The 57,671-nt window shown below is 34.6% G+C and carries 53 protein-coding genes, 1 other RNA gene and 1 pseudogene (2 of these 55 cut by a window edge); 25 read left to right on the top strand and 30 right to left on the bottom strand.

The genetic code is table 11. The features are described 5' to 3' along the window. From ABWU32_RS02980 to ABWU32_RS02925, 12 genes are all read right to left on the bottom strand, one after another. Positions 1–66 carry the 5' end (the start) of a TRP75-related protein gene (locus ABWU32_RS02980; RefSeq protein WP_353278789.1) on the bottom strand. The gene continues 555 nt to the left of window position 1, outside the view, so the window shows 66 of its 621 coding nt (coding positions 1–66); the start codon lies at positions 64–66; the stop codon falls past the left edge of the window. A gap of 197 nt (positions 67–263) precedes the next feature. Continuing rightward, positions 264–812 carry a hypothetical protein gene (locus ABWU32_RS02975; RefSeq protein ID WP_015588832.1) on the bottom strand — a complete coding sequence of 183 codons (549 nt, stop codon included), beginning with the start codon at positions 810–812 and terminating at the stop codon, positions 264–266. A 202-nt stretch (positions 813–1,014) separates the two neighbouring features. After that, positions 1,015–1,866: an Rpn family recombination-promoting nuclease/putative transposase gene (locus tag ABWU32_RS02970; protein WP_015588831.1), complete on the bottom strand. Its 852-nt coding sequence runs from the start codon at positions 1,864–1,866 to the stop codon at positions 1,015–1,017. Positions 1,867–2,047: 181 nt separating this feature from the next. Continuing rightward, on the bottom strand, positions 2,048–4,162 hold the full coding sequence (locus ABWU32_RS02965) for an FtsK/SpoIIIE family DNA translocase (RefSeq protein WP_141456784.1): 2,115 nt from the start codon (positions 4,160–4,162) through the stop codon (positions 2,048–2,050). Continuing rightward, positions 4,163–4,441, bottom strand: a complete 279-nt coding sequence (locus ABWU32_RS02960; protein ID WP_006279515.1) for a YggT family protein — start codon at positions 4,439–4,441, stop codon at positions 4,163–4,165. 171 nt (positions 4,442–4,612) lie between these two features. After that, positions 4,613–4,888: a type II toxin-antitoxin system RelE family toxin gene (locus tag ABWU32_RS02955; RefSeq protein ID WP_015588829.1), complete on the bottom strand. Its 276-nt coding sequence runs from the start codon at positions 4,886–4,888 to the stop codon at positions 4,613–4,615. After that, positions 4,879–5,100, bottom strand: a complete 222-nt coding sequence (locus ABWU32_RS02950) for a hypothetical protein (protein ID WP_006279415.1) — start codon at positions 5,098–5,100, stop codon at positions 4,879–4,881. Before ABWU32_RS02950 ends, ABWU32_RS02955 begins: the two co-directional genes overlap by 10 nt. A gap of 205 nt (positions 5,101–5,305) precedes the next feature. Then, a complete protein-coding gene (locus tag ABWU32_RS02945) occupies positions 5,306–5,743 on the bottom strand; it encodes a ClpXP protease specificity-enhancing factor SspB (RefSeq protein ID WP_006279412.1) in 438 nt (145 codons plus the stop codon). Between the two features lie 22 nt (positions 5,744–5,765). Further along, positions 5,766–6,096: a transfer-messenger RNA gene (ssrA, locus tag ABWU32_RS02940) on the bottom strand. 124 nt (positions 6,097–6,220) lie between these two features. Next, positions 6,221–6,811: a CvpA family protein gene (locus ABWU32_RS02935; RefSeq protein WP_015588828.1), complete on the bottom strand. Its 591-nt coding sequence runs from the start codon at positions 6,809–6,811 to the stop codon at positions 6,221–6,223. A 57-nt stretch (positions 6,812–6,868) separates the two neighbouring features. Continuing rightward, positions 6,869–7,465 carry a riboflavin synthase gene (locus ABWU32_RS02930; protein ID WP_012673066.1) on the bottom strand — a complete coding sequence of 199 codons (597 nt, stop codon included), beginning with the start codon at positions 7,463–7,465 and terminating at the stop codon, positions 6,869–6,871. A 181-nt stretch (positions 7,466–7,646) separates the two neighbouring features. Next, positions 7,647–9,374 (bottom strand): hypothetical protein, encoded by a 1,728-nt coding sequence (locus ABWU32_RS02925; protein ID WP_353278786.1) that lies wholly within the window; start codon positions 9,372–9,374, stop codon positions 7,647–7,649. 146 nt (positions 9,375–9,520) lie between these two features. Between ABWU32_RS02925 and pheS the strand changes: the two genes are divergently transcribed. From pheS to ABWU32_RS02885, 8 genes are all read left to right on the top strand, one after another. Next, positions 9,521–10,564, top strand: coding sequence for a phenylalanine--tRNA ligase subunit alpha (gene pheS, locus ABWU32_RS02920; protein WP_015588826.1), 1,044 nt, complete (start codon positions 9,521–9,523; stop codon positions 10,562–10,564). Next, positions 10,565–11,857, top strand: a complete 1,293-nt coding sequence (glmU, locus tag ABWU32_RS02915) for a bifunctional UDP-N-acetylglucosamine diphosphorylase/glucosamine-1-phosphate N-acetyltransferase GlmU (RefSeq protein ID WP_015588825.1) — start codon at positions 10,565–10,567, stop codon at positions 11,855–11,857. 1,093 nt (positions 11,858–12,950) lie between these two features. Beyond that, positions 12,951–15,338, top strand: coding sequence for an ankyrin repeat domain-containing protein (locus ABWU32_RS02910; protein WP_353278785.1), 2,388 nt, complete (start codon positions 12,951–12,953; stop codon positions 15,336–15,338). A 328-nt stretch (positions 15,339–15,666) separates the two neighbouring features. Continuing rightward, positions 15,667–15,978, top strand: a complete 312-nt coding sequence (locus tag ABWU32_RS02905) for a hypothetical protein (protein WP_015588824.1) — start codon at positions 15,667–15,669, stop codon at positions 15,976–15,978. A 136-nt stretch (positions 15,979–16,114) separates the two neighbouring features. Next, entirely contained in the window at positions 16,115–16,663 is a 549-nt protein-coding gene (locus tag ABWU32_RS02900; protein ID WP_015588823.1) for a head-tail connector protein, read from the top strand. Positions 16,664–16,954: 291 nt separating this feature from the next. Further along, positions 16,955–17,365 (top strand): DUF3168 domain-containing protein, encoded by a 411-nt coding sequence (locus ABWU32_RS02895; protein WP_015588822.1) that lies wholly within the window; start codon positions 16,955–16,957, stop codon positions 17,363–17,365. Further along, positions 17,340–17,729 (top strand): phage tail tube protein, encoded by a 390-nt coding sequence (locus ABWU32_RS02890; RefSeq protein WP_174516995.1) that lies wholly within the window; start codon positions 17,340–17,342, stop codon positions 17,727–17,729. Before ABWU32_RS02895 ends, ABWU32_RS02890 begins: the two co-directional genes overlap by 26 nt. Before the next feature lie 65 nt (positions 17,730–17,794). Beyond that, positions 17,795–18,571 (top strand): hypothetical protein, encoded by a 777-nt coding sequence (locus ABWU32_RS02885; protein ID WP_141456786.1) that lies wholly within the window; start codon positions 17,795–17,797, stop codon positions 18,569–18,571. Between the two features lie 403 nt (positions 18,572–18,974). On the opposite strand, the gene ABWU32_RS02880 is transcribed toward ABWU32_RS02885, so the two are convergent. The 6 genes from ABWU32_RS02880 to ABWU32_RS02860 all read right to left on the bottom strand — a co-directional run bounded on the left by ABWU32_RS02880 (position 18,975) and on the right by ABWU32_RS02860 (position 22,239). After that, positions 18,975–19,139 (bottom strand): IS3 family transposase, encoded by a 165-nt coding sequence (locus ABWU32_RS02880; protein ID WP_010082072.1) that lies wholly within the window; start codon positions 19,137–19,139, stop codon positions 18,975–18,977. After that, positions 19,132–19,293 (bottom strand): DDE-type integrase/transposase/recombinase, encoded by a 162-nt coding sequence (locus ABWU32_RS07940; protein WP_010082071.1) that lies wholly within the window; start codon positions 19,291–19,293, stop codon positions 19,132–19,134. Before ABWU32_RS07940 ends, ABWU32_RS02880 begins: the two co-directional genes overlap by 8 nt. 3 nt (positions 19,294–19,296) lie before the next feature. After that, a complete protein-coding gene (locus ABWU32_RS02875; RefSeq protein WP_081600752.1) occupies positions 19,297–19,644 on the bottom strand; it encodes an IS3 family transposase in 348 nt (115 codons plus the stop codon). A gap of 71 nt (positions 19,645–19,715) precedes the next feature. Next, positions 19,716–20,018, bottom strand: coding sequence for a transposase (locus tag ABWU32_RS02870; protein ID WP_081600753.1), 303 nt, complete (start codon positions 20,016–20,018; stop codon positions 19,716–19,718). Between the two features lie 170 nt (positions 20,019–20,188). Further along, positions 20,189–21,361 carry a porin gene (locus tag ABWU32_RS02865; RefSeq protein ID WP_141456814.1) on the bottom strand — a complete coding sequence of 391 codons (1,173 nt, stop codon included), beginning with the start codon at positions 21,359–21,361 and terminating at the stop codon, positions 20,189–20,191. Between the two features lie 62 nt (positions 21,362–21,423). Beyond that, on the bottom strand, positions 21,424–22,239 hold the full coding sequence (locus ABWU32_RS02860; protein ID WP_015588853.1) for a hypothetical protein: 816 nt from the start codon (positions 22,237–22,239) through the stop codon (positions 21,424–21,426). Between the two features lie 233 nt (positions 22,240–22,472). Between ABWU32_RS02860 and ABWU32_RS02855 the strand changes: the two genes are divergently transcribed. Continuing rightward, a complete protein-coding gene (locus ABWU32_RS02855; protein ID WP_015588852.1) occupies positions 22,473–23,258 on the top strand; it encodes an enoyl-ACP reductase in 786 nt (261 codons plus the stop codon). Here the strand turns inward: ABWU32_RS02855 and secD are convergent. The 5 genes from secD to ABWU32_RS02830 form a co-directional block, all read right to left on the bottom strand. Beyond that, positions 23,255–24,763, bottom strand: coding sequence for a protein translocase subunit SecD (gene secD, locus ABWU32_RS02850; protein ID WP_353278782.1), 1,509 nt, complete (start codon positions 24,761–24,763; stop codon positions 23,255–23,257). The two genes, ABWU32_RS02855 and secD, sit on opposite strands and share 4 nt — an antisense overlap. Before the next feature lie 247 nt (positions 24,764–25,010). Further along, positions 25,011–25,196 carry a DDE-type integrase/transposase/recombinase gene (locus ABWU32_RS02845; protein WP_338062968.1) on the bottom strand — a complete coding sequence of 62 codons (186 nt, stop codon included), beginning with the start codon at positions 25,194–25,196 and terminating at the stop codon, positions 25,011–25,013. A 447-nt stretch (positions 25,197–25,643) separates the two neighbouring features. Further along, the gene (locus ABWU32_RS02840; protein ID WP_007548509.1) at positions 25,644–25,778 is read right to left on the bottom strand and encodes a hypothetical protein; all 135 of its coding nucleotides are present in this window, start codon (positions 25,776–25,778) and stop codon (positions 25,644–25,646) included. Continuing rightward, positions 25,775–25,909 (bottom strand): IS3 family transposase, encoded by a 135-nt coding sequence (locus ABWU32_RS02835; RefSeq protein WP_007548354.1) that lies wholly within the window; start codon positions 25,907–25,909, stop codon positions 25,775–25,777. The genes ABWU32_RS02840 and ABWU32_RS02835 overlap by 4 nt, the downstream gene beginning before the upstream one ends. 209 nt (positions 25,910–26,118) lie before the next feature. Next, positions 26,119–27,048: an AEC family transporter gene (locus tag ABWU32_RS02830; protein WP_141456821.1), complete on the bottom strand. Its 930-nt coding sequence runs from the start codon at positions 27,046–27,048 to the stop codon at positions 26,119–26,121. A gap of 473 nt (positions 27,049–27,521) precedes the next feature. Here ABWU32_RS02830 and ABWU32_RS02825 point away from each other — a divergent pair, with 473 nt between their 5' ends. Continuing rightward, on the top strand, positions 27,522–28,685 hold the full coding sequence (locus ABWU32_RS02825; protein ID WP_010962461.1) for a multidrug effflux MFS transporter: 1,164 nt from the start codon (positions 27,522–27,524) through the stop codon (positions 28,683–28,685). A gap of 27 nt (positions 28,686–28,712) precedes the next feature. Here the strand turns inward: ABWU32_RS02825 and prfA are convergent, their stop codons facing one another. After that, the gene (prfA, locus tag ABWU32_RS02820; protein ID WP_353278780.1) at positions 28,713–29,792 is read right to left on the bottom strand and encodes a peptide chain release factor 1; all 1,080 of its coding nucleotides are present in this window, start codon (positions 29,790–29,792) and stop codon (positions 28,713–28,715) included. A gap of 98 nt (positions 29,793–29,890) precedes the next feature. Here prfA and yihA point away from each other — a divergent pair, with 98 nt between their 5' ends. The 4 genes from yihA (at position 29,891) to ABWU32_RS02795 (ending at position 32,971) form a co-directional block, all read left to right on the top strand. Beyond that, the gene (yihA, locus tag ABWU32_RS02815; RefSeq protein ID WP_015588868.1) at positions 29,891–30,484 is read left to right on the top strand and encodes a ribosome biogenesis GTP-binding protein YihA/YsxC; all 594 of its coding nucleotides are present in this window, start codon (positions 29,891–29,893) and stop codon (positions 30,482–30,484) included. A 4-nt stretch (positions 30,485–30,488) separates the two neighbouring features. Further along, positions 30,489–31,400 (top strand): acetylglutamate kinase, encoded by a 912-nt coding sequence (gene argB / locus ABWU32_RS02810; RefSeq protein WP_015588869.1) that lies wholly within the window; start codon positions 30,489–30,491, stop codon positions 31,398–31,400. A 392-nt stretch (positions 31,401–31,792) separates the two neighbouring features. Beyond that, positions 31,793–32,254 carry a dUTP diphosphatase gene (gene dut / locus ABWU32_RS02800; RefSeq protein WP_015588870.1) on the top strand — a complete coding sequence of 154 codons (462 nt, stop codon included), beginning with the start codon at positions 31,793–31,795 and terminating at the stop codon, positions 32,252–32,254. Positions 32,255–32,332: 78 nt separating this feature from the next. Then, positions 32,333–32,971, top strand: coding sequence for a hypothetical protein (locus ABWU32_RS02795; protein WP_353278778.1), 639 nt, complete (start codon positions 32,333–32,335; stop codon positions 32,969–32,971). A gap of 118 nt (positions 32,972–33,089) precedes the next feature. Here ABWU32_RS02795 and nusB read toward each other — a convergent pair whose 3' ends face one another. The 3 genes from nusB to yidC are packed head-to-tail and all read right to left on the bottom strand — an operon-like array spanning position 33,090 to position 35,687. Continuing rightward, complete coding sequence (gene nusB, locus ABWU32_RS02790; RefSeq protein ID WP_015588872.1) at positions 33,090–33,572, bottom strand: transcription antitermination factor NusB; 483 nt, start codon at positions 33,570–33,572, stop codon at positions 33,090–33,092. Next, positions 33,572–34,000, bottom strand: a complete 429-nt coding sequence (locus tag ABWU32_RS02785; RefSeq protein WP_353278776.1) for a 6,7-dimethyl-8-ribityllumazine synthase — start codon at positions 33,998–34,000, stop codon at positions 33,572–33,574. Before ABWU32_RS02785 ends, nusB begins: the two co-directional genes overlap by 1 nt. Beyond that, positions 33,978–35,687, bottom strand: a complete 1,710-nt coding sequence (yidC, locus tag ABWU32_RS02780) for a membrane protein insertase YidC (RefSeq protein ID WP_353278774.1) — start codon at positions 35,685–35,687, stop codon at positions 33,978–33,980. The genes ABWU32_RS02785 and yidC overlap by 23 nt, the downstream gene beginning before the upstream one ends. A 134-nt stretch (positions 35,688–35,821) precedes the next feature. Here yidC and ABWU32_RS02775 point away from each other — a divergent pair, with 134 nt between their 5' ends. Then, positions 35,822–36,325 carry a TIGR02281 family clan AA aspartic protease gene (locus ABWU32_RS02775; protein ID WP_015588875.1) on the top strand — a complete coding sequence of 168 codons (504 nt, stop codon included), beginning with the start codon at positions 35,822–35,824 and terminating at the stop codon, positions 36,323–36,325. Between the two features lie 6 nt (positions 36,326–36,331). Here the strand turns inward: ABWU32_RS02775 and secF are convergent, their stop codons facing one another. The 3 genes from secF to ABWU32_RS02760 all read right to left on the bottom strand — a co-directional run bounded on the left by secF (position 36,332) and on the right by ABWU32_RS02760 (position 41,594). Further along, positions 36,332–37,207, bottom strand: a complete 876-nt coding sequence (gene secF, locus ABWU32_RS02770) for a protein translocase subunit SecF (protein WP_141456869.1) — start codon at positions 37,205–37,207, stop codon at positions 36,332–36,334. A 206-nt stretch (positions 37,208–37,413) separates the two neighbouring features. Beyond that, on the bottom strand, positions 37,414–39,468 hold the full coding sequence (locus ABWU32_RS02765) for a hypothetical protein (protein ID WP_174516768.1): 2,055 nt from the start codon (positions 39,466–39,468) through the stop codon (positions 37,414–37,416). A gap of 173 nt (positions 39,469–39,641) precedes the next feature. Beyond that, positions 39,642–41,594, bottom strand: a complete 1,953-nt coding sequence (locus tag ABWU32_RS02760) for a heme lyase CcmF/NrfE family subunit (RefSeq protein ID WP_174516769.1) — start codon at positions 41,592–41,594, stop codon at positions 39,642–39,644. A 312-nt stretch (positions 41,595–41,906) separates the two neighbouring features. Here ABWU32_RS02760 and ABWU32_RS02755 point away from each other — a divergent pair, with 312 nt between their 5' ends. The 10 genes and pseudogenes from ABWU32_RS02755 to ABWU32_RS02710 all read left to right on the top strand — a co-directional run. Next, positions 41,907–43,148, top strand: coding sequence for a hypothetical protein (locus tag ABWU32_RS02755; protein WP_353278772.1), 1,242 nt, complete (start codon positions 41,907–41,909; stop codon positions 43,146–43,148). Between the two features lie 114 nt (positions 43,149–43,262). Continuing rightward, positions 43,263–44,588, top strand: a complete 1,326-nt coding sequence (locus ABWU32_RS02750; RefSeq protein WP_141456873.1) for a dihydroorotase — start codon at positions 43,263–43,265, stop codon at positions 44,586–44,588. A 198-nt stretch (positions 44,589–44,786) separates the two neighbouring features. Continuing rightward, positions 44,787–45,971, top strand: a complete 1,185-nt coding sequence (locus ABWU32_RS02745; protein ID WP_015588880.1) for a dicarboxylate/amino acid:cation symporter — start codon at positions 44,787–44,789, stop codon at positions 45,969–45,971. A gap of 3 nt (positions 45,972–45,974) precedes the next feature. Continuing rightward, a complete protein-coding gene (pyrE, locus tag ABWU32_RS02740; RefSeq protein WP_015588881.1) occupies positions 45,975–46,571 on the top strand; it encodes an orotate phosphoribosyltransferase in 597 nt (198 codons plus the stop codon). Between the two features lie 97 nt (positions 46,572–46,668). Continuing rightward, positions 46,669–48,498, top strand: coding sequence for a translational GTPase TypA (gene typA / locus ABWU32_RS02735; protein WP_015588882.1), 1,830 nt, complete (start codon positions 46,669–46,671; stop codon positions 48,496–48,498). 62 nt (positions 48,499–48,560) lie between these two features. Beyond that, a pseudogene (locus ABWU32_RS02730) lies at positions 48,561–48,806 on the top strand (PD-(D/E)XK nuclease family transposase); the annotation flags it as partial. 969 nt (positions 48,807–49,775) lie between these two features. Then, positions 49,776–52,337: an ATP-dependent chaperone ClpB gene (gene clpB / locus ABWU32_RS02725; RefSeq protein ID WP_353278769.1), complete on the top strand. Its 2,562-nt coding sequence runs from the start codon at positions 49,776–49,778 to the stop codon at positions 52,335–52,337. 27 nt (positions 52,338–52,364) lie between these two features. Further along, positions 52,365–57,116: an NAD-glutamate dehydrogenase gene (locus ABWU32_RS02720; protein WP_353278767.1), complete on the top strand. Its 4,752-nt coding sequence runs from the start codon at positions 52,365–52,367 to the stop codon at positions 57,114–57,116. A gap of 4 nt (positions 57,117–57,120) precedes the next feature. Further along, positions 57,121–57,417: a hypothetical protein gene (locus ABWU32_RS02715; RefSeq protein WP_010082258.1), complete on the top strand. Its 297-nt coding sequence runs from the start codon at positions 57,121–57,123 to the stop codon at positions 57,415–57,417. After that, positions 57,389–57,671, top strand: the 5' portion of a protein-coding gene (locus tag ABWU32_RS02710) for a PleD family two-component system response regulator (RefSeq protein WP_015588886.1). 1,100 nt of this gene lie beyond the right edge of the window; only the first 283 of its 1,383 coding nucleotides appear in the window; the start codon lies at positions 57,389–57,391; its stop codon lies off the right edge, out of view. The genes ABWU32_RS02715 and ABWU32_RS02710 overlap by 29 nt, the downstream gene beginning before the upstream one ends.

Raw genomic sequence — 57,671 nt, 5'->3', positions numbered from 1 at the left:
CACAGTAAAAAAGCTAGAAACCAAAAACATTAATATAAACAAGACTTTAGAAAAAATCCTAAGCATATGGTGCTATAGTAAATATCGTGTTTTAAAAGATAGCAATTAACAAACTTTAAGTAAACCAGAATCTTTACTAACTTTACAATACAAATATTTTTCTAAAAAGTGATATGTTTACTATCAAAAAATCTACATAGGCTAAGAGAAGAGGAAGGTGTTACAAGTTGCGTAACACCTTTTCAAGAAAAGTGTTATACAACTTAGTTTGGAGTGTATAAGCTATTCTGTTGCACTTGAGTATCAACTTTATCATTAAGTTTTGTGTCTGGCGTATCTTTAGACAAGTTCTTTTCTTTCTCCCTTTCACACTTAACTCCCTGATAGATACAGAATGCAACAAAACTAGTTATCGCTATTACGGCAACAGCAGTGGCTATGGTACAAATTAGTAGTGTTTTTTCTTGATCTGCTACTGCCTCTGCAAGTGTTTCCACTTTTTCTTGTAGGCCGTTTAAGTGCTCTTGCATAGCTTGAAACTGCTCAGTACCAATCTTGTCTTCTAATGCACTAAAAACTTTTTCAAACTGCTCAGCATCTATCTTTTGAGCTTCTTGCCATTCTTTTAATGCACTAAATACCTCTTCAAACTGTTTAGCATCTATCTTTTGAGCTTCTTGCCATTCTTTTAATGCACCAAAAACTTTTTCAAACTGCTCAGCATCGATTTTTTGACTTTTTTGCAATGCTGTTATATCTAACCTATCATTGCCAGACAAACTATACCAAGCATTACTAAAAACATTTGACATTTTAACCCCCTAGTTAATTAATATATTATAATTTTACATTCCCAATGTTTAAATTATTATTAAATTAACTGTCATTATGTATTGACCTTTTAATAATTTTGTTTGACTTGCTTTTTAAAAGTGCGAAAACTTAAATTAAGGTACTTACGAAATACATGAAGAAAAATGCTTATTGTATTTTTGTAACCATTAACACTTAATTCTACAATTCTTTGATCTCACTCATGGAGAGGCCAGTAAACTTAACAATAGTGTTGACATCAACATTATTAGCTAGCATTGCTTTTACGACTTCAATTTTTCCTTTCCGTACACCTTTCTCTTCAGCAAGATCAAGTCTGTATTCAAGGATAGCTTCTTCTTTCTGTAGATCCATCACTCTTTCTTCATAAGCTAGGAGATCTTTTTCACTCCAGTGAAACTTGTCTAATTCATCGTATGCTAGCTTTATTATTGGTGATTCCTCTGCAATTTTCTTTAGATCTTCATCTGTCGTTTCTTCTGCATGCTTAAAAAAGAAGCACCACCTTTCTATTGTGCTTTCTAGTTCCTCCACTCTGCTTTTTGAAAATTTAGGTAATTCTATAAAGACAAATTGAAAATCTTTTAAGTAATGGCCGTTGGTTTTTATATCACGTATATTGTGAGTAGAAATATACTCAACCTCTTCAGGGAATAGCATACCATTGGAAATAGCAATGAAGAAAACCTTCTTTAAATTAATGTAATTTTTATCAGCCTGCCTTGAGTAAGCCTTAGCAGCATAGAGTTGTGCGCGCTTTTCAAAGCCCTTGTCGCGAGCGAGCTGCATCTCAATTATATATCTTGACCCACTAGAATCCCTGCAAAGAACATCAACTATACTTTGTCTATCAGAGGCAATTTCAGGGTCCATAATGGTGCTTAAGAATTCTACTTCTTGTATAGTATTGACTTCAGTACATCCTAAAATATCATTTAAAAAATGGATAAGAATATTCTTATTTTTTTCAGTACCAAAGATTTTCTTAAATGTTAAATCTAACTTTGGATCGAGAAATTTAGAAAGAGCCATGGCAAGAATGCTTGAAAATATTAATAATTATACACTATTATTAACAATTATTCAATTATATTTTTAAGGAAGACAACTTTTAACTTTGTAAAAGATAGCCAAGAAAGTTGCATTTGCAGCAAATTTTAAGATACCCATCTATGGCCTAACTTAACGCGCATGAACGTTCTCAGAAGCCCTGTTATTCTACTAATATCTCTCTCTTTCCTGAATAATTTGGAGCACTGACAACACCTTCTTTTTCCATTCTTTCAACGATGTTTGCAGCTCTGTTATAGCCTATTCTAAGTTGTCGCTGAATGTAACTGGTTGAAACTTTTTGATCTCTTTGAATGATGGCCACTGCTTGATTGTAGAGGTCGTTTTCTTCATCCTCTGTTTCACCTTCTGATTCCACAGAAGAATTTTCATCTTCTTTGGTAATTTCCTCCATATAATTTGGCTCACCTTGCATTTTCAGATGATCAACTATATCTTGTACCTCATCATCGCTCACAAATGGGCCGTGAATTCGAATAATCTTACCACCAGAGGCCATATAAAGCATATCACCCATACCAAGCAATTGTTCAGCCCCTTGTTCGCCAAGTATTGTGCGACTATCTATCTTAGAAGTAACAGCAAAACTGATTCTCGTTGGAAAGTTCGCCTTTATCACACCTGTGATCACATCCACAGATGGGCGTTGTGTTGCCATTATGATGTGTATTCCTGCAGCACGAGCCATCTGAGCTAAGCGTTGAATAGAGCACTCTATTTCTTTGCCGGCAACAAGCATCAAATCTGCCATTTCATCTACAATCACTACAATATATGGGAATGTTTCCATTTTAATCGGCAGCTTTTCAAACAAAGGTTTGCCTGTTGTTGAGTTAAAGCCAATCTGCACAACGCGCTCCAATTCTATTCCACTATTCATCGCTTCTGTGATTCTTTGGTTATAGTTTATTACATTGCGCACATTTAAATAGGACATCATGCGATAGCGGTTTTCCATCTCTTTTACTATCCACTTAAGAGCGACTACAGCCTTTTTTGGCTCTGTTACCACTGGCGTTATTAGATGCGGTATTGCATCATATATTGAAAGCTCAAGCATTTTTGGGTCGATCATTATCATCTTACATTCATCAGGACTTAATCGATAAACGAGTGAAAGAATCATAGTGTTAATCGCAACTGATTTACCAGACCCTGTGGTTCCAGCAACGAGCAAGTGGGGCATTTTAGTTAGATCTGCAATAACTGGTTTTCCACTTATTTCTTTGCCAAGCGCAATTGGGAGATTTAAGTTTGCATTTTGGTATTCTGGGGATTCAAGCAAATCACGCAGCATTACAATTTCCCGTTCCTTGTTCGGCAACTCTATTCCCATAGCATTTTGCCCACGAATTATTGAAATACGTGCAGAGAGTGCACTCATCGAACGTGCAATGTCATCTGCAAGGCCAATTACTCTTGCAGATTTCGTGCCAGCTTGTGGTTCAAGTTTGTACAAAGTCACAACCGGCCCATAGCATACACTGATAATTTTTCCTTGCACGCCAAAATCACTCAGGACTTGTTCCAGCAGAGATAAATTTTTATTGCTCTCCATTTCATTCAGCTGCTTTCTCTGCAAAGACTCCTCTGCTTTAGAAAGTAAATGGATACTTGGAAACTTAAACTCACTTAAAACCTCCTCGGTAGCTTTTTTCTGTCTTTCTTTTGGTTGTTGTTTAGTAGTGATTTTAGTTCTATGTTTTTCTTCTACTACTAATGGTGCAATTGAATACTCAGTAGTTTTATGTGATCTGAAGAATGGAACATTTACAAATAAGCAAGCTATTTTTTTACATAAGAAGAATAGAGAGTAAATTGTTCTCTTCCAACCAACAGATCCTACAAGACCTATTGATGTTACTATCACAAATATATAAAACGGGCAGTTATTAATTAGTGCATTCCCTATTATTCCACTGTGTCTGTACCTTGCAGTGATGCCTAGCGAAAGTTGTGGTAGTATAGCACATATCCCTAAATTGATTAATATTAAATAGAGAATTTTTAGCAGCCTTTTTGATGGCCTGAAGATCAACAAGTAAACTATGGTTGTAGCTATTGTAACACTAGTTAATCCAAGAAATTGAACCAATATATCAGCTAAATATGAACTTACTATTCCACCTAAATTTGTCACTTCCTCATTTGTAGCTGTGTTTAAGGAAGGATCTTTATAGTTATAGCTAAAAACTGATATATATATATATATTAAAAGGGATAGATATATTGCTGATTTTAGATATTTTTTTAACATCTACCTAAAGTAGTAAGCTACTGTATATTTTACAAAGTGAATTGTTATTAGCAATATCATTATAGATAAATCTAATCCGTTGAACGGTGGTATATATCTTCTAATAATCTTTAGTGGTGGATATGTCAATTGGTTCAAGATGTGCATTATGCTACTGACAGTTTCATTATATATGTTCACCATATTAAGTTTAACCAGCCAGTTTAGGACAACCCAACATATTAGAATGAAGCTATAAAGATCAAGTAACGTATTGAGTAGATATATGATTGGATGCATACATATCTATTACACGAAAGTTATATAAAAGACAAGTATTTAGCCTTTTCAAACTCAAAATGTTGTTTTTGCTGAACCAAAAAAAACTTCATTTTTTGAGCTGCGCAAAGCCACCTAAAGTAGAGAATGGACAAGGAAGGAGGGGTGTATAATATATATTAATGTTGATATTTATTTCTTATAAATATCATCTCTATGTCCTATCTCTGTGATAGTTACTATATGATCTAATTGATTTACTCTGTAAATTACACGATAGTCACCAACTCTTAGCCTTCTACATCCTTTTAAGTTATGATGTAGTGGTTCACCAAAATTTATTGGGTCAACTGTAAGACGTTCTTTTATAGCCTTTTGAACTCTTAGCCTTATTGTCTTTGGAAGGTTTGGTAAATCTTTTTCAACAACACTCTTTAGAGACTTAACCTTGTAACGCTCTAATCCCACTTAATATCTTCAAAATCAACTGTTTCTGCACCTTCAACATCACGCTCATCAGAAATTTTAGATACTAAAAAATCCTCCATTTCAAGCTCAACTGCTTCTCTAAATAGTTTTCCTGCTAATTCTTGAACGGGCTGTTTAGTAAATTCAGATAATTCAGCAAGATGCTTTAAAGTTTCTTCGCTAAGAGCTATGTTAATGCCTGAATTTGCCATATGTTTTACCGAACTCTACTACTGTAACAAGTATACAACATTTTTTTTAATTTTTCAATAAAGAAAGTTGATGATACGTAAGAAAAATTTTGCCACCTGCGTTAATAAATAATTAAAAATTTAGCATATTTATCTACCCTCTATTCTATTACTTAAGTTAGACCACTTTTTTCTATTAATATTTTTTGTTTATAAAGATGAGCAGTTACTCATCACGCAGTTGATCTATGGATATAATACTACCGTTTGATAGTTTTTCAGTACATTTTTCACTTTTGTATTCTTTATCAGAGTCGATACTGATTTTGTCAAATATTAAAACATCTCCTGAAATTTTATCACGAAACTCACTAATAGCAAAAAACGGTATAGTAATTCGCTCTTGTTTTCCTTGAAAACTCAAACTGACGCTAAATTTATCCTCAGAAACTTTTAAATCATAGAATTGATGCTGTAATATAATAAGCATTTGAGTAGGGTATGACTTTTTCAAACGATCTGGCATGGTCACACCATTAAAATATGTGAAAAATAATATTTCTAAGTGAGGGATAAAACCATTACCTGATATAACATCTAAAGTCTTTTTGATAACTTGAAACTTAGCAGAATTAAGCAGTTTTTTGTAATCTGTTTGCTCCATATAACTTTCACATACGTAAATTTTGGGGGAACTTCTGTTACCCGGCGTTCCCTAAACCGTGCTTTAGTAATAAACCGGTTGTGCTAAATTAAGCAGCAACACGATATTCTTCAGCAGCAAAATTATCGTTTGCATTTAAATTATGAACTCTTAGCGGTGGTGTCTAACCGAGCAAAGCTACCATCTTTACTATGCATGTCGATCCTTAATCGCCCCCGTATAATTAAAAAACATGGTGGAGGCGCCGAGTACTGCCCTCGGGTCCAATACACCTATTACAAGGTAATTTTATTGCTATAGTACACAAAATGTACATAGCTATTATATAGCAACATTAAATAAATGTCAAGATATTATGACCTTAAGTTGATTTATTGCTAAAACAAAATTAATATTTCCAGTAAAAAATTCTGTGCTCTTAACCTGACACATATGGCTTTTTGAATACTCCCAATGAAAATATTTATAAATAAATATTTACTCTTCTTTTTTATTGTTTTTAGGTTTTTCTTGATCAACCATTTCTCCACCGATCTCTTTTATTTTTAGTATCAACGACTCTGGTACATACATGTCAATTACTTCTTCTGCTGTCACAAATAAAGCCTGATAAGAGTGTGAATTTATTATCCAATTAGGCAATATGTCTTCTGCTTCTATTTTATACTCTCCCTCTTTTTTGTCATATACTGTGTAGCAATATAAGTGCACAGCAAAAAATAATACATAAGAGAGCAATATTCCTTTAAGCACTCCGAGAAAGATTCCAGTAACTCTATCGATAAACCCCAACCTTATGGGTAATAATATGTACATTAGCCAGTTATTTATTATCATGAATATAAGATTAAGTATAATAAATACAGAGATTGTAGAAAGTATGTTTAGTGTAACTTTAGAATCAAAATATTTACTATAATTTGGAGTGAAAAAATCATAGTGATTAGCTGTCAGAAAGACCGATAAAAATAGAAACATTAGTGCGCATAGCTCTTTTATAAAGCCTCTAGTTACCGAGATTATTACGCATAGAACAACAATGAAGATAATTAGGCTATCGAAAAGCATGTTTTATATCTATATGGTTTTCAAGATATAATAGTTGTAAATAACAAGGTTGTAAAATTAATTGTATTTATGCTGCATCAATTGATCTAAATACCTAGCGATCATGTCAATTTCTAAATTCAAATAATCATTTACTTTGTTGTACTGAAAAGTTGTATTTTCCCATGTATAGGGAGTGATATTTACTGTAAATTCCTGATTAACAACTGAATTCACTGTGAGGGAAACCCCATCTAGTGTAACGGAGCTTTTTTTTGCAACAAATTTAATTAATTCTTGTGGGCACGATAGTTTGATTTCATGAGAATCTAAATTTTGATTAATTGTTAAAAATTTTACTATCCCATCAACATGACCCTGAACCAGGTGGCCATCGATCTTATCGCTTAATCTCATTGCTTGTTCGAGATTTATTTTTTTTCCTATTCTCCACGTATTTAAGTTAGCAACCTTCATAGTTTCTTGAGATGCTTGGACTGTAAATGTATCGCTCATTATATCAACAACAGTTAAACACACACCAGAGCAAGCTATTGAATCTCCTTTATTTATAGAGGATAAATTTTGTGTCTTGATATGGAAAATTTGATCAGAGTTGGAGTGAGTGGTAGTATCAGTTATAGTCCCGATATCCGTGATAATTCCTTTAAACATATGGTGAAAATAAATAATTTTACCATGAAAAATTTTTTACAACAACTTATTTCTATTTTGTTATAGTTAAAGTAATTCTGGTTTACCGACAATTTAAAAAACGACAAATTCGTCATCCCGCTACGTGTTAGCGGGATCTAGAGATACCGTGACGGTATGACGTAGGAAAACTGAGCCTGCACTAGCTATAGGCGCGAGAAAGGGGATCGTTTTCACTTACTTGCTTAATAGATTCTATAGAATATTCAGAATATATAAAGCGAGCTAAATTCAAAATACACAGCGCGATTAATATTGGCAACCCTATGTTCAATGCTAACCCAATACTTTCCCTTTTTTCTGGTGGCACTAATCCTTTTAACATTGACACTTTTCCTAATGGAAAATGCCATAAGCAAAGTGTTGATGCAGATGCTACTATTATAAATAGACAAAAATAAGCCTTTTTTGAGGAAGATACAGTTTTTAACGGTGATTTGAGTGCAATGTTAGTAGGTGGTAGAGTTTTAGCTTCATTTGTTGCTGGTGAAAGATCTTTAATTGGTAAAGGGTTTGTAGATTTATGAGGAGTATTTTCATGTTGTGGAGAAGGTTGTTGTATATAAACACCTGAAACTAATTTAAGCAATTGCTCTTTTTTTCTATATACTTGTTTTTGTAAATATTCTTTACCTAAAAGTGAGTTACTAAGAGGTTGTGGCCTTTCGAGTATCTGTAATACTTCTGATATTTCGCCTGGCTCTAATATTGCATGTAATTGTTTATCTTGAAAGTAAACAATATTGAATACTGAGCTGAAAATATTGCAAAATGTTTCTGGATCTTGATTTTTGTATCCACTCATCACTTCAATAAATATTTTATCGAGCTTTTTCCCCCTGTGCTCAATTTGGTTATCTATCACAGCTACTCTAGCATCATTTCGTGCTTGTTTTATGGTAGATTGTTTTTCTTCTTCTGGTAGTTCTTGAGATTGCTTTTTCGATTTTTTTCTATTAGCTTTAAAATACTCTGTGTGCGAAGTAGTTTGACCTACATTCTGTTCTGCTTCTTGAGGTATTGGATTTTCTATACTACCCCCTGTCATCCGAGTAGCTTGACTACTTGGATCCATGTTTCTTTTTTCCTGGTCAAACGCTGGAATAACACCAAATGGTATATTGTTGCTCTGTATAGAAAATTTTGGCAATTGTTGGGAAAAGAATTGTGACGTATTAAAAAAATTGGGTAGACAGAAAAAAGATCTAAACCAGAAAACGTTTTCATGCATTGCAGCAACTACTATCGAAACACGTGTAACTTGTTTTCCATTATTTGTTACATCGAAGCCAAATGAGCCTGTAACTGGTACGATTTGTTTATTTTGTGCATTTTTTTGGTTAGTTTCACTCTGTTCTTTTTTGTCTTCATTTTCAGTTTTTTCTGCATGTTGTAGCTTTTCATTTAGAAATAACTCGATTTGGTACAAGTTGTCCAGGTTAATGTTTTCAACGTCTGTTTGTAGCGTTATCGTTGTGCCCTGCAGAAGGATTTGAGGCGGAGCACTATTTACGAATTCTTCTACAGTTTTATAACTGTTAGTTTTACAGTAGTTATTATATAGTTCACTGCTTTCTTTGGGCACTTTTATGTTGGCTGTAAATTTTTTTTCCCGGGAAAGGCAGATTTTGAAAAAATCAATTAAAGGGTTTATTCGAAATAATCTTATATTAAAGGTGTCTTTATCTGTTGCTGTTAGCTCAAATGAAAATTTTTGTATATTGCTTTCAATACTTCTCGAGCGAATAGCACTGATCTTAATTGTTTCGCTAGAAAATGCTTTACTTATGTTTCTGGATTTTTCCTTAAAGAGCTTAGGTAAATCCTCTATTTTATACTTATTCTTAGTTTCAGTGTTACTGTTGTGCATAGTTGATACAGCAAATTCATCAACGCAAAGGTAAATAAAAAAGATTAATTAGTCAATAAATTAATAATCAGAATAGGGCAATTTTTCGGATTGTTGATGATATTTAAAATTTCACTATAATGAAAGTTTAAGCCAGCGTTTTTAAGATGAATAAAGAGTTATTAGATGACATACTTTCACTTGAAGATAAAGCAGTTTCCGAAATTGAGAATGCTTCTTCTTTGCAAGATTTAGAAAAAGTTAGGCTATTATATTTGGGAAAAAAGGGTGTAGTTAGAGCGTATTTTGATAACTTAAAAAAGATAGAAAATGCAGAGAAAAAGCGTGATTTAGGTGCAGTGATTAACGCTTTACGTGATAAGATAGATCATCTTATCATGAATAGGGAAAATGTGCTAAAAACAGAAGAAGTTAACTTTAAATTGCAGAACGAGGCGGTTGATATCACGTTGCCCGTTAGACCAGAAAAAATGGGCAAGGTCCATCCACTCAGTAAGGTTATAAATGAAGTAAAGCTTATTTTTGCACATATGGGTTTTAAAGCAGTTGATGGCCCTGATATTGAAGATGAATTTCATGTATTTGATGCACTGAATACTCCAAGTCATCATCCTGCGCGAGAGGAGCAAGATACCTTCTACTTAAAGAACAAAATAGATGATAAAAGAATGGTACTGCGCACTCACACCTCATCTGTACAGATTAGAACCATGGAAAAAACAAAAAAGTTCCCAATTAAAATAGTAGCTGCAGGTAGAGTATACAGAAACGACTTTGATGCAACTCACACCCCTATGTTCCATCAAATAGAGGGGTTATATGTCGATGAGAATGTCAATATGGGCCAGTTAAAATTTACTATTCATCACTTCCTTAATAAGTTCTTTGGCGATAAAGGGCTGAAGATACGTTTTCGTAATAGTTTTTTCCCTTTTACCGAGCCTTCTGCGGAAGTGGACATAAGTTATAAAGGTAGTAAATGGATAGAAGTACTGGGATGCGGTATGACGCATCCAAATGTATTTCAAAATGTTGGAATAGACCATACTAAATACAACGGTTTTGCGTTTGGCATTGGTATAGAAAGGCTTGCAATGCTAAAATATCAAATTAGCGACTTGAGGAGCTTTTATGACAACAAAATCAGCTGGCTTGATCATTACGGTTTTCATTTTTCATCTTTAAGATAAGTGATAAGTAAAACTCATACGTTCGTTATACTTGCTGCAGGGCATGGCAGGCGGATGAATTCAGATTTGCCTAAGGTCCTACACAAAATAGGCAGTTTTTCCATGCTCCAGCATGTCATTTACAATGCAAAACAGTTAAATCCTGAAAATATTGCTGTTGTAGTTGATCAGCCTTTAATTGAAAGACTAAAGTGTTTTAAGGATATACAGTTAATTACACAAGAATTAACACTTGGCACGGGAGATGCGGTCAAAACTGCGATGAGAAACCTAAGAGAATTGCCAGATTCAAGCATAGTTGTTGTGCAGTATGGGGATACTCCGCTCATAAAAAGCAGCACAATAACTAAAATGATTAGTTATTTAGAAGGCAAGGCTCTAGTTTGCCTAGGTTTTAGGACAAGCAATAAAGAATACGGTAGGTTAATTATTGAGAATGGTTCCTTAAGAGAAATCGTAGAAGCAAAGAGTGATAAAAATAATCATGAAGAATTTCTTGCCAATGCTGGAATAATGGTGGCATGTGCAAAGAATTTACGTGAATTGGTGGAGAAAATAGAGTGCAATAGCTCAACTCATGAATATTACTTGACCGATATAGTTTCCATTGCAGTGAAGAGTAATTTAAATGTCGGTTACGTTATTACCGGTGGAGAAGAAGCAACGGGAATAAATAACAGAAATGACCTTATAAAAGCTGAATTTTACTTTCAAGAAAATAAAAGAAAAGTTTTTACCGACTCCGGAGTAACGCTTGTTGCACCAGAGACTGTTTTCTTTTCTCTTGATACGCAAATTGCCAGAGATTCAGTTATTTACCCATATGTTTTTTTCGGTACTGGAGTGAAAATAGAGTCTGGTGCGAAAATACTGCCATTTTCGCATTTAGAAAATTGCTTAATTAAAAGTAATGCTGAGGTCGGTCCATTTACCAGAATACGCGGAAACACAACAATTGGTAATAAGGCAAAAATAGGAAATTTTGTGGAAGTGAAAACAAGTGAAGTTGGTCAAAACACTAGAATAAAACACTTAAGTTATATAGGAAATGCTAAAGTAGGGCAGGAGAGTAATATAGGAGCAGGCACTATTGTTTGTAATTATGATGGGAAAAATAAACATGAAACGAATATAGGGAGCAATTGCTTTGTTGGCGCCAATAGCTCACTAATTGCGCCGCTTAATATTCATGATGAATCTGTAATTGCAGCAGGTAGTGTTATAGTTGAGGATGTACCAGAAAAAAGCCTTGCAATAGCAAGAGAAAAGCAAGTAACTAAGAGAATAAAGTAGTCTAATTTAATTATGTTGTTGTGTCATTTTTAATATTAGACTTCTTGCATAACCATATAACAAACTTTTATTGGGAATAGAAACAAAAAAACTTCCTTGACAAACTCCGCCAGCCCCCTTATCATAACAGTGAAGCTATTGTATTTGCTTTCGCCAATCTGCAGATTAAAAGGTAAGGATTACTTAATGTATCGGCGTCTTATATTCAATTTTTTGCAGTATATAGGTACTGTATGTCTTTACAAAACTTCATCTACATCTAGATTTTTATCTAAATAAGCTGAACGCGCTTATAAAGCGTTACAAGACATCAAAAAATGCCAATACTCGACAGAGATAGTAAAAGACTAGCTAACTCGGGGATTCTTTGTCTTTTTTTCTGCTTAGTAAATTTCTTAAACATTTGCAGCGTAGGTTAGTTGCAATTAAAAGCAGCTAAATCTTGCTTGTCAAGCGTTTAAAACATAAAAAACGCCAATATTTTAAAGCAGATAATAACCCCAGGGCTTCTTTTGCCTTTTTTTTTATTTGGTAAATTTCTTAATATTTATGGCTAAACGACAACCGTCATCCCGCTACGTGTTAGCGGGATCTAGAGATACCGTGACGGTATGACGGTTCGCGCGGTGGCATGACCTCGTCATCCCGCTACGTGTTAGCGGGATCTATGCTTTGAGATACCGCGAATGAATCGCGGTATGACGGTGTAGATGATGGTTAAGTAATTCGTCATCCCGCTACGTGTTAGCGGGATCTAGAGATACCGCGAATGAATCGCGGTATGACGGTTCGCGGTGGCGTGACGATAAGCTCGTCATCCCGCTACTTGTTAGCGGGATCTGGAGATACCGTGACGGTATGATGAGGGAGAACAGTTAGCGGATGAGATACCGCGAATGAATCGCGGTATGACGGTTCGCGGTGGCATGATGTAGGACTGCTGTGACACCATTATAGAGTGAACCAGTGTCAGCTACTTGCATAGAAAATGTTTATGACTAATTTTTAGATCAAACATGGAATTTCGACAAACTTAACTTTTTTGTGAGACTGTTCAACAATAATAAATAAATTGAGAGGAAAGGTTACGGCAATGGAAAAGAAAAAGTTTTTTGAAATAATAAATGAGGTAAGCAAGAGTGAAGGTTTAAATGAGAATAATTTACTTGAAAGAATAGGAAGTGAGCTAAAAGATGCAGACTCAATAGTATATAGCACTTATAACAATTTGAAGATAGATAAGATGTTCAGTATATTAGATTCAGACAAAATTGTAAATTATATGTTGGTACATCTTGCTGTGGAATGTAACAGTGTACCAATAGTAAAACTCCTACTAGCAAAGGAAGCAAAAGTTAATGAACCAATATATGAACTTGATGAAGCTAAGTCTAAGCTAACTGCTTTGCACATTGCTGCTTTGCATGGTCATCAAGAGATAGCTCAGCTTTTATTGAACAATAACGCAAATCCTTCACTAAAAGATAGTCAAGGCCGAACTCCAAGGGATATTGTCGGTGATGTAAAAGGTAAAAAGGCTATAATAAAAATGTTAGAGGAAGGAGAACAACGTTATGCTGAGACAAGAGCTACGAGAAGACAACCTTATAGACAAGGCACTTTACCGCAGCCTAATAATAAAACTCCAGGAGATTCAGCTATGGGCGGAAATAAAATAACTGCTGCAGTGCAAGCATGGAACGCAAGAGATCAGAAAGAGAACAACGGAATTACACCAAACAGCAGAAAAATCTATGTACAAGATGAGGATGAACAGACTTCTTCAAACTCAATCACTAATGAAAACAATATAAACAAAGTAGATGATACATTAGAAAGAGAACTGGCTAAAAGAGATGCTGTGGCGCAAAAGTTGCAAGAGGCAGAACAAAGACTTGCCAATAATCAGAAGCGCATAGAACATAATGACTTGCACAGTCAACATCCAGAGCAGTATACTACATATAATGGGGAACAGACCTTTTTAAATAAAAGTAGTAGTGACGACAGTGGAATATGTTTTGATGGAGATGGATCTGAAGCTTTAGGCCAATCTATATTAGAAAATGGAGAAGACATTGATGCACAAGATAAAGATGGCGTGACCCCTTTACATTGGGCTGTTGCAGATAACAATAAAGAATTAGCAAAACTTTTGATAAAACATGGAGCAGATGTTGATGCACGAAATAGAGATAAACATACCCCTTTACATTATGCTGCTGTGCATGGTTATGTAGAGATTGCAAAGTATCTAATAGATAATGGAGCAAATGTTAATGCACAAGATCAAGATGAACATATCCCTTTATACTTTTCTGTTACAAATGACAATAAAGAATTAGCAAAACTTTTGATAAAATATGGAGCAGATCGCTCATTGATAAAGGATGAAGACCTAATAGATAGACTAAACAGTATGTGTGATCAGCCATCTGAGGTTGTACCTAGTACCTTTTCTCATTCCAAAACACACAACGCAACGGAAACTCCAGAAAAAGCAGAAAAGGTTGAAAAACGTAAAGCTAAGTTAAAAGAATTACGTACTCAGCTAAAGGATGAGCAGAAAAAGAATGAATTGCTAAAACAAAAAATACAAGATCTAGAAAGTAAAAACACAACGCTTAATAGTGAATTAGAAAAAACAAAAACTAAAACAGACGAAGTACCATTAGAAAAAGCGCAAAAGGAACTAACAGAATTGAAAAGTTATATCACTGGACATGGAGCTAGGCTGGACACACTGGAGAAACTCAATGAAGAGAATGAATCACTAAGACAAGAAATAAAAAATCTAAAAAATGAAAACACAACACTTAAGGGTGAATTAGAAAAAACAAAAACTAAAAAAAACGAAGTACCATTAGAAAAAGCGCAAAAGGAACTAACAGAATTGAGAAATTGTGTCACTGAACATGAGACTAAATTGGAAGTACTGGAGAAACTCAATGAAGAGAATGAATCACTAGAACAAAAAATACAAGATCTAGAAAGTAAAAATACAACACTTAATAGCGAATTAGAAGAAAACGAAAATAAGCATTCTAAAACAAAAGTGTTGTTAGAAAAAGCGCAAAAGGAACTAGCAGAATCAAAAAGTTGCATAGTTGGACATGAGACTAAGTTGAAACAATTCAATAAAGAGAATGAATCACTAACACAAAAAATAAAAAGTCTGGAGAATGAAAACACACCACTTGAGGGTGAACTGGGCAAAACTAAAACAAATGAAGTGTCACTAGAAAAAGTAGGAAAAAGACAATTTTCCCCAAAAGTTGCCTACGCGAGCCTTGCAGCTATGTTAGCAGTAGGTGCTGCTCTTAGTATTGCTTCCGGATTGTCTGTTCTATTAATAGTTGCAGCTTCTGTGGTATCTGCACTGATAGCCGGTGGCATTACATACACAATATCAAAACCCATCGCTCCTGACACTGAATTGAAAGAAGTGAATATTCAAGGTTCAGCACAACGGTGTTTGTAAAACTTAGCACCTACATCTGTACGAACATTGCAGTTTGCAGGTGGCAGATGCAAGTAGCTGCACTGGAATCTATAACTAACCCAATAAAGGTTTCCCAGCAGTCCTACGTCATACCGCCGCGAACCGTCATACCGTCACGGTATCTCTTAGCATAGATCCCGCTAACAAGCAGCGGGATGACGAATTTGTTGTTTTTCAAATTGTAGGTAAACCTAAGCCACTTTAGCTATAGTAAAAAGTATTTGCAAGTTACACAGTAGTGTGAATTTTTTACTTCGGTAGTTTTTCATTGTCATTATAATCATAATAGTAGTTGAGTTTAATTGATATGAAAACTTTTACGAAAAATTTTAAAAATAACGAAAAAAAGCTAGAGGAGTTTAATAAGGAAATTGAAGATATAACAACTATAGCTCAAGATAAATTTGCACATGAACTTGAGAACATCGCATATGACAGTGTGCAGAAATTTCGCAGTCTGCTTGCTAAAGAGTTAAACTCCACCTTCAATAATATTCATTCTCAAAATGTCAATCTACTAAAATCTAGCCTAGTTGAATATGCTATAAGTTCAAATTTTATCAACAAAAAAGGAGAAACAGCTTTAATACGTTCTCTTCTTAATATATTCATACGATAAAGCACTCAGAGTTGTTGCTGCGCCAATCTAACTTAATGTTGCATGCAAGCTGCATAGCTAAAGTAAGTAAGATTTGCCCCATGCTATCACGAGGTAAACCTTACTTATTCTAGCTATATCAAAAAGGAGGGTTATTATGTCAATAAGATCTACTTCACCAAGAATATCTGTGCAACGTAAATCTAAGCCTGAATCTTTTCCAGTTACTTTAGAAGAGGTTAAATCTTTTTTACGTATTGAGAACAACCAGGATGATAAGTTGATTTCAGATCTAATTTTTATGGCAACTGATTATGCTGAGTGGCATATGGAAAAGTCACTAGTAAAGCAAACATGGCAAGTTTCATATGAAGATTATGTACCTCGTAGGATCTATTTAAGCTATGGCCCTGTGAGTAAGATAGTATTGGCTACTGCAATGATGTCTAAAAATCAAGAGAAGAGAACACTTAAGTATTATTTTAGTGATGTAGGGGGCTACGTTGAGTTTTTCAATTGTTTGAATGCAATAAGAGTTGATGTTGTATACGAGGCTGGCTATGACAATGTTCCTGAGCAGATAAAACTAGGTATTATGCGGCATGTTTCTGCTCTTTACAAAAATCGTGAATCGGAGGTAAGTAGCCATTTATCTGAAGTGAAGAAGGTATATTCTCCGTTTCGCGAACCAAAGGTTGTGTTGTAGCTCTTTCTTGTCATCCAAACTGGGCTACTACGTCATACCGTTACGGATAGATCCCGCTAACAAGCAGCGGGATGACGAGGTATAAACCTTATCGTCATACCGCGATTCATTCGCGGTATCTCTTAACATAGATCCCGCTAACAAGTAGCGGGATGACAGCAGTCCTACGTCATACCGCGATTCATTCGCGGTATCTCTTAGCATAGATCCCGCTAACAAGTAGCGGGATGACGAGTTTGTATCGGGAAATGCTGCTTATGTTTTAGCTATATATCTTTACGAGGATTCATTATGGAAAAAATTCAAGCTATAAATGAGTTGTACAATAGCATTTATGCAGCACTAAAGGCAAATTCTGATTTAAGAAAATATGTTACTAACATTTATGACTACTTACCTAAACAGGTCACCATTCCTTACCTGAGATTGCGCGCAGTGAATTATAGCAACCTGCATATGCTGTCCAATTTTGCTACAAAGGCAAGATTTTCATGCGACATATATACTTATCATATAGACAGTATGTTTGCCATTATAAGGCATATTAACTTGATACTTAAGAGCATTGAAGGTTTTAGTAGTGAGGTCATTTTAGAAAGTAATTGTGCTATGGATCAGCACGATGAAATTTTACATTCAACAATTAATTTTGATATTTTAATAAAAGGAGGTGATAATGAGCAAATTACAGCTAAAAATTAAAGATCATGACAATAATTTTATTGTGTTAAATAATATACGAAACCTAAGGTTTACTTTGCGTAATAACAGAGAAGAGGTAAAAGATATTTCTTCTTTTGGCTGGAGAAAAGTATTGGATTCTGCTGGAAGCAGACATATTACGATAAAAATTAATGGAATTTTAGACTCTGTATTAGCTGATGAATTATTACGTAATTCTGCTATGCTAAACTCTAATAATGATTATGAAATTAGTTTTAAGGCTAAGGAAAAGATAAGGCTTAGGTGTTCAGTTGAACTGTATGAGAGGTATTATGACCCCGCTGCTTTTGACAGTTTTACTGTAATTTTAGCGAGTGCTGAAGTTGTAAACGCTTTTCATTAATGTTAATTTAATTTTTTCATATACAATAGTAACTGGTGAGAATTTTAACTAAATTAAAAAAAATCATGAACGACAAAGACCTTTTCGAGGAAGACGGTGATAATATTGAAGAAAATAACGATGATAAAAGAGAGAGAAGTTTAGAAAATGAAAATCAGCAAAATCAAGAAGAACAACACAAAGAGGAAGATAAGCAATACATAATACAGTATATTCAAGACTATTTGAAAGTTTTTGAGGATATTCTAAATCAGATCGACGAAGGAATTGATAATTTAGATAGTTACGAAAGGACTATGCAAATAAAGCGAAGCATAGACAGGCTCATAGAGACTTTATATAGTCAGGCTGCGTCTGAAGATATTGATGCAGAATTTGAAACCACAAAGCATACTCGCGATAAATCAGAATCTATGAAAAGAGTTAGAGAGAAAAGAAGGAAGCAAGCGATAGAAGAAGTATTAAGTAGCATGTTTGCCCAGCAACAAAAGGAGCTAATGAACGCTAAACACTTAAGTCATGGACATGAAACAGCACATGATGATGAAGCAAAGAAACGAGTGAAGTCTTCAATCAGGGGAGTGTTGTTTTCGGTGATTGCTCATAGGATGGATCCAAGAAGGAGGGCAGGGGAAACTGCTGACGATAACGAAAAGCAAGCTCATATACATGGCAGGGAAGCAGTTGGTGGAGCTTTAGGTGCATTGTTAAAAACGTTTTTAACAGCGGTTGCTGCTATTGTGCATGAAATTGCTAAACCACTTCAGAAACAGGAAACATCTTTTGCAAAACAAGTTGAAGAAAGCAGAAACGCAGATTCACAAAAGGGTCGATCTGTGTAGATTTCTCCTTGTAATAATCTTTCGATTCTACTGTCTGTTAATTCAAATTAGGGTTATAAAATTTTAGAAGCCAGCTCTTATATAACCAATTTATAGCAAGAAATTACGATACAAAAATCAGCGTCCGTTAGAAAATAAACATAACACAGGGTGATAGAGTTGCCCCTATCCATAAGCGTCAGTTAAGCTCAAAATTGTAAGCTTAAAATATGGTTGAATAATTATTAATAATAGTATATAATTATTAACGTTTTTCAGGCATTTTTGTTATGGGTGCGCCAAGTAAGCGTTTAGAATACAATTGGTGAAAATCCAACTGACCTTACCCAGAAAAAGTGGAGAGAAAGTGTGGAATGTTTTTTACAAAAAGAATGATGCATCAAATTGTTCTGGAATGCAATAGTTAATAGTGACGTTGTTTGTTATAAAAAATTTCTATGTATTCAAATATTGCAGTTCTAGTTTGTTGAGCAGAGTGTTGTGAAGTATCAATAAGTATTTCTCTTTTCAATGAGCTAAAGAAGCTTTCTGCAACAGAATTGTCGTAACAACAGCCTTTATTACTCATCTATATTCTTTACAGCTAAGAGATATTGATACCCTTGCGCAGTATATTGTGAACCTTGGTCACTGTGCAGCAGTAGATTTTTAACAGGTTTACGCCTATTAATGGCCATTAATAAAGAGTTCATAACCAATTGTTTATTTATTGCACTACTCATTAACTACCATACGTGAGAATTATTGCTGCCAAATATAGCCATCCCTCCTTGGTTTTGATGTAAGTAATCCCATACTTTATTTGGTTGATCAACAATAAAGTTTTGATCTAGTATATTGGGAGCTACAGCTCTATTATCTGTTTGTTGTTTTTTAATTTTAAACTTTCTTCTCAGTATAGCCCTGATGTCATTTTTCTGCATAATACTTTGCACCGTTTTCAAATTGCAACTTTTACCCAAAGCCTTCAATTCAGCATAAATTTTAGGAGCTCCATATCTACATTTAGAAACTTGATATATTTTTTGAATAGCTTCTAGTAGCTCTTTATTTGCTGATTCTCTACTGCTTATTTTTCTTGTAGTCCACTTATAGTAGCCACTAGCAGAAAATCCTACATAATTCCTGTACTTTATAGCAGTTACTATATAAAAAAATATTTTACTCTTTTTGACTGGCCAGGGCTTTTTTTTAAATGTCTCTTTCCCTTGTTACTCTTGCTTTGTAAATCAAACCTCTCTTTGTCGTAAGGAGCCATGTTACCTCTACCTGGAAATGCATCTGCTGCCGACTTTTTTTCGTTGTGTTTCTTTATCCATTTTCCTAATAAACCACCCTTTATTCCTAAATCTCTTGCTATTTTTGTAATTGTTTGACCTGCCTTTCTTTGTTCATTTGCCAGTTTAACAGCTTCCAATTTGAATTCTGCTGTATATTCTCTTACCATTTCTAATCCTCCAAAATTTTATTTTACCCGAAAAAACTCCTTTCTTTCTCTCCACTTTTTCTGGGTAAGGTCAGTTTACTGGCCTCTCCATGAGTGAGATTGAAAAATTAAGTGGAAATCTGTGAACGGTTACCTTGGATGACAGAAAAGAGTGTTGGAAGGAGGCAATATTAAAAACTTAATTTCAGTCCAGCCAAGAACACATAACCAGAGTTGTTATTTTCTATTTTAGGCTCTTTTGTACTAAACTTTACAATATCGAAATAGTATGAAGTACCTAAAAAAAGAGAATTTTCAAGACTTAAAGCATATGATGTTAACTCGTTTGTACCTTCGCCTGCAATATCCCTACCACTACTAAAATATGTTAAGCTCGATTTGTAAGAATCAGAACGGTAAGCGATACCTGCATTCATATAATACGTATTATTTGTTTCAGGATTACGCTTCTCACCAGATTTACCACCATTACCATACGAAAAAATGCAATCAAGATCGAACAATTTTAGCTTCAAACCAAAATTCCAGTGTAGTAATTGATTGCGGCATTCATAATTTTTAGAAGTCCCATCTGAGCAATCAGTTAAATTTTCTCTTGCAAATTCACCAGTTAAGGCAGTAGTAAAACCTATATCATCTGACAAGCTGTTTTTATAGGAAAGGCCAGCAGCAATTAAATTGCTGTACTGTAAGTTATTTTTTCCTGGAACATAACTGAATCCGAGTTGAAAGTTATAGATTTCAGGGGAGATGTAGTTAATTGATGATTGTTTTAACCCTAGTTCGAGTTCATTATAATCGCTATAAATATTGGGCTTGACCCAGAACACCTTGTCTTGATCATATCCAGGGTCACCATCTTTTTTATGATCACCGCGCAAATTTGCATAGTTTGTCCAATGACCATTTACTCCTCCAGCAGCTGCATAAATTTTTGAAGTGTTAATTAACATGCTCTGACCAACTAAACTTCTTTTACCATATTCAATTGATCCAAGTTCCTGGTTTTTTATGATAAAATACCATTCCTCCATGTCTAACTTTTCTATGTCTAACGCTTTTAGGTTTGCAATACCAGAAACCCCTGCCTTAACATTAACCCCCATTTGAGTATTTGGATAAACTTGCTGTAAATAAAGAAAGCGCAAGTATGAATAACTTGAAGTTTTATCCTTAGGCTTAGCATTGAAAGAATCTCTGTTGAAGGCGTAGCCGAATCTCAAATCTATTTTTCCGTCTAGTTCTGCATAAAATATTTCCTTATCCAAAATTGTTTTAGAGCTAGCACTATTCTGCAAAAACAATGATGAAAGCAGTGCTACCAGGTAGTACTTTAACTTCATAAATAACCTTAAATCTTTATAAAAATTTAAGTTTAAACTCAATATAAATAAAAAACAACTTTTCAGAAGGCACCGCTGGTAGATTTTGCTGCCTGTTTTTGAGCTATATTCCCATAAATTATTGATACACTTGGTAATTTTTGCATTAATAACTGCTTATTAATGGCAGAATGTATACGATTAATTATTTTAGATGTACTTTTTACATCGCAGTTAATCAAAACAAAAAGCACTTTATTCTCATCAATATACCCTAGAAAATCATCACTACGGCAATTTTTATAAAAATGTTCTATGACAACTTTCAGTGCATCATTTGTCTCGCTACAGCTACTATTTAAGCCAATTATTCCTATAGCTGCATTAATTTGATGTTGAAAGGCGAAATTCAATATAAGGTATAACTCTAAAATAGTGGACTCATTGCCCGGTATATCGAATAAGTCATGGTTTTTATATTTCTTACCCATTAGATATTCATCTCTAAAGATTCCTAATTTATGGGACAAACTGATATCACGTATTAACAGCTCATAATTTATTTTATTACTGGCAAATTGTGCAGTGCGGAAAACTTTTACTTTTGTCCTGATATCTTCTCCTTTAGCATCAGTTAAGGAAAAATCTATCACTTTAGGTAATATATCAAGTAAATCGTGCCCATTTTCGGTATACTCTAAATAATTCTTCATGTCGTCAGCTGCTCTTGCACTTAAAATATTGATTAACGGCTTATTAAGTAAATTCCCTTCCTCGTATTTTAACAAATTCCTTGCGGCTTGATTGAGCCCTAAAATTAACACGTTTTTTTTCTTATTATCCTGACAAACAGATACCACAGCATCATCTTTTCTTCTTGCAGTTATGAAATCATCCATACTTTCATTCTATACAGCGTATTTATAAGTATAATAAGATTATATTAAGATTTACTTACTTATTGATATGCTTAATTAGGTATAGACAAAATGTCATACGGGATGGCTTTGTTGTAGAAGAATCAAGATTACTGTTTATAGACTTCAAGTTACTGCAAAAAATATTTTAAAACATAGTGATATCTTGACTTTACCTAGTTAATATTCCAAATTATAAAAAAACAGATAGTTCTATGACGACAAGTCTATTACAAGGCAAAAAGGGATTAATAACCGGAATAATAAATAAGAGATCGATAGCATGCGGTATAGCAAAAGCTCTCTCAGAGCACGGGGCAGAACTTGCAATCACCTACCAGAACGAAATAATAAAAGAAAAATTATTACCAATAGCAGATGAATTAAATGTGGAGCTAATACTACACTGTGACGTTTCAAATGAAAAAATCGTAGATAACGCTTTTGAAATAATAGAGAAAAAATGGGGTACTCTTGACTTTTTGGTGCATGCAATAGCATTCTCCGATAAAAATGAGTTAGATGGTAAATATGTCAATACTTCACTGAATAACTTCCTCAATGCAATGCATATATCGTGCTATTCTTTCACTGCTTTAGCACAAAGAGCTGAAAAAATGATGTCAGGTGGTGGTAGTTTGCTTACTTTATCTTATTATGGCGCTGAAAAAGTTATGCCAAATTATAACGTTATGGGTTTATGTAAAGCAGCACTTGAAGCAAGTGTAAAATATATAGCATGTGATCTCGGGCCACAAAATATCAGAGTAAATGCAATTTCCGCTGGTCCAATCAGAACTTTAGCATCTTCTGGAATAAGCGATTTTCACTTCATATCAGAATGGAATAGAAATAATTCTCCGCTCAGACGCAATGTTACAATAGAGGATGTTGGCAAGGCAGCGCTATACTTATTAAGCGATTTAAGTAGTGGCACTACTGGAGAAATTTTGCACGTTGATTCAGGATATAACGTTGTGGGAATGAAGGTAGTTGACTAACAAAGCACTAGTTCCTTCGGGTTCATACACAACTCTATCAGGAGTTTTGTGACTGTGATTGCAGAAAACATCGAACATAAAATTCCTATTGATAAAGTGACAGAAAAGCCTCTAATTGCTCCACTGCCAATAATGAACATTATTCCTGCAGCAATTAATGTAGTGATATTTGAATCCAGTATTGTCTTTATAGCGTTTTTAAACCCTTCTTCAATAGCACGTTCCACTCTCTTGCCAGATTTTATTTCCTCACGAATTCGCTCAAATATTAAAACATTTGCATCCACCGCCATACCGACAGTGAGTGCAATACCGGCAATTCCAGGTAAAGTTAGAGTTGCTTCAAGCAGAGTGAGAATTGATAATATAAGAATTACATTAGAAAAAAGCGCAACAGAGGCCAATACACCTAATTTACCGTAAGTGATGATTATAAATAAAGCCACGGCTATAATAGAGATTGTTGCTGCCATTTCCCCTGCCTTTATTGATTCTTCTCCAAGACTTGGGCCAATGTTTTTTTCTTCAATTATTTTAAGTGGTGCTGGCAGTGCTCCAGATTTTAAAAGTATTGCAAGTTCGCTTGCTTGTTTTTCAGTAAAATTACCGCTAATTTCTCCCTCTCCATTTAAAATTGGCTCACGTATTGTAGGTACTGTTAAGACTGTGTTATCCAGAACAATTGCAAAAGGTTTTCCCACATTTTCTTTAGTGATTTTTGCGAATCTTTTACTCGCTATGCTGTCAAATTTAAAATGCACTGTTGGTTTACCTAAGTGACCAAATCTAACTGATGCGTTAACCAGCGAATCACCACCTATTTCAGTTTTGCGGAATATTGGATAAGAATTACCTAAAGAATCCTTGAGCATGACAGTGGTTTCATGGTCTATATCCTGCACCTTGGCTATGTTAGTGTTTGCCAAATGAAAAGCTAGCTTAGCAGTTTTGCCAAGCAGAGATTTTATCTGCTTGGTATCTTCTACTCCAGGCACCTGCACTAATATTTTATTCTGCCCTTGTTTTTGAACGCTGACTTCCTTTGTGCCAAGTTTGTCCAAACGGCGCTGGACATTGTTTATTGATTCTGCAGCTACTTCACTGATCAAAGAATTTTTATGATGGGGTTTATACGAAATGAGAATCGAAGAATCTTTTCTATTTAGCTCTAAATTTGGATTTATCGCATTAATCAACACAGATGCTTTTTTATAATCATCAATATTATTTAAAGTTATAACGCTATTTTGTACGTTAGATTTAATATTTTTTGTTAGCAATGTCTCTTTTATTTCGTTAGCTAGCATGCTTAGCTTTTCCTTAAAATAGAAGTCTAAGTCTATGTTTAAAAGCAAAGATGCCCCTCCTTTCAGGTCAAGGCCTAAGTTTATTCTTTTTTTCGAAATAAAAAGCTTATTATCAAAGAAATTTGGCAGTGTTATGTATAAAGCAAATAAACAGATGCATAATACTGAAAAAGATTTGACTATAAGTCTGTTATACATAAGTTGTATGTTTAAAATTGTAATAATTGATTGTAAGTTAAAAATAGATTTTTGTAAAATTCTCTATTTGACCTTACCCAGAAAAAGTAGAGAGAAAGTTAAGACGTTTTTATCATGAGAATAAATTGTGCAGGAATGCAATAGTTAATAGTAGAATGTCTACGTTATTTGTTACAAAAGATTTCTATGTATTCAAATATGGCAGTTCTGGTTTGTTGAGCGAGAAGTATCAATAAGCAGCTCCCTTTTAAGTGAACTTTTCTGCAACAGAGTTATCGTAACAACAGCCCTTATGGCTCATGCTGGAAATGATGTTTTTTGTATTCAATAGAAATTGGTAATTTTGAGAGGTATACTGTGACCCTTGATCGCTATGTAACAGCAGATTTTTATCGGGTTTGCGTTTATCAACGGCCATCAATAAAGAATCTATAACTAATTATCATGTTACTCATTAACCACCATGCGTGAATATAGGTCAATTATTGCCGCCAACAACCTTCTTTAGTTTTTATGTAGGTAATCCCAAACTTTATTTGGCTGATCAGTAGTAAAATTTTGATCCAATGTGTTCGGAGCCACAACTCGGTTGCTTATTTGCTGTTTTTTATTTTTGAACCTTCGTCTAAGCTTGGTTTTAATGCCATTTTCTTGCATAACACTTTGTACTGTTTTAATTTTTGCCTAAAGCTTTTAATTCAGCGTGAATTTTAGGGGCTCCATATCTGCATTTAGAATGCTTGATGTATTTTTTGAATATCTGCTAGAAGCCCTTCTTTTGCTAATTCTTTACTGCTTTTTTCCTTAGCAACCAATACCACCAGTACAAAACCCTACATAGTTCCTGTGTTTTATAGCAATTTCTATATAAAAGAATACTTTACTCTTTTTCTTTGCCCAGGGCTTTTTTTAAGATGTCTCTTTCTCTTATTAGCTCTTTTTTTAGATCAAATCTTTCTTTGTCATAAGGAGCCTTTGCCTGGAAATGCGTATGCTCCAGACATTTTTCCATCATATTTTCTTACTTAACATACTGCCATCTATACCTAGATCTTTTGCTATTTTTGTACTTGCTTGACCTGTTTCTTTAACCAGCTTAACAGCTTCTAATTTGAATTCTGCTGTATATTCTCTTCTATTTGTCATATTTTGAAAAAACGTTTTATTTTACTCCAAAAACGTCTTAACTTTCTCTCTACTTTTTCTGGGTAAGGTCAATTTACCGCCGCGGCGCTAACTAGTAGCGGGATGACGGGTTACCAAATTGTAGAAGTTGCTTTAGCTATAAATTCAAGTTTTATCAATGTCTTGTGTTGTTACCCAAATAATGGTTGTGCAAGCGCTTAATTTTTTGATCAAAAAGGAACAAGTTTAGTAAAAAATAATGATATTATTAGTGGAACATAAAACAGTCCCACTGCAGTACTGATTAGAAGCAACAGAGTAGCTTTATCTGGTTGATAATTCAAAATATTAGCAAGTATTATACTGGACCCAGAAACTGGAATAATAGCCAGCAACATCAGTGCTTTATATATGCTCTCATCGTATATACCTATAACATGCTTGTCTAAAAGGACAATTCCTAAAACAAACAGTGGCCAGAATACGTACTTTGCTGTAATAGTGATCAAAGCAAGCTTCCAATCTATTTTAAAGCTTGCAATATTCGCAATGCTCACTCCAAGTAGCACCATTCCTAATGTGACAAATGTACTTCTAATGTTCATCATAACATCTGTTAAAAAAGTAGGTATTTGTATATCGTATATACTTAAAAAGAAGCCCAGAACCATCGCATAAAGCGAAGGAAGTTTGAACAACTTTAATATGCATTCTTTTGCGGTATAAATACCATTTGCAGCTATGTAAAATCCTAAGCTGTTTTCAAATAGCGCCATTCCTATATAACAAACAACATATACAGATACTGAATCTTCATCAAATAAAGCCATGGCAATCGGCAGGCCAAAATAACCCATACTTGTGCTGCCCGAACTAAATGCTAATATGTTTCTCGTGTTATCCTTAAATAAAAAAGAAGAAAGATAATACACTGATAAGGACATAGTGCTACCTATAAACCATATCAAAATCGGCAGAGAAATTACTTTTAAATTAACTTCTGTATGAGAAACTCCATATAAAATCACTATTGGATTAGCTATATAAAAGAGTATTTGAGATATAGTGTTTCTATCAATTTTAAGACATTTTCCTGCTAAATAACCAATAAATATCGTAATATAAATAGGTAATATTTTTAGGAAAAGAGTAAAGAACATACTAGCCTATTGTGATACTTTTGACTGATAAAGTTATATTAGATCTTAAGGTATTGTAAAAGTAAACAAAATTTATTTTCCAATTTATCCAGCTCATAGTTAATTAAAAAAGATTCACTTGGTGCCAAAATTCGTTTTTACATAGGACTTAAGAATGACATTTTTATGATAAAATTATGTTAAGTTTCTATAAAGCTTCTTGCATATTTTTGAATAATGACATATTTACTAAAAATTAAACTGCTTGTAGTAATTTAGACGGACTGTTGAAAAAGTAAGAGGAAATAAGTAAAGTTAGGACAGAGAGTAAGAGCTTTAACATAGTTGTCATATTTTTCTTTAATTAACCCTAGTGTCCAATTTATCCACCATTCCTTCACATGAGGTGTTTCTAACCATTTTAATAACAGTAAAAAATGTTTTCTTTCAACGCTTTAAATGTGATATTTTTATTCATTAATTAAAAATCTCAAATGTTACTACCATTTCTGTTAATCCTGTCTCTCATTGCCAAGTTCATTGAAATTGACATTTCCGTACCTAGTTTTCCTGATATGGTGCACTATTTTAACGTACCGGAAGGCATAATTCAATTAACTATTGCTTATAATTTCCTAGGCTTTTGCATAGGAGGGTTGTTTTTTGGTCCATTGTCTGAATGCTATGGCAGAAGGAGAATTATGATCATAGGTAACACTTTGTTATTAATCGGCGCTGTTGGTTGTGTTTTTGCACCGTCGATTTTTTGGCTTTTAATCTCTCGCTTTGTTCAGGGCATTGGTGTTAGCACATCTGTAGTTGTGTTTGCAATCGTTGCAGACAGCTACAAAGGCGACGAAGCGGTGAAATTTATTGGAATCATGAATTCTGTTCTTACAGTTGTCATGGCAATTGCGCCAGTGTTAGGCAGTTTCATCAATGAAATTGTAGGATGGCGTGGTAATTATGCAACTGTTGCAATACTTTGTTTGATCTCTTGGGTTTTGCTGCTTTTAGCGTTACCAGAAACAAAAAAGAACCGCGATATTTTCAGTTTAAAAAAAACGATGAAAGATTACAGAAAACTACTATCTAATCCGAGGTTTGTTACGTTGTCTTTGATGTCAAGCCTCTTTTCTGCTGCGTATATGTCATTCATTACTTGTGGACCTTTTCTGTATATGAAGACTTTTGGTTTATCTAGCACTATTTATGCACTACATCAAGGTGCAATAGTTGGGTGCTTCTCACTCATCAGTCTATTTGCTGGCAAAATCTTGCAGAAACTTGGAGCAATAAAGTGTGTAATTTCTGGTACGAGCGTGGGTGCTATTGGGTCTCTATTGCTTGTAATATTCAGTATAATTGTACCCCACTCTTTCTACTTAGTAACACTGTCTATGATTATTTTTTCTATCGGTTGTGCAATTTTCCAGCCAGTGATTTTTAATGCATCAATAAATGTTTTCCCTGAAATTAAAGGCACAGCTTCTTCTGCAGTCTCGTTCATTAGAGCTTTTATCATGGCTATTTTTATCGGCTTAACAAGCTACATTTACAATGGTCAAACAATTAGTGTAGCTGTTCTTGTTTTATCCGCGATAGTACTAGAACTTGTTTTTACTGTCTATCTATTGCGTTTAAAAGATCCTATGTAATTAATAAAGATATTCCATTGTAGGCTGCTAACTTTCCCCTGCCAATCTTTCTGCTTCATTACGTGAGATTAATGCCTCAATAAATTCATCTAGTTCGCCTTCTTTTATAATCTGCTCTAGCCGATGTGAAGTTAGATTAATTCTGTGGTCTGTTATTCTTGATTGTGGGAAATTATATGTTCTTATGCGCTCGGAACGATCACCAGAGCCAATCTGACTTTTCCTCATTGTTGACCTTTCCATTTCTTTTTTTTGTCTTTCAATTTCGTATAGCCTTGCCCTCAATACTTTGAGCGCTTTAGCTTTATTTTTATGCTGCGATTTTTCATCTTGCTGTATCACAACTATCCCTGTTGGCAAGTGGGTGACCCTTACTGCGCTGTCAGTTGTATTCACTGATTGCCCTCCAGGACCACTGGATCTATAAACATCTATTCGTAAGTCTTTTTCTTCTATTTTAAAGTCAACTTCTTCTACTTCAGGTAATATCGCAACAGTAGCGGCAGAGGTATGCAACCTTCCTGAGGATTCAGTTTCTGGCACTCTCTGTACTCTGTGCACCCCTGATTCAAATTTCAACCTTGCAAAAACTTCTGTTCCATTAATGAGTGCAGAAGCTTCCTTATAGCCACCTATACCTGTATTAGAAATGCTTATTGGCTCGAACTTCCAATTTCTTCTTTCTGCATATTTTTGATACATACGAAATAACATTGCTGCAAATAATGCTGCTTCTTCTCCGCCTGTACCTGCTCTAATTTCTAATATTGCATTTCTTGAGTCATCTTTATCTTTGGGCAGTAATGCTAACTTTAATTTTGCTTTTATTTTTGGTAATAATACCTTCTGCTTTTCGAAAAATTCTTCTTTTGCTAACTCTTTTATATCACCTTCGCTGTTTTCATCTTTCATTATTTCTTCTAAGTCTGAAATTTCCTCTTTCAGCGTGTTATATTCATCAATTATCTTGATTATTGGCCTGAGCTCAGAGTATTCCTTTGAAAGGGTAATGAATTCTTTTTGACTTAAATTGGTAGGATTTTCCAAATTCCTCTCTATATCATTAAATTTTTTCTTTAAGTCTTGTAAATTATTTTCCATATCCATATAGCACAGATCTAGCTAAGTAATATATACTGAAATAAAAAATTTCTTATATCAAGCAATAACACTATAATATACCTACTACCTTCTAGTTGAATATAATGGCAAAACAGATAACATCAAACTGCAATTTCATATTTGGAGCTTCGGACATAAAAACATTACCAGATGAATCGGCTCCAGAGATTGCGTTTGCTGGTAGATCAAATGTAGGAAAATCCAGTCTGATTAACTTACTGATAAACAGCAAAAAAGCTGCCAGAGTTTCCTCTAAACCTGGATGCACTAGACAAATAAATTTTTACTCTATGTACAATGATAAGTTCAGGCTTGTTGACCTGCCAGGGTATGGTTATTCTCATGCAGGTAAGGAGGAAATTATACAATATTTAAACTTAATTGAGTATTATCTAATTCAAAGAAGAAATCTAAGAAGAGTGTTTGTGTTGATAGATAGCAAGGTAGGATTAAAAGAAATAGACAAAGACTTCATTTATTGGTTAATATATAATAACATTAACTTTAACATTGTGCTAACAAAAATAGATAAAGTAAGTCAAAAAAGCTTAGGTGCTGTTATAGAAGATATTCAAAAATGGATTAATAATGAGAATGTGTCAATTCATCAAATGAGCATCCGTGTTAAGCATAAAATAACCAAGGTAAGAGATGAGTTTTTCAAGTTTACAAGATAAAAAAATGAAGAGTAGCGAATTTTTAAAGGGTGAGGTATCATTTGAACAAAAAGCAGAAATATTACTTGAAGTGCTATCTAACATACCTAGCTTTGTAGGCGAGACTTTTGTCATTAAATGCGGTGGTACAATAATCTTAGATGAAACACTATTTAATACTTTTGTGCATAATGTTGTCTTGTTGAAGCAGCTTGGTATAAATCCGGTAATAATTCATGACGGAGAATATGAAATTAACTCGGTGTTAAAAATGCTGGGTATGGACAGTAAGTTTGTGAATGGTATCAGACTTACAGACAAAGACACTATGAAAATCATTGAAATGGCACTGTGTGGTTCAGTTAATAAAAAAATTGTTCAGTATATAAATTCTGCTGGTGGTTCAGCTATTGGATTATGTGGAAAAGATGGTAACTTAATTAAAGCCGAAAAAATAACCGCTACGCTTAGAGAAGATAGATCAAATAATATCGAAAAGATATTAGACATGGGGTTCATCGGTAGACCCACTGAAATCAATCCTGATATATTATTTTTTATTGAAGAATCAGATTTTATACCAGTTATTGCACCAATTGGTCATGGAAAAGATGGGGAAACATATCATATTGATGCCGATAGCACTGCAAGCGCAATCGCAATCGCAGTTTCTGCATCTAAAATGATAATCTTGAGTGACACAGATGAAGAAATAGATAAAATTGGTGGCAGGAAGATATCTGTTAAAAATTTAAATGCATCGATTGATTGTGGGAAAATTAAAGGGGAAAAATTTATTGAAAGGCTTATGGCATACGTTAAAATGGCGGAGGAATGTGCTGGAGTTGTTCACATAGTTGATGGTAGAATACCTAACATTATGCTTGATTTATTTACTGAGAGTAATGCAAGCATATCGATTGTGAGTGATTTATAGCTATACTGCTTACAACTACACGAATACCAAGAGGGTGTCATTCAAGTAGCTGACACTGGAATGACAGCAATCTACGTCATACCGCGATTCATTCGCGGTATCTCTAGATCCCGCTAACAAGTAGCGGGATGACGGTTGTCAGGGTGTCATCCCAGTGCCCAGACACTGGGATCCAGAAGACTTAATTTCAACCAAGTGGCTGCATAATAAGGACTAGATTCCAGACTGGAATGACATCATAGGGGCACTGGGATGACAAAAAAAGGAGCACTGAACTTGTCAAGGAATTTTATGGCCTAGCGTCACGCGCTGGAATGACATCATTTACATTTATCACTTTTGCAGATACAATTTACATGCTATAATTGAGTCTTCATAGATGGTAAATTGGAGTGCAAAGAAGTAAAATTAAAGTAGAAATAAAAAGATTATCACACGGAGAAGACTTGTCTCTTCCATGTTATGCAACTACGCAGAGTGCTGGTATGGATCTTTATGCTGCATTGAATGACTCTGCTGTTTTAAATCCACTTGAGAGATTACTTATTCCAACTGGAATTGTGATTGCAATACCAAACGGTTTTGAGGGGCAAGTACGCCCACGTTCTGGTCTTGCTGCAAAACATGGAATCACTGTCTTAAACTCTCCGGGCACTATAGACTCTGATTATCGAGGTGAGGTTAAAATTTGCCTAATTAATCTAAGTAATCAACCATACGAAATAAAAAGAGGAGATAGAATCGCACAAATCCTTATTTCTCCGGTATCTCAGGTAATTTGGGATGACAGAGAAGAGTTCTGCACAGAAGAAACCGGTCGCAATGCAGGGGGCTTTGGCTCAAGTGGTAGGTAACTTACGAAAAAGCTTGACTATGACAATTTTTTTATACACAATTTAAGCATATTAATATTTTATTAAACGAGGTCGTTTATGCTAACTTTTCAAAATCACTGTGGTCAATTTCACAAAACAAATACTGCACTTGTTGCACTTACTTCTTTGTATGTCATAGGCGCAGCAATAGCACTTTCAGCACCATATTGGGTGTCTTCAACTTGCATGCTTACTCCACTTGCAGCTTTTGCAGCTACACCACTTGGAATCGGTATATTAGCAATTGTTGCTGTTGCACTAACTAGTCTAGCAATATACGCTATCAGCAAAAACAATAAAACATCTGAGTTGAAAGCTCCGAAGATTGCTATTAAGGATGGTACAGTAATGTTACAAGTAACAAAAAAAGTGCATGAAGATATAAAAGCAAATAACCAAAACAAGAATGAAAAAGGTGAGGTTATAAAAGATAAATATCGTATAAACTTCAGCTTAGAAGGCAAAAATTACTATGTTACTGGTGAAATTGGTGATGGTAAAGCGGAGTTTGGTGATACTGTATTCTTAGGTATAAATTCACTAGAAGTGAAAAACAAAGAAGGTAAGTTCGAGACAGTAGATAAAACAGAATGGAATAAAACATTAGGTTTAAACAAAAATGAGAATAAAGGAGTTAACACTTATTTAGGCTCGCTTATTGTTGAACAAGTTGCTTCTCAACAACAAGGAAAATAGACAGTATGGCCAAGTGAAGTAAAAGAGGCAGGCTAAGTCTGCCTCTTTATTTTTTAGTGTCAGTTACTCAATGGGAATTGCCTTAAAAAATAAACTTTTATATAGTTGTGAGAAGCTGCTAAGGATTTTTATTTAATTTAACTGCATCTTTTGCCTTATCCAATAACCCATTAATAAAACCAATTTCGCTTGGTTTATCAAGTAAATCAGATGCAATGTTAGTATATTCATTAATGACAACTGGAACTGGCGTATCACAATTAGCTAACTCACATATTGCAACACGCAAAATAGATAAGCTTATAAGATTTAACCGTGAAAGGGACCAACTTGGGTGTAAATAAGACTCTATTATTTTATCATATTCTTCACTGCTTTTTATAACCTTATATAACAAGTTTTCTAAGAACTGATGTTCAAATTCTTCACATTCAAATATATCTTTCAACTTATTTATGTAGTCCTTAAGCTCACAATTTCCCAGTTTAAAAGTGCTTTTGTTGTAACCTACGAAAATATTTGAATAAGCAATTTGTACAGCAAGAAATCTTGCCGTGCTTCTTTTTATGCGCCACTTTTTATCTACTGGTTTTTCCTCCATTATTTTAATTTATTGTGTAAATCTATCATATGCAAAACAGTTGAGGCTGCATGGCCACCAACGTTCTTTTTGTTTTTATCAGCTCTAACTAGTGCTTTATCTTTGCTGTCAGCGGTAATTACGCCCATACCAAGGGGCATTGCATAATGCATAACAACTGCATTTAAGCCTTCAATTACTCCTTTACAAACATATTGATAATGATCGGTTTCACCGCGAATTACGCACCCAAGAGCTAAATAACCATCATAATTAGTATGCCCACTCTTGACTGCAAAAAGAATTGTAGCTGGTATCTCAAATGTACCAGGAACCTCAACTACATCGTAACTGGCATTACTGCCTTTTAATTTATCAATTGCACCTTCAAGCAAAAGGTTCGCTATTTCAGTATAATAAATCGAATTAACTATTAGTACTCTCGACATTTACTACCACTTTTTTTGTTAAAAACAACTTTATTAATGATTGTTGAATTAGAGTTATAATATTACTAAATATCCAATATATTACCAGGCCGGCAGGAAAAGAAGAAAAAATAAAGACAGAAATGTAAGGTAAAAACTTCATAACATTTACTTGAATATCATCTTTACTGGTTTGATCTTTCTCACTTAGCTTCTGCTGAATTATCATGGTGGCACCGAAAATTATAGGTAAAATGCCTATAGAAATAGGAAAGTTATAATTAAACAACCCAAATAATGTAAAGATGTTCGTTGGGTCAGGAGCTGAAAGATCCTTAATCCATAAAAAAAAAGGAGCATGCCTCATCTCTATAGTAACAAATAATACTTTATATAGAGCAAAAAATACCGGTATTTGTATTAGCATGGGAAAAATGCTCGACATTGGATTTACGTTGTTTCTCTTAAACAATGCAATTGTCTCTTTATGCTGCTTTAAGCTGTCATTTTTATACAACTCTTTTACACGAGTTAGCTCAGGCTGCAAGCTTTTCACCTTGAATATTGAAACATATGATCTATTAGATAAGGGAAGCATCAAAAGTTTGATTACTAAAGTCAGCAATAATATTGCTAAGCCAAAATTCTTTAAAACGAAGTTAAAGTATTCAAGCAGTAAAAACACTGGTTTAGTTATAAAGTAAAGAACACCAAAATCTACAGCTTTATCAAACAAAGGTATATTGAGAGTATCCTTATAAGAATCCAGTAAATTCAACTTTTTTGCTCCAGCAAAAAAATAATTCACATTAGAAGTGCTTGCACCAGGAAGTATACTCTTATAAGACTTAACAAAATCTACTTGAAATTTATCAATATCATTAGCGTTAGTATGTTTAATGCTTACATTTATTTTATCAGATTTTTCAGGTATGATGGCTGTGAGCCAGTATTTATCAGCAAAACCAAACCAATTTTTTTCACTTGTATTTGCTTTTATTAAATGTTTCTTGGAGATATCCTTATACGTCCACTCCTCCAGTTTATTATCAAATGCACCCAGTACTCCTTCATGGGATATCCAATAAGATTCGTTGATATTGTCACGTTTACGGTTAATTTTACCATAAGGAACCAAAACTACATTATCTTTTGTGTTATTTTCAACAATCTGCTCAATTTTAAACATGTAGTTATCGTCAAGGCTAATTTTCATTTTAAACACAATGCCATTTTCATTATCCCAAAATAAATTGACCTCTTTTTGATTGAGTTTCTCTGCTTGCCAAACTGCCTTAGAATCTGGAACTTTAATCTTGTTATTCGGATCGAGCCACCCAAATTCTGCGAAATATACATCTTTTGATTCTGCAGGTGACAGTAACACCACTTGTGGAGAAGAAGAATTCGGTTCTAAGTGGTAATTAGTTAAAATTAAGTCATCAAACCTTGCACCTTTCAGAGAAATTGATCCTTTAATCATGTTATTGGTTAAACTAACCCTCTGTTCTCGAGTAGAATTAATAATTTCAGAACGATTTTGGTATATTATAGGAGCAAGGTCGTTAAAAGATTCGATATGTTCAATATTTTCAATCAATGGCTGGTTTTGGTTTGTACTAAAAAAATTATCATAAATAATACGCCAAGACACCATGATTAACATGGAAAGGATAGCTGCCAAAATTAAACTTTTTGCTTCTGACATGAAATTAAATCAAACATATCTTCTTAAAGTGTATACTAAATATTGTACTAAAACAATGAAATTTACTTATTTTTAATAATAACTTTTAACGCTAATCTTTAAAATTTATTTTAATAGCTTCAAATTTTAACAATATGAACGCGGTAAAAAATCTAGTTATTTGGTTACTAATAATAGCCACTACTGCAATGCTTATTGATTCACAAAGGGACAAATTAAGCGACAGATTTCTCAGTACTTTTTTACCATATAAAGGAAGAATTCAAAATAGTGGAAGTATCGAATTTACGAAATCATACGATGGACACTTTTATATTCAGGCTCAAGTCAATGATAGCAATATAACGTTTTTGCTTGATACTGGAGCAACCGATATTGTTCTATCACAAAAAGACGCATTACATGCTGGTATTAACTTACAAAACGTTCAGGATTTTAAAATATATGAAACTGCGAAAGGTCAAATAAAAGCTGGAGTGGTCCAAATACCTCAAGTTAAAATAGGAAATTTTTTGATTAATGATGTACAGGCAAGCGTTAACACTCATTCTATGTCTCATTCACTACTTGGAATGAGCTTTTTAAGGTATTTTCATTTCACTATAAGAGATAATAAGTTGATATTATACCGCGACTAAACACTTCTACAATCTACTTATCAAAGCTCTGTAGGTCAATATAGGAGCAGAAATAAATATTGCAGAACAAGTGCCAATCAAAATACCAAAAAAAATGATCAAGCTGAAGTCTCTCACTGCATCTGTGCAGATTAATACCAAAGGAAGAGCAGCAAGAAGGGTTGTACCAGAAGTTAATATAGTGCGAAATAATGTAGTGTTGATACTTGCATCTACTACCTCACTCATCCGCCCACTTTTACCACTCCTGCGATACTCTCGAATCCGATCATATATAATTACTGAGTTATTGATTGAATAACCAATGACAGTAAGGAGAGCTGCAACTGATGAAATATTAAACTCAATGCCAGTTAGGCTAATAAAACCAACAGTTAAAATCACGTCATGAATCAGTGCTGTTATTCCACTGAATCCACATTGCCAATTAAATCTAAACCAAACGTAAAAAAATATTCCAACAATCGCGATCAACATGGATAACATTCCTTCAAATATTTGTGTTGAGCTTATTTGTGGGCCAACATAGTCTATTTTACGATAGCTTATTGAGCTCCCCAGCTTTTCTTCTAGTATGCTTTTTATCTTTTTGATTTTATCTTCATCTCCTTCATCTTTAAAACGCATGACTAAATTATCACCCGCTTTTGAACTTTGCACTGTAAAACCATTTTCTTTTAATGCATCGAGAATAGAGTGATTCTCATCTGAAGATTTTATCTCTATCAAAATCCCGCCTGCAAAGTCTATGCCTAAGTTCACTCCACGCAGCACAACAGTGAATATTGAAAAGATGATAAGAACAATGCTAATTAATGCAGTCAAATCCCTATATTTACTAAACTTGATATCGAGGTTATCTGGAATGAGTCTAAGTGCCATCTTCTTTAATTAAAGTAATAATTTGAATTCTATATACTTTTCAAAAAGTTCACTAGTTTATTTTGTGATTGTTTGACTATGTAAATTTTTCTGTCAGTTATTCTTGTCTGTCAATTAAGTTCTATCTAGTGCAAACTTTGCAATTTTGAAGTACATTACAAGAGCAAAATACTGCCAATTTGGCCCATCATTTTATCTCTGCAAGCTTATCCCCCCCTTGCTATGTTAGCAACGCAACCTAAGCTAGGTTCCTTCATAGCAGTGTTAGGTACACTGCCATATCTTTCAAAACTTTCATGCTCTATAGCTTCCTCAACACTTTTTCCTCCTAAAAGACAGTTTTCCCCTAAACTTTTTCCCCTATTTTTTAACTCATTAAACCTTGCTCTGTTTTCCCCATCAATCTCCACTTTTATTTTATTGCTGCCTTTCTCACTAGGACTTAGATAAATACTTATCTCTCCTACCTCAGTAGTAAAAGACATTTCAATACCACCTTTTGAGACATCCATGTAATTTCTTTTTCCCCCTATTTCTTCTACATTTTCAACTCTTACTATACTTTCTCCAATTTTGAGTATGCCAACTCTTAAATTTAAGTCTTTGGCTTTTTCATTGTTTAGGATTTCTGCAACTTCAACAATACTATCTTGCGAGTACTCTATACAAAAATATCTATTATCCTTGTCTACTCCTAATACATTTTGAGTCTGCTTGCTTTTGTTTACAATACTTTCATATGCTAAACCTTTTAGCTTGCTTTCAATTTCCTTACATTTCTCAGAAAGACCATCATCAAATCCATTACAAGTAACTATCTGCTCAAACTCATTCCCATCGAAAAAATTATGGCGTTTTACTTTCCCACCTTCTAACAATAAATTACTAACAATGCTTTTGATAATGTCCTCTTCGGACACTTCATTTTTTTTGTTACAGTTTTGACCTTTACTTTCTTTGTTACAGTTTTTATCTTTACTTTGATAGGGAAAGTTATCAAATACAAAAGTGTTACTTCTGTTACTTATATGACTACCACTAGTAAGATCTTTTATTTCTTCAAATACTGTATTTGTTACAGTTTTGTTACAACAACTACATTTTAAATTTAACATTACTTCTTTTTCTAAGTATTTAGCTACTATGCACTTAATACTTTCTGGAGTATTTTTTATATCTTTTTGTTCATTTTGTTCTGTTATACCTCTCACCTCCCCACAGCATTTATCAATCAGATCCTGTTTACTTTGAGTTAACGACATTTTTAGTTTCATAAAAAGTGAGTCTTTTAGAAAAGGATTATCATCTTCTAGGTCCCGATCATTTTCTGAATCCAAATCATCTGTTAACTCCATTGAATCAAGATTACCTGAACTATAGTACGAACCCTTTTTTGAGTCCGAACTATCTTCTGAGTTCCCATCACTATCTGACCAATTGTCAACTTTCGGAAATTCTGAGCTTTTCTGTTCACCTTCAAAAGTCTGATTACTACCGTCAGCGCCCTTTGTCAAATTTTCTTTACTTTCACAAGAACCATCTAAACCATAGCCCTCATTCCCTTTTGGATCTGAATCATCTGGATTACAATCAGAAGTTATTTCTGTATCTTCAGAAATCTGTTGATTATCACTTTCACCTAACAAACCACCATTTGTTGGATTACATACATTTTCTGTATATTTTTGATTATTTTGTGCTTCTATTTTCTCCTTTTCGTACAACAGTTTAAACTGATCCTCATCGTCAGAATTGTGACCTGAATCACAAATTACATGATCATTGCAGGTAGAATTATGCTCTTGACTAATCAAGGAAAGCTGAATTAGATTGCTAAAAACAATATTATCTAGCTGTACTGAATCAGTACTTTCAAAAATTTGTGGATTATTACTTCCGTTTGGCAAATTACCTGATAAACCAGTCTGATGATTATTTTCACCTACCCAACCATCAGTTGGTGTTGGAATGCATATTCCTGTATATCTTTGGCTATCAAGAGAATCATTAGTTAATTGTACTGCTGTATAAGTTGTCCGGTCATCCTCATCATCGGAACTAATACCTGAATCATGGCCATCACCTTCTTCAATCTTTTGAGTTTCTATATCGTGTTCATTTATTTCGCTCGACGAATCATAGTTGGAAGGGTTATACTGTTGATTAGGACGTTTAAAAATTTGACGCCAATCGCTGTAAGGCTCCTTAAAATCGAAAGGAGTGCGTATAACTTTTTCCTTGCCTGATACCCCACCATTCATATTGTATAACCATTACTCACTAATCCCTTAGTGAATATCGTAATATATAGGTCTGTCAATAAAAAAATATAACTTTCTTTGGTTCTAACCTTTGCAAATCAGTATCTATAGCTCGGTAATTTCTCATACGTTGCACTCTGGACCTAGGAGCGTTGTTAATAAATCCACGACAGCTAGACAATCCTTGCTCGTCCACTAAAAGGAAAAGCAGCAAGGAGCGAACCAAAAGCGATAAGAAAGGATCCAAACCAGATTATAGACATTCCAGGTTTATAGTGCACTTTAGCTGCAATTTTGCTCTTACTCTTATCAATTTCTCCAATTACAACATAAATATCAGAAAATAAATTGTGGTAGATACTGCTTTCAACATTTTTCTGACCTTCCACAAGGTAAAATCTATATTCAGGGGTTATCTCACCTAATATCTTATTATTCAGCAAATTCCTGATATCCATTGTACCCCTCACTGCATGGAAATTTTTTTCTTTTATTAGCTCAATATTTCGTAAAGTAACTTTAAACTTATTGACTGTTATGCTATCCCCTATTTTTAAGTAATTTTCTTTTTTCTCCTGCCAACCAACCGAATATGCTATACCAAGCACTAGAATTGCCACTCCAGCATGAGCTGCCATCATTGCATAGTAGGATTTAGAAACTTTTTTTGCTAATAAAATTGATTCGCTCTTAAATAAACGAATTCTTTTACTGTATGCTTCTAAAACAAAGATTAATAATGCTATGGAGATAGTAATTGATAGCACAATTATTAGCTCCATGTGAAAGATAAACGGCAAAATAGCTGCAGCACTGCAGAATGAAAATCTATATTCGCGGAATATTGGCAATAGACTATTTCCCTGCCAACTGCAGTATTGCCCAATTATCGTGAGGGCTAGAATAGCCAGTGCAATAGGATTAAATAAAGAATTGTAATATGGTGCTCCAACTGAAATTAATTCACCGGTTAAATATTCGAGCACTGTAGGGTATAAAGTGCCAACGAACACAATGAAAAAGGCAGTGATGAATAATAAATTGTTCATCAGCATCATCGTAAGGCGTGAAAAGAGTCTTCTACCCTCTGTCACTTGAGTAGCAAGTTTCTTTTCAGATTCCAGTGTCACGCACTGGAATGACATTGCAGATGTGTGATTTTTTCTCGTAAACACTACAAATATTACTAAGCTACTGACTGTAATTACACCAAGTAGCGCTAATATATACAGTCCATACCTTGGGTCATCTGCAAACGTGTGCACTGAGGTGAGTATTCCTGAGCGGACTAGAAATGTTCCAGTCACACTCAATATAAAAGTTGTAAGCGTAAGTAAAATAGCAAAGTTCTTTAAAACATTGAAATTCCGTACCACGAGCAACAAATGTGTCAGCGTTACTGCAATTAGCCACGGCATCAAAGAAACGTTTTCCACTGGATCCCAAAACCAAAATCCACCCCACCCAAGTTCGCGATATGCCCACCAGCTACCCAAGCTGATGCCCAAAGTGAGCAGCGACCAAGAAATAAGTACCCAAGGCCTGACAATTTTAGCCCAAACATTTCCTTCAACTTTTGCAATTAATCCAGCTATAGAGAGCGAAAAAGGAACGCTAAACCCAAGGTACCCCAAATATAATATCGGTGGATGAATAGCAAGGCCTATATCTTGCAATATCGGATTAAAACCCAGTCCATCTGTTTCAATGCCTGGCATTTTAGTGAAGGGGCTGGATTCAAGTAAAGTGAACAGTAAAAAACAAAAGCAAATCAAGCCTTGGGTGATCAAGGATACTTTCTTCAATTTACTGCCGTTATCAATAAAAATACCCATCAGAAATAGGTAAAAGGTAAGCACTAAGGTCCAAAGCAACATAGATCCTTCTTTATTTCCCCAAACACCACAAATCTTGTAGATCAAAGGTTTTGTTGTGTGTGAGTGGTAGTATACGTTTTCGAGTGAGAAATCATTTGTAATGTGGCAGTAGATCAAAATAGCCATTGATGTTGATACACAAAAAAATATGGCAGTGGTAATAAACCGACAAGAACTAAGCGGTAAAAACAAATATGTCAAAGACAATAAGCAGGCTAGCAATAGCAATATATTCCCAAGTTCAGGCATAAAAAATTATAGTTTTTATATAAACAATATTACTGATGACAAGTAAGAAGTTAAAGTGTTAATTGACACTTGCTATTGATGCTATAGCTAAAGTGGCTTAGGTTTACCTACAATTTGAAAAACAACAAATTCGTCATTCCGCTACTCGTTAGCGGAATCTATACCGCGAATGAATCGCGGTATGACGTAGGGAAATCTTTCTTGGGTCAGCTATAGCATAATGCTCCCATAGTTAGCTGTGCTAGTATTAGTTAAAAATTAAATATTAAATCTTTATACTTTTATAGATAGCGTTAATATTGAGGTAACATTGTGGGTACAACTAAGATTAGTAAATTTCCATTCAATATAAAAGGTAAAGTGGCAAAACAACATGCCGAACCAATAATCGAAAAAAATCTCTATACTATTTTAGGATTCAAAGATATAGAAGATTTTGAAAATAAGACAAGTAAGCTTGTTAATAAAAAAGTTTGGCAATCATTTGTTGACTGCTTTGCAAAAGAAATAGATTATGCAGCAACCGAAAAAGTTGTAAAAAGCATCGTTTGTAACATTGCAAAGAGTGATCGCAGTGATGCTTTTACCAAAGCTGAACGTCTAATATTAAATGAAAAACAAGGTGATAAAAAGAGAGAAAAAGCGATTAGAGAAGCTATTAGTATTTTGAGAAAAATCAATCCAGAAAAAGCCTTTAATGAACTTTCAGTAATAAAAAAACAAGCTGAAGATTTTTTACAAACCGATTTTTATAAAGCTCAGAGTAAACCACTTCAAGGATTTGCTCCATCTGGTGGACAGCTCTTTGCGGAAGTTCTAAAATATATAGAAACACTAGAAAAATTAGCTGAAGTTAAAAAGGAAGAGCTAGTTAAAGATTTCTTGTTAAATCATGTTAGTTCATTGAATAAAAAGTATCCTAAATCACAAGGTAAAAGGGAAGATGCTATAACAATACTATCAAGTGATGAGTTGAAGAATTTTTACAATAAAGGTGTAAAAGAAGGAATATTACAACCAATGGTATCTTACAAAGGATGCAGAAACCTGTATGACAAAATGAACCAGATAAAAAATGAATCCAAAAGTATAATTAAAAGAGAAGAACGGGAAGAAAATTTAAAGAAAATAGATAAGTCGATAATCAGCGCAATTAATGACATAAAAAAACATAGAGAAGCAATCCTTAACTGTAAAGACTTTCAAAATTCTTACATAAAAGAGAAAAAAGAACATCCATTTAGAGGCAACGCATGTCAAAAAATGATTGACATATATCAAGAGAGAATTGTTGGATATCAGGAGAAAATTCGTCAAAACTTAAACCAAATAAAAGCGATATTAAAAAGTGCGCCGCAAGAAATGGATGATGTGGAAGAATTAGAGGAAATAATCGATGGTATACATGAAGCAAAACAGTTCGATGAAGATTTTGATTCAGCTTTAATTTGTTTATCGAACATGCAGAATGAGCTAGATATTCAACTGGAAAATCCTCCAACAGAGCTAAGAGTTTCACACATTAACGTTAAAACTGAGCTAACTAGGTTATAAGGGCGGGGTTTTTGGGATAATTTTAATTCAAGACAGCTCTTAGTCTGTGTTTTAATTTGGTTGTGTTTTATTAAAAAAACTTTAGATTTATTGCATAATCGATACTCAAATATAATGACACAGACTTGGAATTTGTTACAAACAGGGCAAAAGGAAGGCTATAAAATTGCGTATACTAATGCTCGTATTATCGACCCGGAAACTAAACTTGATATAAAAGGTTCGCTATTGACTGAAGGGGATAAAATTGTTGATTTTGGCGAATCATTATTTTCAACAAGTGGGGTCGATGAAACAATAGACTGTAAAGGGCTTGTTCTAATGCCAGGCCTTATTGACATTCACGTACATTTTCGTGAACCAGGGCAGGAACATAAAGAAACTATATATACAGGTAGCAAATCTGCAGCTGCAGGAGGCGTTACAACTGTAGTTTGTCAGCCAAACACTATTCCAGCAATTGATAGCGTTGTTTTGGCTAAATATTTGAAATATAGAGCACTTGAAACTTCACATGTAAACGTTGAATTTTACGCTAAAATCACCACTTCGGAAGAAAAGTTGACTGAAATGGCACTTTTAAAGGAAGCAGGTGCGGTTGGGTTCACTGATGATGGCATGCCAGTTATGAACCCAATGATTATGAGACAGGCGCTGCTTTATTCAAGTATGCTGGGTGTTCCTATTGCTCAACATGCAGAAGATTTAAATTTATCAGCAGGTGGTGCAATCAACGAAGGTAAAATTTCTGAAGAATTGGGAGTAAAGGGGATCTTAAGTGCGTCAGAATCGGTTATGGTAAGTCGCGATATACTGCTCATGAAAGATATGGAGAATGTGCACTACCATATTCTACATGTCTCTTCAAAAGATTCACTTGATGCTATTAAACGTGCAAAAGATTTGGGATTAAATGTTACGTGCGAAGTAACCCCTCATCACTTCACTTTGACTGAAGATATAGTAAAACAACATGGGGCAATTGCAAAAATGAACCCGCCACTTCGCACTGAAGAAGATCGTTTAGCTATGGTTGAAGGTTTAAAGACAGGTGTGATTGATTGCATTGCAACCGATCATGCTCCGCATGATCGTAGTTCTAAAGATCTGCCACTTGAAAATGCTGCATTTGGTATTGTTGGCCTTGAAACAATGCTGCCCCTTTCACTTGAACTCTATCACAGTGGGCAAATGGGTCTACTTGATGTGCTCGCAAAATTGACATATAAGCCTGCAGATATAATACACATACCACGTGGTCGTATACAAAAAAACCTTGCTGCAGACTTAATTTTAGTTGACCTCAATCATGAATGGGAAATTAAAACTGACAACTTTGCTAGTAAATCAAAGAATTCTCCTTTCGATGGTCGCAAAGTAAAAGGACACGTAGTACGTACTGTTGTGTCCGGCAAAACTATATACTCGCAGAAGAGTTAGTTATCATATCTTATCTATTCCAATTTGTTATCACCAGAATGGGCTAAGTGCACCTAAATTTAAATTAAGAAATCTTACACTGTCTCCGAATAAACACATCCTCTTATCTTTCCCTAATCTGTAAAGTTATTTTGTCTATCAATCTGATTCCAAAACAGCAAAATTATTGTATAATGTTACTTTGAAGTTTTATTTTCAATGCACAAGTTTGCAATACTTTTTTCTATACTGCTTGCAATAGTTGCTTACTATTTAAACAACGAAGTTATATTTGAAATAGCAAAGCTATTTAGTGACATATTTGTTAGTTTGTTGAAATTAATAAGTTTACCTTTAGTTTTTCTATCTATAGTTTCCACAATTTCAGGACTCAAAGACTCAATTGAAATTAAAACCTTAGTTAAGAAAACACTATTTTATACGCTGCTTACAACTATTATAGCTGCGTTTGTTGCATTATCGTTTTATTTGTTAATAGATCCAGCAAGAAAAAATTTCATAAGTAATACAATAGGGAGTGTTAACAGCAATAACCACAGTTATTTTTCATATTTAAAATCACTCATTCCTTCTAATTTTGTGCAAGTCTTTCTTGAGAATAACATTATTGGTAGTATATTAATCGCTTTTTTGATGGGCGGAGCTATTATTTCACTTTCAAAAGAAAAGCAGGATATATTACATCAAATATTCTCTGCACTTTTTGATACACTACTTAAAATTGCTCAAGGGTTATTAAAATTTATTCCGCTTGCTGTTTGGTCTTTTATTACATGTTTTTTGCATGAATTAAAAGGTGGTAGCGAGTTCTACAATCTTTTATGGTATTTTGTTTGCATAATGTCTGCAAATTTTGTGCAGGCATTTCTGATCTTACCGCTACTTATGTGGTATAAAGGCATATCACCAATTCAAACGCTAAGGGGGGTTATGCCAGCGTTGACGCTCGCATTTTTCTCTAAATCATCCAGTGCAACATTGCCAACAACTATAGAATGTGTGCAGAACAAGCTAAAGGTGCCAAAGAAATTGTCGTCTTTTATTTTACCAATATGCACAACAATTAATATGAATGCATGTGCTGCATTTATACTAATCACTGTAATGTTTGTTGCAGAAATGAACGGATACGCATTTTCCTTGAGCGAAATGTTGATATGGATTTTTTTAGCTACAGGGGCTGCAATTGGTAACGCTGGAGTGCCTATGGGGTGCTATTTTATGGCAACCAGTTATCTCGTATCGATGAATGTTCCTTTGCATATTATGGGACTGATTTTGCCTATTTATACAATCATCGATATGTTTGAAACTGCAATAAATGTGTGGTCTGATATTTGCATAACTCAGATAATTAATAAAGAATGTAATAGTGAAACTTAAAAAATGATATTAGACGAAAATAACCTAATAATAAAAGAATTTAAAGAAGCAGAAGCAATTTTGCATGGGCATTTTGTTTTATCATCCGGACTGCATAGTGGCACATACATACAGTGTGCGAAGATTTTTGAAAATCCAAGCAGAGCCATGAAAGTTTGCGCATTATTAGCAGATAAAATAAAAAAAGAATTAAATAGCTCCATAGATTTAATATTATCTCCTGCAATTGGTGGAATAATTGTGGGTTATGAGATTGGCAGGCAGCTTGGAATAAAGACAATGTTTTGCGAGCGCGTTAATGGCAAGTTTGAATTACGCCGTGGATTTGAAATTAAAAAAGGTGAAAAAATATTACTTATTGAGGATGTGATAACCACAGGTAAATCTTCGCTTGAAGCAGTGGAATGTGCAGAAGGGGAAGGAGGTAAAGTTGTTGCTGAAGCTTCTTTGATAAAGAGAAATAGTGAAACGAAACTGCCTTTTCCTGTCATATCTTTGATTGAACTGAACATCAAAAACTACAGCGAGGAAGAACTTCCAAGTGAATTAAAACAACTACCCATAACAAAACCTGGGAGTAGAGAATATTTAACAAAGTAATCCTATAATATCTTGGAAGCACAGCACAGCTTTAGTTATTTACTCTAAGTGTATTTTATGTATACTTATTACTAAATTAATTTTGAAATGATAGAAAATGAACGAATTTAAATCGATCCGAAATATAGCAATAATCGCACACGTTGACCACGGGAAAACTACTTTACTCGATAACATGTTAAAACAAAGTGGCACGTTTCGTGAGAATCAAGAAGTTCAAGAGCGAGTTATGGATAGTGGCGACCAAGAACGTGAGCGCGGAATTACAATACTTGCAAAGTGCACATCAATAATGTGGGGCGATGAAAAGATCAATATTATTGATACGCCAGGGCACGCGGACTTTGGTGGGGAAGTGGAAAGGGTATTGTGCATGGCAGATGGTGTGTTGCTGCTGGTTGATGCTGCAGAAGGTCCAATGCCACAAACAAAATTTGTGCTCTCAAAAGCACTAAAAGCAAATTTGAAGCCAATTGTGATAATCAATAAGGTTGATCGACCAGACAGCAGAATTGATGAAGTACTAAATGAAATATATGAGTTATTTTTTAACCTTGATGCAACCAACGAGCAGCTAGATTTTCCAGTGTTGTATGCTTCAGGTAGAAATGGTTGGTGTGCTAAGGAGCTTTCTGATGAAAGAAAAGATTTAAGCCCATTATTTTCAACGGTTATAGATTATATAAAACCTTCTGTTTATGATCAAAATGCACCTTTTGCTATGTTGGTCACTCTACTTGAGTCTGATAAGTTTCTTGGCAGAATATTGACAGGAAAGGTTTATCAGGGTGTTGCACAAGTTAATTCAGATCTTAAGGTGCTTGACCTCGATGGCAAAGTAATTGAACGAGGAAGATTAACTAAGTTGCTCTCATTTTCTGGCTTGAAACGCATTCCAGTAGAACAAGCTGTGGCGGGAGACATAATTGCAATTGCAGGACTTGAGGAAGCTTCGGTTTCAGATACTATAGCAGCACCAGAAGTTACAACTGCAGTAAGCTCAACTCCAGTTGATCCGCCAACAATGGCGATTACTCTGAGCGTTAATGATTCACCTTTTGCTGGGCAAGAAGGTACAAAGCTTACTTCAACTGCTATAAAGGATCGTTTATATGCGGAAGCAGAAACAAATGTTGCAATTACTGTGACTTTGGCACCAAGCGGTGAAGCATTTGAAGTAGGTGGGCGTGGTGAGTTACAGCTTGGAGTGTTAATTGAAAATATGAGGAGAGAAGGTTTTGAGCTTTCGGTATCACGCCCTCGCGTGTTATTTAAAGAAGAAGGCGGTAAAAAACTTGAACCTATAGAGGAAGTAGTAATTGATGTAGATGATGAATATAGTGGAATCATCATGGAAAAACTCAGCTTCCGTAAAGGTGAAGTAACTGACATGAGACCTTCTGGTAATGGCAGGACAAGATTAACGTTTTTAGTGCCATCAAGAGGATTAATCGGTTATCAAGGAGAGTTTTTAACTGATTCTCGTGGCACAGGCATAATTAACCGTTTATTTCACAGTTATGCTCCACATAGAGGTCCAATTTCTGGAAGGCGCAATGGAGTTTTAATTTCTACAGATAAGGGTGAGGCTGTGGCATATGCAATTTTCAATTTGCAAGACAGGGGAATTATGTTTATTAAGCCACAGGATAAGGTATATTGTGGCATGGTTGTCGGCCAGCATAGCCGTGACAATGATTTGGAGATAAATGTGTTAAAGGGTAAGCAATTAACAAACGTAAGAGCTTCAGGTAGTGATGAAGCTATAAAGCTCACTCCACCAAAGATAATGACACTGGAGGATATGATAGCGTATATAGATGATGATGAATTGGTGGAAGTAACTCCAAAATCTATACGTTTACGCAAGAAATTCCTTGATCCAAATGAACGTAAGCGTGCAGGAAGGGCAAAGAATAAGGAGTAATCAGAGGTTGAACATTTGCGAAAAATAGTGTATAATTATTCGTCTCCTAATTGTATTTAATTATGGCCTTTTCGAAATTTCTCGATCCAAAAAACAATTTCGCGTTCAAGAGAATATTTGGCACTGAGAAAAATAAAGATATTCTCATTCACTTTCTCAATGATATATTGGGCTTCGCTGGCAAAGATGAAATAGAAGAAATAGAATTTCTCAGCACTATCATGGATGCTGAGATTGCCTCTAAAAAACAAAGTATTGTTGATGTTTTCTGTACTGATTCTGCTGGAACCCAGCTAATTATTGAAATGGTGCGACCTGAAAGTCTTAGGTCATATTGTTTAAAAGGAGAGGAATTCCTTCAGAAAGAAACTAAAAGAGTTCTAAAACTTATTAAACCAGATGTTTTGCCATCTGAGTCTACGCATCAGTGCGAATCGGGTAACCGGTTGGTGCCAAGCGATGCGGACAATGAACCTCCTCTTGAAAAAGAAGATGCTCAATCGTGAAAGGAGCATAAACTACAAGCATCATGTGGTTGGAGAGCTAGGCTTAGTGGTATGGTGAACGTAAGTGAAGCTTCATAAGTATCGTAACGATTAAAGAGCTAAAGATGCTGATAAGCTCCGACCAAAAGGTAATGTGACATTTTTCATTTCTGGATGTACGCAAATCACCGGTATAGAGAAGTCACCTAACCCACTGTTGTATGACAGAAGGAACAGGGTAAGCCTGTATTTCCGCCTATATGGCAAGCAAACCGCAAGGAACGCTGATGAAAATGCAGGTAAAGGATAATGGAGAAAGCGAATGCCATTTTGTAACGAAATGTATAGAATTTGTAACATTAATTCGCGTGAAAACGAGCAGATTTCCATTTGGTCCCTCGTGACAAGAAACTTTGTTAACCACTTGAGGTAGAGAAGCAGATGACCTTACCCACAGAAATGATGAAGAAATTAGGAATATTTTTTACAAAAAGGACAATACTAACAAAAGAACTTTATTCTATTTAGAATATAAAGTTACAATAAATTTTCCTGTCATCTCCAAATAAATTACATTAACTTAGTATTGTATATTGTTAATAACTTAAATAATACAACCATTTTCAGCAACAAAAACCAAAGGTCTTGAGATACAAGATATTTGTATGGTTACTATGATAGTTCCTTTTTTAAGAAAGTTTTAAATTTCATACCTAACAATAAACAACTTTAGGTTTAAATTTATGAAATCAGTTGTTATATACATCAGCAAATACGAATTTAACTGGTGTTATGGACTTAAATAAATTTACCGAAAAAGCAAAAAGTCTAATTCAAAGTGCTCAAATGAAAGCGTTGGGAGCTGGGCATCAGATTTTTATGCCTGAGCATTTACTAAAAGTGATGCTTGAAGATGAATCAGGTTTAGTTCAGGATTTGATAAACGCTTGTGGTGGAAGTGTGCAAAGTATTTCTGATGCTGTGGATAGCGCAATAAAAAAGTTGCCAGTAATTGAAGGTCCAGGAAGTGGTGGCCTTCAACTTTCAAGAGAAATAGCAAAAGTTTTTGAAGATTCAATTGGTATTGCAAGAAGAAATAAAGATTCATTTGTTGCTGTTGAGCGTTTACTACAGGGCCTCACTGCACAAAAAGATGATACTGTAGGCAAAATTCTGGCAGAGAATGGTGTGACTCTACAAAAACTGAACTCAGTTATTGCAGAAATGAGACAAGGCAGCAGTGCGGACTCGCCAAACAGTGAGGAAAAATTAAACGCGGCAAAGAAATATACAAAAGATGTTACAGAGCTTGCTATGCAAGGAAAGCTTGATCCTGTAATTGGTCGTGATGAAGAGATCAGAAGAACTATGCAGGTATCACTGAGGCGGACAAAAAATAATCCAGTGCTGATCGGTGAACCTGGTGTTGGAAAAACTGCAATAGTTGAGGGGCTTGCAAATAGAATTGTTGCAAACGATGTGCCACTTGGTTTGCATGATGCAAAGGTCTTAGCTTTGGATCTTGGAGCACTAATTGCTGGCACTAAGTTTAGAGGAGAGTTTGAGGAAAGGTTAAAAGCAGTGATTAATGAGATTTCGAGAGCGGAGGGAAAAATTATATTATTCATCGATGAATTGCACACTTTAGTTGGAGCAGGAGCAACAAGTGGTGCAATGGATGCCTCGAATCTGCTGAAGCCTGCTCTTGCGCGTGGAGAAATTCGCTGTATAGGAGCCACAACTTTAGATGAATATCGTCAGCATATAGAAAAAGATCCTGCACTTGCAAGGCGTTTTCAGCCTGTGTTTATCTCTCAACCAACTGAAACTGATACCATTTCAATACTCAGGGGTTTGAAGGAAAGATATGAGGTGCATCATGGTATAAGAATTACAGATGGTGCAATAATTGCTGCTGCAACGTTGTCCAATAGATATATAACAGATAGGTTTTTACCTGATAAAGCAATTGATTTGATTGATGAAGCAGCAAGCAGGGTGAGAATTGAAATGGATAGCAAGCCTGAAGTTATTGATGAACTTGAGAGAAAGGTTATACAGCTAAAGATTGAAGCAGAGGCTTTAAAAAAAGAAAGTGATGAAAATTCTAAACAGCGTTTAAAAAAGATAAATGAAGAGATCGAAAATCTAAACAGTAAATTTGCTGACTTGAACAGCAAATGGCAGATGGAAAAGAATAAAATAGCTAGAATACAAGAAACAGCCGAAAAATTAGATAACGCTAGAAAAGAGTTGGAATTAGTTCAGCGTAGTGGGAATTTGGGAAGAGCAGGAGAGCTGATGTATGGTGTGATTCCTCAGCTTGAGAATGAATTAAAAAATCAGGAAAAGGTTACTGATAGTTTCTTAAAGAAAGAAGTGACTGGAGATGATATTGCAAACATTGTTTCAAAGTGGACAGGAATTCCAGTTGATAACATGATGCACAGCGAAAAGGAAAAACTTCTCAACATGGAGAATGAAATAGGAAGAAGAGTAATAGGGCAGAAAGATGCAATAGAAGCGATAAGTAATGCAGTTAGGCGCTCCCGCTCTGGGGTGCAAGATACTAATCGACCTTTTGGTTCATTCTTATTCTTAGGCTCAACCGGGGTTGGTAAAACCGAACTTGCGAAAGCCTTAGCTGAATTTCTGTTTGACGATCAATCAGCGCTTCTGCGTTTTGATATGTCAGAATATATGGAAAAACATTCTGTTTCAAAGCTAATTGGCGCGCCTCCAGGGTATGTTGGCTATGAACAAGGTGGCAGATTAACTGAAGCGGTAAGAAGAAGGCCATATCAGGTTATTCTGTTTGATGAAATCGAGAAAGCAAATCCAGATATATTTAATCTATTGCTACAGATCTTGGATGAGGGGAGACTCACTGATAGTCATGGTAAATTAATTGATTTTCGCAACACCATACTGATTTTAACTTCTAACCTTGGCGCTGAGATAATGCTAAAAGGGAATGTTGATTCTGTAAGAAATGAAGTGATGCAAATAGTTAAATCAACATTTCGTCCAGAATTTTTAAACAGGCTGGATGAAATTATTATATTTCACAGTTTAACCAGAGATGACATCTATAAAATTATAGATGTTCAATTTTCTTATTTACAAAAAACACTTGCTAAGCGTAAACTGGGTATAAGTTTGTCGCAGGAAGCTAAAGAACTAATAGCACAAACTGGCTATGACCCTGAATATGGAGCAAGGCCCTTAAAAAGGGTTATACAAGAGTGTATTCAAAATAATTTAGCTAAATTAGTTTTATCAGGGGAAGTAGTAGAAAATGATGAGCTAATAGTGTACGCTCTTGATAATGAAATCTTAGTTAAAAAGGTTTAAGTTCACTGTGTATTTTTGTTAAAAAAAATGTGTATAGATCATAATGTTGACACTGAGTCTTTATTTAAGCTAGCTGATCAAGAAAATCAGCAAGATAAAGAAAAAATTAAAAAATTCATTAAGTATTTTTATAGTTTTGTTTATAAAAGCGACCTAAAAGCCAATGATAAGTTTTTGCTATATATTGTAAACGATGCTTACAATTTTGTTTCTCAAAAAGAGAAAGATGAAAGTAAGTTAGTAGTAAGCAATATAGATGATATACCAGGAATAGAAGGCGATTTTACCACGATTAAGATAACAAACGATGATATGCCATTTTTGGTTGATTCTGTTATTGCAACTATTAAATCGCACAATTTAACCATATGCTATTACAGCAACAGCATAATTAACATTAAAAGAAAAGATGGCCTAATAGACGAGATTTACTCTTTGGAAGAAAGCAATGGAGTCAAAGAGTCAGTCATATATGTAATTATCAAAGGTATAAGTGACAGCTTTGTTGATACATTAAAAGAATCTCTACAGAAAACGCTGAAAGCGGTTAATTGCGTTGTGAAAGATTGGCACTTAATGCTCAAGAAACTTGATGAGGCAAGTCTTTCTGTCATCCCAGTACTTGATACTGGGATCCAGGAAAAGGACACGTGGATTCCAGTGTCACGCACTGGAATGACACCAGACCGAAATCAAGAGCAAAAAGATTTTCTAGTTTGGTTAAAGAATAATAACTTCGTATTTCTAGGTTATCAAGAATATATTGCTGGTAAAGATGAAAAACTCGTCTGTGACAGCAAAAAGGACCTTGGCCTGATGAGAGTAGGTCAAAGTACGTTGATTCCTTCTGCAAACCTTGATTCCCTATACATATTGAGATCAGATCTAATCTCAATAGTCCATCGGCGTACATACATGAATTGTATAGGAGTAAAAGAATTTGATGACCAGGGTAATGTGGTAAAGGAACGGCGTTTTTTCGGGCTATTTACTTCTGTAGCGGAGGTCCAAGATATTAGAACTATTCCAATAATAAGAGATAAAGTTAAAGTTATAGAAAAAAGTGCAGGGTTTGTAACCGGGGGCCACAATAACAAAGCTCTAATTTATATTTTACAAGTATTCTCATGTGATGAATTGTTCCAGTCTAATGAGAAAGAATTATTTCAAATTTGTACTTCTATTATGTCCCTTGCAATAAGACCAAGAGTCAAGTTATGCTTAAGAAGTAAGGGAGCGTTTACTAGTTGTATAGTGCTGATACCGATGCGTTATGCTAGCTCCAGGCTAATGCTCAAGATAAGCAATATATTGAAGGATGAGATAAATGCAGAAAGTTCAGATATTTATAACCACCACATTATAAACGAATATGACTTAATGAAATTGCACGTGGTGCTAAAGGCTAAAAACGCTAGTATTCCTGATGATGAAGTTTTGCGTATCGAAAACAAATTAAGGAACATTACGGAAAAATGGGAAGATCGTTTTATAGACAATTTATATAATACTTTTAGCACTGTTGAGGATATATTCATCCGTTATTGCAAGGCATTTCCAATAAGCTATCAAGAGAGTTTCGAACCTCATGACGCATATTACGATATGAAAAAATTGGAGATAGTGAGGAAAAAAAGAGTTAGCGAGGTCGATTTAAGACTTACTCGTGACAATCTTAATTATCAATTAAAGGTTTACACTTCGAGCAATGGAGGTCTTGAATTATCGAAGATATTAAGAATTACTAAGAATTTGGGAGCTAAGATTCTATCTCATAATGGCTATTACATAGAAATTAACGGCGGAATATGGATACACCATTTTGTGTTGTCAAGAGTCGATGAATTAATAGACAACATTACTCTAAAAGAGCAATTTGAAATAACACTTGCGAAAGTGTTTAGCAAGGAAATTAAAAATGACTATTTCAATAGTTTGATCATTATTGCTGGGCTCAAGTGGAAAGAAGTGCTTCTGGTTAGAGCGTTAAGTGCTTACCTAAAGCAGACGTCATTTAACTACAATCCAGAATATATCCAAAAGGTAGTCTCAGAGCATCCAAAAATAGTAAAGTATTTGATACAACTATTTCATGCAAGATTTGATCCTAACATAGACATTGATAGAGCAGAAACTACGGACATTGTCAGAGAAAAAATTGAGGAACTTCTAAAAGAGATCAGCAATGTTTCACATGATTACGTTTTGCGCTCGATATTTAACTTGATAATGGCTACTTTAAGGACCAGTTATTATCAAGACGATAAACCATATTTATCTACAAAATTTGACTCAAGTAAAATAAATGGTTTACCTGATCCTCGTCCGTATCGTGAATTGTATATTTATTCAAACCTTTTTGAGGGGATACATCTAAGAGGAGGGAAATTAGCCCGTGGTGGCTTAAGGTGGTCGGATAGGACGGAAGATTTTCGCACTGAAGTTTTGGGGCTCATGAAAGCTCAGATGACAAAAAATGCGGTTATTGTCCCTGTTGGTGCAAAGGGTGGGTTTGTAATAAAGCAAGCTTATAAAGATAAGAATATTTTAAGAGAGAAAAGTGTTGAGTGCTATAAGAGTTTCATTAGAGGAATGCTTGATATTACTGATAATGTAGTTGATGGTAAAATAATTCCACCAAAGGATGTGATTAGGTATGATGAAGACGATCCATACTTGGTGGTTGCGGCAGATAAAGGCACTGCTTCATTTTCTGATTATGCCAACCAAATAGCCTCTGAGTATAATTTTTGGCTTGGTGATGCATTTGCATCTGGTGGATCAGCAGGTTATGACCACAAAAAGATGGGTATCACAGCAAGAGGTGCATGGATTGCAGCACAGAGGCATTTTTGGAAAATGAATAAGGATATTTACCAAGATGTAACTGTAATTGGGATTGGAGATATGGCTGGCGATCTATTTGGAAACGGTATGCTGCTTTCAAAAAATATACATTTAATCGGCGCATTTAACCATATGCATATTTTTGTTGACCCAAACCCTGATGCAGAAAAGAGTTTCACAGAGCGTAAACGTCTCTTTGAGTTACCATTTTCAACCTGGATGGATTATAACAAAGATTTGATCTCTCAGGGTGGAGGAGTATTTGAGCGTAGCAGTAAGCAAGTAAACATTTCTCAAGAAATAAAAAAGTGCTTTGATATAACAGAAGATATGCTACCTCCAAGTGATTTGATTAGATATCTGTTGAAAGCAAAAGTGGACTTCATATGGAATGGAGGAATCGGCACGTTTGTTAAGGCAAAGAGTGAAAATCATAGCATGGTCGGTGACAAAGCAAACGATGAGTTAAGAGTGAATGGTAAAGATATTAGAGCTTCTATGTTTATAGAGGGTGGAAATCTTGGTTGTACACAGTTTGGAAGAATAGAATATGCTGAAAAAGGTGGATATATCAATGCAGACTTTGTTGATAATTCAGCCGGAGTGATATGTTCGGACCTTGAAGTTAACATTAAGATTGCATTTGTTTCAGCTATGAAAGCAGGGGGTATTTCTTTAGAAAAAAGGAATGAAATACTGGCAAGTATGGTGGATGAAGTTGCATCCAAAGTGCTTGAGAACCACAACAAAATTGAAACAAAAGCATTACTTCTTGAGTGTTTGCAAGCTAAAGAGAGATTGGAGCAGCACCACAGGTTACTGCTCAGTTTAGAAAAATCTGGGCTGTTAAACCGAAGCGTAGAATTTCTTCCAACTGAAGAAGAGATAGCAAGGATGTTAACTGGTGCAGAAGGTTTCAGTTCTCCTCAGCTCTCTGTTCTAATGTCTTATGCTAGAACAGCAATAAAAAATGAAATTATACATTCCGATCTGTCTGAAAAAGATCTTATATCTCATGACTACTTGCTAGGTTATTTTCCTAAAAAGATGGTAACAAAGTTTAAGGATTTCATATTAAAACACCAACTTCGTAGAGAAATTATCTCTACTTGCATTGCAAATGATGTAGTGAATAGAATGGGCTGTATATTCATCAATAATTTGGCTGAGAACACTGGAATTAAGATACAAGAAGCGGTTAACATATATATTGTTGTTAACCACCTGTATGATTTAAACAGCCTGTGGCAGAAAATTGATGAATTGGATGGAAAAATTGATGTTAACTCATACTTACAAATAGTGAGGAACGTGCAGAAATTTATTGGCAGAGTATCATTTTGGCTAGTGAAAAATCTTGGCAAGCTTAGCTTTGTAGAATTGGATGATGTTACAAAATTTAAAGATGCAATTGAAACTTTAGGCCAGAACTTAACTGATGTTTTAGATGAACACCTATTAAAGATCTATAGGCATGGATCAACTTCTTTAGTAGAACTTAATATAAATAAAGATCTAGCAAAAAAAGTTGCTGATCTATGCGTTCTTGCTTATGCACTGGACATTATATCTGTTGCTGAACAGACATCTTTGTCCATTCTTGATGCTGGTAAAATATACTTTGAGTTAAAGTCGCTGTTAAGATTCGATCTGATTAGAACAATTGCCATCAAGATGAAAAGCCGCTCTTCTTATTGGGATCGCAGCTTAGTTAATGATTTATTGGACGATTTAAGCAATTACCATCACAAGCTAGCTGTTAAAGTCATAAAAGCTACTGATAACCCCGAAGATAAGGTTCAAACCTGGGCTTGTGATGATAAGGACTACATAGAACGTTATAATAGTTTTTTAGATGAGATGGTTGCTTCTAAACTTGATTTAAGCAAATTAATATTTATAATCAGAAGGATTAAAGTACTTGCTTCATAGGAAAATGTTCAATATAGGTCTTTCAGAAATTTTAGTTGTAGCTTTAGTGAGCATAATTGTTCTTGATAAAAATAAGGTACCTGTATTTATTGATTTTATTAAGACTATATATAGGTATTTTACAATTGTAAGGTTAAAAGCCAGAAGGTTATTGAAGGATGCCGGAATTGAAGACTTATATAAAGAGTGTAATACTGAGAAAGTAAATTACATAGTTGGTAAAAATGGTAAGCTTTATCCTACTTACGATATAGATAATACATCTAAAGATAATGACAGCGAAGATTCTGGTAGTAGATGATGTACTATCTAATGTCAAGCTTTTAGAAGCTCGACTAAAAGCAGAGTACTATACGGTTATCGTAGCTCATGATGGTGAAGAAGCTATAGATTTAGTAGCAAAGCAGCAGCCTGATATTATATTACTTGATATCATGATGCCAAAGATGAATGGCTTTGAAGTTTGTAAGGAGCTAAAGAGTGATCCCTTGACAACCCATATTCCAATAATTATGGTAACTGCGCTGCATGATACTCATGATAGAGTGCAAGGTA

The sequence above is a fragment of the Wolbachia endosymbiont (group A) of Udea olivalis genome (assembly GCF_964028365.1).
Taxonomy (GTDB): Bacteria; Pseudomonadota; Alphaproteobacteria; order Rickettsiales; family Anaplasmataceae; genus Wolbachia; species Wolbachia pipientis.
This window is presented reverse-complemented; position numbering and strand designations above follow the sequence as displayed.

What these genes read in the sequence shown, in the direction of transcription:
- ABWU32_RS02970 (WP_015588831.1), bottom strand. Translation starts at nt 1,866, where the DNA reads ATGGCTCTTTCTAAATTTCTCGATCCAAAGTTAGATTTAACATTTAAG.
- ABWU32_RS02930 (WP_012673066.1), bottom strand. Translation starts at nt 7,465, where the DNA reads ATGTTTAAAGGAATTATCACGGATATCGGGACTATAACTGATACTACC.
- ABWU32_RS02880 (WP_010082072.1), bottom strand. Translation starts at nt 19,139, where the DNA reads ATGAGTAATAAAGGCTGTTGTTACGACAATTCTGTTGCAGAAAGCTTC.
- argB (WP_015588869.1), top strand. Translation starts at nt 30,489, where the DNA reads ATGAAGAGTAGCGAATTTTTAAAGGGTGAGGTATCATTTGAACAAAAA.
- nusB (WP_015588872.1), bottom strand. Translation starts at nt 33,572, where the DNA reads ATGGAGGAAAAACCAGTAGATAAAAAGTGGCGCATAAAAAGAAGCACG.
- ABWU32_RS07940 (WP_010082071.1), bottom strand. Translation starts at nt 19,293, where the DNA reads ATGAGTAGTGCAATAAATAAACAATTGGTTATGAACTCTTTATTAATG.
- ABWU32_RS02965 (WP_141456784.1), bottom strand. Translation starts at nt 4,162, where the DNA reads ATGTTAAAAAAATATCTAAAATCAGCAATATATCTATCCCTTTTAATA.
- ABWU32_RS02945 (WP_006279412.1), bottom strand. Translation starts at nt 5,743, where the DNA reads ATGGAGCAAACAGATTACAAAAAACTGCTTAATTCTGCTAAGTTTCAA.
- ABWU32_RS02775 (WP_015588875.1), top strand. Translation starts at nt 35,822, where the DNA reads ATGAACGCGGTAAAAAATCTAGTTATTTGGTTACTAATAATAGCCACT.
- ABWU32_RS02950 (WP_006279415.1), bottom strand. Translation starts at nt 5,100, where the DNA reads ATGGCAAATTCAGGCATTAACATAGCTCTTAGCGAAGAAACTTTAAAG.
- secD (WP_353278782.1), bottom strand. Translation starts at nt 24,763, where the DNA reads ATGTATAACAGACTTATAGTCAAATCTTTTTCAGTATTATGCATCTGT.
- typA (WP_015588882.1), top strand. Translation starts at nt 46,669, where the DNA reads ATGAACGAATTTAAATCGATCCGAAATATAGCAATAATCGCACACGTT.
- ABWU32_RS02870 (WP_081600753.1), bottom strand. Translation starts at nt 20,018, where the DNA reads ATGGTAAGAGAATATACAGCAGAATTCAAATTGGAAGCTGTTAAACTG.
- ABWU32_RS02865 (WP_141456814.1), bottom strand. Translation starts at nt 21,361, where the DNA reads ATGAAGTTAAAGTACTACCTGGTAGCACTGCTTTCATCATTGTTTTTG.
- ABWU32_RS02900 (WP_015588823.1), top strand. Translation starts at nt 16,115, where the DNA reads ATGTCAATAAGATCTACTTCACCAAGAATATCTGTGCAACGTAAATCT.
- ABWU32_RS02890 (WP_174516995.1), top strand. Translation starts at nt 17,340, where the DNA reads ATGAGCAAATTACAGCTAAAAATTAAAGATCATGACAATAATTTTATT.
- ABWU32_RS02750 (WP_141456873.1), top strand. Translation starts at nt 43,263, where the DNA reads ATGACACAGACTTGGAATTTGTTACAAACAGGGCAAAAGGAAGGCTAT.
- ABWU32_RS02795 (WP_353278778.1), top strand. Translation starts at nt 32,333, where the DNA reads ATGCTAACTTTTCAAAATCACTGTGGTCAATTTCACAAAACAAATACT.
- ABWU32_RS02935 (WP_015588828.1), bottom strand. Translation starts at nt 6,811, where the DNA reads ATGCTTTTCGATAGCCTAATTATCTTCATTGTTGTTCTATGCGTAATA.
- ABWU32_RS02765 (WP_174516768.1), bottom strand. Translation starts at nt 39,468, where the DNA reads ATGAATGGTGGGGTATCAGGCAAGGAAAAAGTTATACGCACTCCTTTC.
- yidC (WP_353278774.1), bottom strand. Translation starts at nt 35,687, where the DNA reads ATGTCAGAAGCAAAAAGTTTAATTTTGGCAGCTATCCTTTCCATGTTA.
- secF (WP_141456869.1), bottom strand. Translation starts at nt 37,207, where the DNA reads ATGGCACTTAGACTCATTCCAGATAACCTCGATATCAAGTTTAGTAAA.
- ABWU32_RS02860 (WP_015588853.1), bottom strand. Translation starts at nt 22,239, where the DNA reads ATGGATGATTTCATAACTGCAAGAAGAAAAGATGATGCTGTGGTATCT.
- ABWU32_RS02835 (WP_007548354.1), bottom strand. Translation starts at nt 25,909, where the DNA reads ATGACAAATAGAAGAGAATATACAGCAGAATTCAAATTAGAAGCTGTT.
- ABWU32_RS02840 (WP_007548509.1), bottom strand. Translation starts at nt 25,778, where the DNA reads ATGATGGAAAAATGTCTGGAGCATACGCATTTCCAGGCAAAGGCTCCT.
- ABWU32_RS02925 (WP_353278786.1), bottom strand. Translation starts at nt 9,374, where the DNA reads ATGCACAACAGTAACACTGAAACTAAGAATAAGTATAAAATAGAGGAT.
- ABWU32_RS02905 (WP_015588824.1), top strand. Translation starts at nt 15,667, where the DNA reads ATGAAAACTTTTACGAAAAATTTTAAAAATAACGAAAAAAAGCTAGAG.
- ABWU32_RS02745 (WP_015588880.1), top strand. Translation starts at nt 44,787, where the DNA reads ATGCACAAGTTTGCAATACTTTTTTCTATACTGCTTGCAATAGTTGCT.
- ABWU32_RS02720 (WP_353278767.1), top strand. Translation starts at nt 52,365, where the DNA reads ATGTGTATAGATCATAATGTTGACACTGAGTCTTTATTTAAGCTAGCT.
- prfA (WP_353278780.1), bottom strand. Translation starts at nt 29,792, where the DNA reads ATGGATATGGAAAATAATTTACAAGACTTAAAGAAAAAATTTAATGAT.
- clpB (WP_353278769.1), top strand. Translation starts at nt 49,776, where the DNA reads ATGGACTTAAATAAATTTACCGAAAAAGCAAAAAGTCTAATTCAAAGT.
- ABWU32_RS02975 (WP_015588832.1), bottom strand. Translation starts at nt 812, where the DNA reads ATGTCAAATGTTTTTAGTAATGCTTGGTATAGTTTGTCTGGCAATGAT.
- ABWU32_RS02785 (WP_353278776.1), bottom strand. Translation starts at nt 34,000, where the DNA reads ATGTCGAGAGTACTAATAGTTAATTCGATTTATTATACTGAAATAGCG.
- ABWU32_RS02825 (WP_010962461.1), top strand. Translation starts at nt 27,522, where the DNA reads ATGTTACTACCATTTCTGTTAATCCTGTCTCTCATTGCCAAGTTCATT.
- yihA (WP_015588868.1), top strand. Translation starts at nt 29,891, where the DNA reads ATGGCAAAACAGATAACATCAAACTGCAATTTCATATTTGGAGCTTCG.
- ABWU32_RS02715 (WP_010082258.1), top strand. Translation starts at nt 57,121, where the DNA reads ATGTTCAATATAGGTCTTTCAGAAATTTTAGTTGTAGCTTTAGTGAGC.
- ABWU32_RS02960 (WP_006279515.1), bottom strand. Translation starts at nt 4,441, where the DNA reads ATGCATCCAATCATATATCTACTCAATACGTTACTTGATCTTTATAGC.
- ABWU32_RS02760 (WP_174516769.1), bottom strand. Translation starts at nt 41,594, where the DNA reads ATGCCTGAACTTGGGAATATATTGCTATTGCTAGCCTGCTTATTGTCT.
- ABWU32_RS02895 (WP_015588822.1), top strand. Translation starts at nt 16,955, where the DNA reads ATGGAAAAAATTCAAGCTATAAATGAGTTGTACAATAGCATTTATGCA.
- ABWU32_RS02830 (WP_141456821.1), bottom strand. Translation starts at nt 27,048, where the DNA reads ATGTTCTTTACTCTTTTCCTAAAAATATTACCTATTTATATTACGATA.
- ABWU32_RS02910 (WP_353278785.1), top strand. Translation starts at nt 12,951, where the DNA reads ATGGAAAAGAAAAAGTTTTTTGAAATAATAAATGAGGTAAGCAAGAGT.
- ABWU32_RS02885 (WP_141456786.1), top strand. Translation starts at nt 17,795, where the DNA reads ATGAACGACAAAGACCTTTTCGAGGAAGACGGTGATAATATTGAAGAA.
- pheS (WP_015588826.1), top strand. Translation starts at nt 9,521, where the DNA reads ATGAATAAAGAGTTATTAGATGACATACTTTCACTTGAAGATAAAGCA.
- ABWU32_RS02855 (WP_015588852.1), top strand. Translation starts at nt 22,473, where the DNA reads ATGACGACAAGTCTATTACAAGGCAAAAAGGGATTAATAACCGGAATA.
- pyrE (WP_015588881.1), top strand. Translation starts at nt 45,975, where the DNA reads ATGATATTAGACGAAAATAACCTAATAATAAAAGAATTTAAAGAAGCA.